The sequence below is a fragment of the Frankia alni ACN14a genome (genome assembly GCF_000058485.1).
Classification (GTDB): Bacteria; Actinomycetota; Actinomycetes; order Frankiales; family Frankiaceae; genus Frankia; species Frankia alni.
Window position 1 is genome coordinate 6028398 of record NC_008278.1, and the last position, 57671, is coordinate 6086068.

Here is a 57671-nt window from a genome sequence, read left to right on the forward strand (position 1 = left end):
GCGTCTACGCCACCTCAGCGGACGGTTCACTCTGGCTTGGTTCGCCGGTGCCCCGCGTCGCCTCAGCGCTGCTGGCCGGAATAGCCGGCCGGCAGACGCTCCGTTGGGCGTCGCTGCGGCTCACCCTCCGCGGGGTTCAGCTTGAGCCGACCCCTGACCATCAGGCGGGCGAGGCGGTGTTCTCGACGCGCACGCCGGTTCTCCTCAAGTGGGAGGACCGTTACATTCATCCAGACCATCCGCATTTCGCCGAACGGCTCAGCCATAATCTGCGGCACAAGGCCGACCTGCTTGGCCTCCCCGCCGACAACGACGTCGACGTTCTTTCCGCCGGCCCGCCCCGTAAATTCCTCGTGCAACGCGCGCCGCGGCACGGCAGCACGGCCGAGGTCCACATCCGAGCGAATCCCGCCCTCCTCGATGCGGTCTACGACTGGGGCCTCGGGCTCGGCACCAATCAGGGCTTCGGATGGATCCGGTAGTGTGGCCGCCGCCAGAGTCTCCGCCAGCCGGGTCAATGAGCACCTGTTCCTGACGGAACATCCGCTGCAACGATCCGGGGCGCGTTCCATCACCCTTCTCGCTGAGCGGGAGGACGTCGACCAGGTCACCTCGGCGGATTTGGATCGTGTCGCCAAGCACGTCGTCTCGGACGTCGTCGACGCGGCTGTCGCAGACAAGACGGGCGCGGCGTACGACTGGTGGAAGATTCTCTTCGCGATGTACCCGAACGCGAAACCCACTCATGCGAAACGCAGGCGCGACCGGGATGAGCTCACCGCGGAGGTGGCCCGTTATTTCGCCCCGGATGTCGCTGCCTCGGAAACGGCCGGCTCGGAGGCGGCTGGCGGCGAAGTCCGGCCGTGTGCGTTCTGCGGCGGGGCGACGACCGTGCTGTGGGCGAAGTCGACGCTGCCGATGTTCGACACGACGAAGGCGCTGAACACGCTGCCGCCGCGGCTCGCCGGCTGGCCAGTGTGCCGGCCGTGCCGGCTGGCCCTGTGGGCGATGCCCTACGGCGCCTCGGTCACGCTCGGCTCCGCGACCGTGCTGACCTGCGAGAACGCCGAGATCGAGCGACGGTTCACCGAGGCGAACCTGGCACGGTCCGCCCGCATCCGGCAGACCGGCTTCAGCTCGCTGGCGGCCAACGCGTCGCCGGAAAGCGTGGTTCTGCTCGCCCTGGAACAGTATGCGGTCGTCAGGCCCGTCGCCGCCACCCTGTGGAGTTTCAAGAACGATAATCAGGAGCCCTGGCTGCGGGTCAGCGAGACCCGCATCGCGGTCGTGACCTTCCTGCGGGCACTGGGCGGCGACGGCGAGGCCAAAAAGGGATGGTGGGTCCTACGGCGCCGCCTCACTCGCCGCGGACCGGACGGAAAAATTAGCCAGCACGGTCGCGACCTACTCGCCCGCGCATTGTTCGCCTCGACGAACAGCCGTTCCGACCGCATCCTGAGCCATCTGTCCGAGCAGGCCGGTGACCTCTCGAAGATTTCCGGATCGACGATTCGCGCCTGGCGGGCCCTGCACGCGCTCTATCTGAAGGAGATGCACGGCGTGGACACAGCCGATCTCAGACCGGTCACCACCCTGCTGACCGACTGGATCATGCAGGAGAAGAACCCGCGAGGCCGTTTCAACGAGTACTGCCGCGCGGCCAACCGGAGTTATGTGTTGCAACGCCTACTGATGGAGGCGACCGCCCGGCTGTGGCTCGACGGCCGCAGACCCGCCGACATCACGAAAACCGCCCAGCCCCTGCTACACGGCCCGCAAGGATACCAGTGGCGCGGGCAGCTTTTCTTCGAGGTGTCGGCTGAGCTGGACCGCCGTGGCGCCGCGATCGGCAAGAAGAGCGACGACGAGGCAGACGCAATCGAACCCGACGGTCCCCTGTTCGGGACGGACCCGGCGGACCCGGACGACGAAGGGGCGTAGGAAAAACAATGACCTACCTGGCAGGAAAGCTCGTGCTCGCGATCGAGGCCGGCGCCCCGAACAACGGCCGCAGCGACGCCACGACCGCGCGGGTGAAGAAGGCAAGAATCCACGGCCGGGACTATCCCTACGTCTCCGCCCAGGCATTCCGCCGCTGGCTGCGGGACACGATGACGGCCGCCGGTTCGGTGCCGTCGCCGACCCAGCGAGTCGGCAAGGCCCAGCAGAAGGCGCAGAAGGCGACCACCGCCGCCAATCCCATCGAGTTCGCCGACGACGACCTGTTCGGCTATCTGAAGGCGACGTCGAAGTCGGACGACGAGTCCACCACGGTGCGCGACACCGCTTTCATGGTCGGCACGTTCCTGTCGGTGGAGCCGGTCCGCCTCACCGAGGACTTCGGCGTGATGTCGCGGAACATTCCCGAACCGGTCCTGCACGCGCACGAATTCTACACCGCCGACCTGGCCGCCCCCTTTCTGCTCGACATTCCACGGGTCGGCACGTTCACCCTGCCGGACCGCACCGGCGCCGGCCGGCCGAACTACCTGACCGAAAAGGAGGCGCTGAGCCTCGCCGCCGCCGCGCAGGCCGGGGCGACGAGCACCCGGTTCCGCGGTCACGGCGCGGTCCGGCTCCCGCTGGCGGAGCGTCGCAGGCGGGTCGCGCTGCTGCTGGAGGCACTCGCCGAGCTCGCCGGCGGGGCAAAGAAGGCGCTGCACTACGGCGACCGGCTGCCGGCGCTGTTCGCCCTGGTCCCGATGGCCGGCGGGGTGAACCCGCTCGGGTTCGTCATCGACGGCAGCGAGGACGGCACGGGCCTGCAGGTCCGCGGCGACGTGCTGCGCCGCGAGCTGGCGGCCTGGGACGGCGAGTGGGAGGCGCCGGTGCGCGTCGGCTGGCGGCCGGGTTTCCGTGACACGCTGCGCAAGCAGTTCGAGGACGATCTCGCCGACGAGATCGACGCCGGGAAGGTCGTCGTCGGCCATCCCCGCACGGTGCTGCTCGACCTGGCCGGACGCATCCGCGGCGGCGAGCACGACACCTGGTTTGACGACCGGACCCGATGAGACCCCGCGGATGCAGGCCCTCCGTGCACGGTCGGCCCAGCAGGTGGACGGCGTGCCGGTGAGCGCCGCGGCCGGCTGGCGGCAGCCGTCAGAGGCCGTCGAAGCGCTGCGAGTGGAACTCGCCGTGCCGATCGCGTCGTTTCGCGACCCGATGTTTCCCGGGGTGTCCCGCTGCCTGCCGGTTCCGCCGCCGTCCACCGTGCGCGGCATGCTCGCCGCGGCGACCGGACGGCCGAGTGAGACCGTCCCGCTCGGCCTCGCGGCGAGCGCCACGGCCAACGGCGTCGACCTGGAGACGTACCACCCGATCGCCGCCGACGGCTCCAACCCGGCCAGCGGCGGCCGGGTCGCCCCCGGCAAGGGCGGGATGACCATTCGTGAACGGCCGTTCCTCGCCGGCGTCCGGGTCACGCTGTGGATCCCCGGCGCGGCCGGCCGTCGAATCGAGGCGGCGCTGCGCCGGCCGGTGTGGGGGCTGCGACTCGGCCGCTCCCAGGACCTCGTGCACCTGGTCGGCGCGCCCCGCTGGACGGTGCTGCATCCGGCGGAGCGGGCCATGGTCGGCCACGCCGTCGCGCCCCCCGACGGGCATGCGGCGCCGCAGGCGGTGTCACTGCGGCTGGCCGTCGCCGTCAGCGCCGACCGGCTGAGCACCGACTACCGCTCGTTCCTCTGGTGCGCCGACGCCGCCGGAACGCACGCCGTGCACGGCGCCTACCTCGACGGTCTCGACGGCCAGGCGGTCTGGCTGCTTGACGGTGACGCCGATGGTGACGCCGACGGTGACGCGGCCGCCGGCTCGGCCGCCGACGCAAGCGAACTCGACACGATCCTGGCCAAGTCGGCGGACCGGTCGGTCGACGACGAACCCGAACGGCTCACCGCGCACGCGCAGGCGGTGCGGGACGCGGCCCGTTCGATCGCCGCACGGATCGGACCGGCCGGTCCGATCGCCGACGAGCCGCGCTTTTGGGCATGGGTCGAGCAGGCCGCACTGCTCCATGACGCGGGCAAGGTCGCGGAGGGCTTCCAGCGGCAGATCCATCCCGGCGGCAGGCCGTGGAGCGAGCGGCACGAGGTGCTGTCCCTCGCCTATGTCGACCTGTTCCATCCGGAACCGCCAGCCGAGGCCGAGACGGCGACCGACGCCGGGGCGGCGACCGACCGGCTGATGACCGCGACCGGCGTCCTGTTCCATCATCGATCGCTGACGACAAGCGGCCTCGGCGGGAAAGAGCCGCTGGTGAGCCGGTACTTCGAGGACGCGGACTGGGCCCGGTACTTCTGGCGCGGCACCCCCGACGACATCAGGGACGGCAAGCCGCGCCTGCAGATCCCGCGGCGACGCCACGCCGAGCTGCTCGCCTGGTTCGCCGACCGGCTCGACCTCGCCCCGGACCCGGCGGAGGGCCGCAGGCTGTGGGAGCGTGCCCGCGCGCTGTTCCTCGCCACCCGCGACCACTGGATCGACCCGGTTACCGACCGGGAGGGGCTGCTGGCCGTGCTCCTCCAGGGCGCGGTGACGCTCGCCGACCATGCCGGTTCGGCGCACGTCCCGCTCCAGACGCACATGCCGCTGCCCCGCCGCTATCTCGACCGGATTCCGGCACCGTACGACCATCAGCGGGCCGCGGCGGCCGTCGAGGGGCACCTGATCCTGCTGGCCCCGACGGGCAGCGGCAAGACCGAGGCCGGCCTGGCCTGGGCGTCCGCCCGGCTCGACGGGATGCCAGACCAGCCGCGGCTGGTCTGGATGCTGCCCTACCGAGCCTCGATCGACGCCGCCGCCGACCGCTTTCGCGACGACCTCGTCCCGCCGCCCAACCACAACCTGCCACCCGTGCACGGCGAGCCACCGCCCGGCCCGGGTGAGCCGGATAGGCCGGACACGCCGGACAGGCCGGATATCGGCATTCTGCATGCGACGGCTGCGCGGACGCTGCTGGAGCGGGCGGTCGCCGAGGACTGCGCACCCCCGGCGGAGGCGGCGCTCAAAGCGCGGGCGCGAGTCGGGGCGATGCGCCTGTTCGCCCAGCGGGTGCGGGTCGCGACGCCGCACCAGCTCCTGCGGGCCGCGATCGCCGGGCCCCGCTACTCGTCCGTCCTGCTCGAACAGGCCAACTGCCTGATGGTCCTCGACGAGCTGCACGCCTACGACCCGGTGACCTTCGGGCGGATCTGCGCGGCGATGCGGCTGTGGTCGCAGCTCGGCAGCCAGGTCGCGGTGCTGTCCGCGACCCTTTCCATGCCCATGATCGAACTCGTTCAGGACAGCCTGGGCGGGACGGTCGAGGTGGTGCACGCCGCGCCGGGCACTGCTCCGGACCGGCATCGGCTTGTCCTCGCCGACGCGCCGATCACCGCCCCGGCCAGCCTCGACGCCGTCCGCCGCTGGCTGGCCGAGGGGCGTTCCGTCCTCGTCGTCGCCAACACCGTCCGCACCGCGCAGCAGCTCTACGCCGACCTCGCGCCCGCCGCCCGCGCCGCCGCGCCCGACGTCGACGGCCGGGATGCGGATGCGGATGCGGCGATCCTGCTGCACTCACGGTTCAGGGCACGGGACCGAGCGGCGATCGAACGGCGCATCCTCGCCCGTCACCCCGAACGGCAGCCAGGCGATCCGGCCCGACGGTCCGGCGGGCTCGTCGTCTCCACGCAGGCGTTGGAGGTCTCGCTGTGCCTCGACTTCGACCGGGGGGCCAGCGAGCTGGCGCCGATCGAGGCTGTCGCGCAGCGGGCCGGCCGGGTGAACCGGCGCGGCCGGCATCCCGACGGCCCGGTCGAGTTCCGCGTCCACCCGGTCGAGAAGCACCTGCCTTACGAGGAGGAGGCGCTGGCCGCGGCCTGGTCGGCGCTGCGCTCCACCGCCGACACCGATCCGACGATCTCCGAGCAGACGGTCACGGCCTGGCTGGACCACGTCTACGCGACCGACTGGGGTCGGCGTTGGGCGGCGACCGCCCGCCAGCACCGCGACGCGTTCTCCACGAGCTTCCTGACCTTCCAACGCCCGTTCGACGACCGTTCGGAGTTCGCCCGGGGCCTCGCCGAGCAGTTCGACACCGTCCACGTCCTGCATCGCGACGACCTCCCCGAATACCGCGAGCTGGCCGACCGTGACCGCGGTGGCCCGCTGCTCGCCGAGGGGCTGCTCATCCCGATCGGCTTTCACCAGTACCTGCGGTTGGCGAAGGCGGGCCGCGCCGAGGTCCATCGCGGTCTCCGGCTGGCCACGGTCGACGCGCCGTATTCCGCGGAGACCGGCCTCGATCTGTCCGTTCTCGACGACGAGAACGCCCGGTTCGATGACCGTTCGGGGCATCGACCGGCCGACCTGGACACGATCCTGTGAGCACCCCGTATGACCCGACTGACGCCGGCTCGCCTGTCGGCGGCGTACACATCAAGTATCTGCTGCACTGCCCGCGGCAGCTCTGGCTGTACATGCGGGGCTATCGGCCGGAGGGTTCCAGCGATCTCGTCTCGTTCGGCGAGATCGTCGACGAGACGACGTTCACCCGTCGCCGCGACGTCGACCTCGGCGAAGCGAAGATCGACTGGGTGACGACGGGTGCGGTCGTCCACGAGACGAAGTCGTCGCGGGCTCCGAGCCCGGCGCACGAGGCCCAGGTCCGGCACTACTGCCTGCTGCTGGAACGGCGCGGGATCAATGTGCGCAGCGGAGTCGTCCACTATCCGCTGATCCGCCGCACCGTCACCGTCGCCTGGGACGACGACGCGCGCCGCAGCGCCCTCGAAACCGAGACGCAGGCCCGCGCAGTGATATCCGCGCCGGCTGTTCCGCCCCGGCTGGAGCGCCGCCGCTGCCGGGGCTGTTCGTATACCGACTACTGCTGGGGATGAGATGCCCGCCGCCGGGAGAACCTACTGGCTGACTGAACCATGCCGCATTCGGCGGGAGGACAACAGCCTGCGGATCGAACGGGCTGACAGCACGCCCGTCCGCCTGCCCATCACCGATATCCGCGACCTGGTGACCTTCGACCACGTCGACATCAACACCGCCGCCGTGTCGCTGCTCGGCCGGCACGGCGTCGTCGTTCACATCCTCGATCACTACGGCAACTACGCCGGGGCCCTCATGCCGGCGGAGGACATGTCGTCCGCGCAGGTGGTGCGGGCGCAGGTCGACCTGACCGCCGACCCCGTGCGACGGGCCGCCATCGCCCGCTCCCTGATCGCGGCGACCGCGGCGAACGTCCGCTGGGCGCTGGAGACCGACCTGCTCGACGGGCCGCTGGACGCGCTCGGCACGCGCCTCGCCGCCGCGGAGAGCAGCGAGGAACTGATGGGCGCCGAAGGCACTTTCCGGCGCTCCGCGTGGGGAGTGTTCGACACGATCCTGCCAGCCTGGCTCCGCCTGGACGGTCGTACTCGGCGACCGCCGACGAACGCGGGCAACGCCTTCATCAGCTACGCGAACAGCGTCGTCTACGGCCGGGTCCTCACCGCCCTGCGGGCCACTCCCCTGCATCCCGCGGTCGGTTTCCTCCACGCGGACACCGACCGCCGCCGCAACACCCTCGCCCTCGACCTCGCCGAACCGTTCAAACCCCTGTTCGCCGAACGCCTGCTCCGCCGCGCCGCCGCTCAGAAGACGCTCCGCCCGTCCGACTTCGAGGCCGACGTGGGCGCGGCGTCGCTAAGCCGCGAGGGCCGGAAGAAGGTCTCGATGATGATGCGCGAAGAGCTCGCCGCCACCGTGTTCCACCGCACGCTGAAGCGAAAGGTGTCCTACGAGGAACTGATCCATCTGGAGGCGCTCAAGCTGGTGCGGCTCTGCCTGGAGGACACTCCGTACACGCCGTTTCGGCCCTGGTGGTAGCGGGATGTTCGTCGTCCTCGTCTACGACACCGCAGCCGAGCGCAATCCGAACGCCCTGCGCACCTGCCGCAAGTACCTGCACTGGGTCCAACGCAGCGTCTTCGAGGGAGAGCTGTCCGCCGCCCAGTACCGCGCCCTGATGACCACGCTGCGCGACCAGCTCGACCTCACCTACGACAGCATCCGCGTCTACCGCACCCGCTCCCCCGCCCTCGTCGAAACCGAATGGCTAGGCGTCCCCCTGGGCAACCAGGACTCCGTCCTCTAGCCAAGACGATCAAGGCTCTGACCAGCACAGTTACATCACCGCCGGACCGCTGCAAGATCACCCCCTCACCCCCACCCCACCGCACCCCTGACCTGCACCTTTACCATGGGGTCGCTGATCATCCCTGGAGGGATCGCAACGAATTTCCGCCTCCGTCTCGGAGGCGAAGTAGGCAGTCGCGGATCCTCCCTGGAGGGATCGCAACGCCGCGGCGCCACCCAGGGCGAGGCAGCCCGCGTGTCGCTGATCATCCCTGGAGGGATTGCAACGTGACCGTGTCGACGAACAGCGCGGTGCTGATCACGTCGCTGATCATCCCTGGAGGGATCGCAACTGACCGGCCGCCGGCAGGACCTCGCCGCCAGCTCCATGTCGCTGATCATCCCTGGAGGGATCGCAACATCGTCACGGGCGGCCGGTGGGGGGGCCGTCTGCCGTCGCTGATCATCCCTGGAGGGATCGCAACGGCAGCTCGCACTCGAACCAGTCGTACGCGTCGAGTAGCTGATCATCCCTGGAGGGATCGCAACGCGAGCAGGTCCTGGCGCGTGTTCTGCGGCAGATCGGCCAGTCGCTGATCCTCCCTGGAGGGATCGCAACAGAGCATCACGCGGGCGCCCTGCGCGAGCATGAGGTCGCTGATCATCCCTGGAGGGATCGCAACGCGTCTGGGCCGACCCCGGCCGGGACCCCCGCGGGTCGCTGATCATCCCTGGAGGGATCGCAACGCGGCCGCCGGACGGCCATCGGAGGCCAAGCTCCGACCACCATCTCGACGACCTTGGTGTTCGGCAGCGCCGACCGCGGCCGATTTCGGTGCATCTGTGCGGTCTGGGCCCGCAGACTGTGCATTGCGTACCGCAGTGCGACCCCACCCCGGCGATCATGGTGTTCGGCGGAGCTGCACGCCACGGACTGCCTCCAAAGCCAAGTGCCTTCACCCAAGGTCCAGCGATCCCGCGGTTCCGCGGAACCGCGGCCCGTTTCGACGGTGACCCGGCCGTCGACGAACACTCATGGATCGAGTCGAACGACAGGGTCAGGGCGATCGTCGGGACCCGCTGAAGCGCGGCTCGGTGATCAAATCGGGTGGGGTGAGGTGGGCGGTGAGGGCGGCGGCTGTTGCGGCGAGGATGGGGGCGGCGCGGCGCGCGGCCGGGGCGGACGGTGCTGTCACGGAGAGCGCCGCGGCCGGGCCGGCCTCGCCCATCGGACCCACCGGGGCGGCGATCTCGCACTCCCCCAGGCGTCGCTCCTCCTGAGTGGTCGCGAGCGAACCGCGGCGGATGTCGGCGAGCTGGCGCAGGAGTAGCCCCGGCGCGGTGACGGTGTACGGGGTGATCCGCACCAGGTTGCCGAGGATCTGCCGGCGCAGGTCGTCCGGGCCGTGGGCCAGCAGGAGTTTGCCCGCCGCCGTCGCGTGAAGCGGCAGGTGCGAGCCCGCGGCCCCCGTCTCACCCAGCTCGTCCACGACGAGCAGCCGGTCGCCGTCGAGGCAGGTGAGGGTGACGGCCCGACCGGTCGCCGTCCGCAGGCCGCGCAGGTAGGGCTGGCCGGCTTCGGCGAGCCGACGCTGGCAGGGGACCTGACCGCCCAGCACCCACAGTCGGGTCCCGAGCCGATACGACCCGTCCGCCTGGCGTTCCAGCCCTCCCCACGCCACGAGTTCCCGCACGAGCCGCAGCGCCGTCGGCAACGGCAGGCCAGTCCGCGCCGCGATCGTCGTCAGCCGCAGGCAGGTCGCCCCGTCGAACACGTCCAGGACAGCCAGCGCCCTTCCTACCGCCGACATGCCACCGCTACCGCCATCACCGCCACCGCCTTCCGGACGCCGCGCCGTCCCCAGGCGTCGCGCGATCGCGTCACGGCCGGGCACTCCGAGCACTCACCACCGCGCCGCTTTCACCTGATGAAACCGGACGCTACCGCCCTGGCGCCGCCACCGGGCAACCTGTGGATTCCCCGATCCGCACCGACGCCCCTGGGAGGCCCGCGCATGCTGCTGGATCTGTCGTCCGACGAGTTGTTGTCCACCACCCGGGCGGTCCGCCACCGCCTGGACCTAGCCCGGCCGGTGCCGTGGGAGCTCATCCAGGAGTGCGTCGAGCTCGCCGTGCAGGCACCGACGGGCCGCAACCGGCAGCGCTGGCACTTCGTCGTCGTCACTGACTCCGAGCGGCGCCGGGCGCTCGCGGACGTCTTCCGGCGGGCGGTCGCCGCGGCCGACCCGCACGCCAGCCCGCTGACGCGGCGCGACGTCGAGCGGATGAACGCCCACCCAGAGTCACTGGCCAGGATTGGCAGCGGTTTCCGGCACCTCTACGACAACATCCACCGGGTGCCCGCGCTCATCGTCCCCTGTGTGGAGGGACGGACCGACGGCGCGTCCGTCCTCGCCCAGGCGATGACCTGGGGCTCGATCCTGCCGGCCGTGTGGAGCTTCATGCTCGCCGCCCGCGCGCGGGGGGGTTGGGCACGGTGTGGACGACCGCGCAGGCGCCCCTCGAACGCGAGATGGCCGCGCTGCTGGGCGTCCCGTACGACCGGGTGATGCTGGCCGCGTTCATCCCCCTCGCCTACACCCTAGGCACCGACTTCCGACCGGCTCCCCGCGTCCCCCTCGACCAGGTGCTGCACCGCAACCACTGGTAACGGCGAAGGCGGCGGCAGGCTCTGGGGAAGCCGGGCGGGACTACGGCTTGCGGGCTATGCCGCCGTAGCCGCTGACCTGGGCGTCGGTGAGCTCGGGTGGGACGTCGGCGTCGGGGCGCCAGCGGTGCAGGGGCTGGACGCCCGGCTCGACCGGCTCCAGGCCGACGAACAGGGACTCCACCTCGGCGCGGCTGCGAGCCGCGGCGGGGATGCCCCGGTCCAGGTAGGTCTGGACGAGCCGCGCCACCCCCGGGTCGTAGTCGGCCGTCGAGTGGGTGATGACGACGTGGCTGCCGGACGGCAGGCCGTCGACGAGGCGGCGCACGATGCCGTGCGGGTCGTGGTCGTCGGGGAAGAAGTGGAAGATCGCGATGAGGGAGAGCGCGACCGGCCTGGTCAGGTCGAACGTCGAGCGCAGCTCCGCGGAGTCGAGGATGCTCGCCGGGTCGTGCAGGTCGGCGTGGAGGTAGGCGGTGCGCCCCTGGGCCGTGCTGGTCAGCAACGCGCGGGCGTGGGTGAGCACGATGGGTACCAGCCCCGGGATACACATGCCCCTGCCCTACGCGTCCACCGACCCTCGGATGTTGTACGTTTGTTGTACAGTGGAGTCATGAGTGTCGGATTCCGCCCCACCGAAGAGGACCTCCGGATCGTTGAGGCCAACCGCCGCCAGGACGAGAAGACCAGTGACGTCATCCGGCGCGCTCTGCGACTGCTGGACCGGGAGGCGTGGGAGGTGCGTGCCCGCGAGGACATGCACCGGCTGCGGAATGAGGACCTGTCCGCCGAGCCCGATGCGTGGGAGTACGACACCAACGGCAACATCGTGATCACAGGTACGAACCTCGCGGTACCAGCCAGGTCCCAGGACCACCCGTGATCCGCGGCGCCGTGTACCCGGTGGACCTCGGCGACGCCAAGCGCGGGCATGAACAGCGGGGACGTCGACTCGGCCTCGCCCTGAGCATGGAGCAGAACGCGTGGTCCACGGTCACGATCGTGCCCACGTCGACCAGCGCACAGGCGTCCGCCTTCAGACCAGAGGTGATCATTACGGGACGGTCGACCAGGATCCTGATCGACCAGATCCGTACCATCGACAGCTCCTATGTCACGGGTGAACTCGTGGACTACCTCTCCCGCGACGACATGGCCCAGGTCGAGCACATCCTCTCGCGCTACCTCGGCCTGCTGCACTGAGCGCATCGCCTGGCTCCCGTACATCGACCTCCCCGCGCGACCGGGTGAAGACGGAGGTCCGACACAGCTGACAGACCTGTCGAGCTGTGCTTACCGCCCCCCGGCCGAGCCGCGCGGAATGTGCAACCCGGGTACGGACCCGGATACGACCCGATCACCAAAAGATGCAGGGCAGAACCCTGAGAACGGTACAAGGGCGGTCGGTACCACCCCTTGGTTGCATATGGAAGGCCGTGATCATCTTCCGCCTCGGTCTGCCGGCCGAGCGTCTCCGTTGGGCAAGCCGACCCGTACCGCAGGCGCGACAGCGCCGAGGAACGGGAGCGGCGCGTCAGCACTTCACGCGCTATCACCCGATTACAAGATTGGCCCGGCACGTCCGGACGCCCACGATCGTCCTTCGTTCGCGGTCACAGCCCTGACCGCGTCCACTGAAGTTCGCTCTGGTCGGCTGACGTCCTCGGGCTTAGCTGTACGGATGGCTGTACCGCACCGCGATGCTTGGCACCGCCCGACCGCACGACCTTGCTCTCGCGGGATAACTCCCGCCCCACACGGGACCGGCTTTAAGAGAGGCTCGAGGAAGACGGCTCCACACCTCGCCGGTCCCGGAGGATGCTCAGTCAAGACAAAACTCGTTTCCCTCGATGTCCTGCATCACGATGCAGGAATCGTGGCCGTCATACAGCAGTCGCACACGCGCCGCGCCGAGCACGGCCAGTCGTGCGCATTCGGCTTCGAGCGTGACGAGGCGCTCTTCACCCACGAGCCCGGAGCCGACCCTCACGTCAAGATGCAGCCGATTCTTGACGACCTTTCCCTCGGGAACGCGCTGAAAGAACAGTCGCGGGCCCACACCTGAGGGATCAATGCAGGCAAACCATGAACCCTGATCCTCAGGAAACCGGGAGCCGTTGAAGTCGTCCCAGGTGGCGAACCCTTTCGGGGGAGGCGACACGACGTACCCCAGCACCTCACACCAAAAGCGAGCGACGCGCTCAGGTTCAGCGCAGTCAAAGGTGACTTGGAACTGCTTGATCGATGACATAGGCGCACCATAGCATGGGAGACCTTTGCTCATCTCCCGCATTTTGGCGGGAGGATGGCCCCTGGGAGCCGCTGCTGCGTGTCGTGCGGTCACAGGGGCCGAGCCGTGCATGTACAACGCGGGTATGGAATCGTTGTTCGCCCGATTGCCAAAAGATGCTGACGAGAAGCCTGAACCTACACCGGCACGATCGGGTCGTTGTCCGCGTAGACGACCCGGGCGTCGGGGGCGACGTCCTGCACGACCTCGTGCAGGTTCGGCGAGGTCGGGATGCCGGTTCCGACGTCGAGGAACTGCCGGATGCCCACCTCGGCGGCGAGGTAGCGGGCGGCCCTGACCAGGAACGCGCGGTTCTGGCGGGCGGCGAGCGGCGCGTTCGGGAACGCGGCGATGGCCTGCTCGGCGGCCTCGCGGTCGGCCGGGAAGTTGTCCTTCCCGCCGAGGTAGTAGTCGTACATCCGGGCCGAATGCGGCTGGTCGACGCGCAGATCCACCGGGCCGCTGCGGTGCCCGGCGTCGACGGAGGATCCCTGAGGCTCCGCAGCCCCCAGTCCAGTGTTACTCACCGCATCAACCCCCACCGGTGCGTCCAACTCGAAGAACCGAGCCAGAAAACCCTATCCCGCAGTGGATTCAGGAGTTGATGACGGCACGACGCACGAGGATGACGACGATCTAGTAATCATCCTCAGTAATTGACTCGCGGATGACGTCGCGGACCTGGGCGCGCAGCCAGCGGTGGGGGGCGTCGGCGTCGTAGCGGGGATGCCAGGCCAGGCACAGGGACAGGGACGGCAGGTCCAGGCCGAGATCGAGGGGCACGAGGCCGAGCGCGGCGAGCCTGTCCCGACCAAGCCGCCGCGGCGCCACGCCCACGAGATCGCTGTGCGCGACGAGCGACAGCGCGACGGTGTGTGACGAGACGGAGGCGACGACCGTGCGGCGCAGCCCGAGCGCCGCCAATGCCTCGTCGATCGGGCCAGACAGCCGGCCGCGGCGCGAGGCGACGACGTGCCGGGCGGCCGCGAGGCGCTGGGGGGTCAGCGGGCCCTCGGTGAGCGGGTGTCCGGCGCGGACCACGGCGATCGCCGAGTCCGCGCCGAGGGTCTCGACGCGGATCTCCGGCGCGGTGGAGTCGATCTGGCCGATCTCCAGGTCGGCGGTGCCGTCGCGCAGGGGGTCGGCCGACGGTGTCGGCTCCGGCAGGAGGCGCAGGCGCACGCGGGGAGCCTGGCGGGCCAGCCGGTCGAGCAGGCCGACGCCGATCGTCGCGACGAGCATGTCGCTGCTCAGGATGGTGAACGTTCGATCCAGGGTGGCGAGGTCCGGCGCCCCTACCGGCGCGAACACGGCGTGGGCACGTTGGACGAGGTCGTGTACCTCGGCGTGGATCTCCAGGGCGCGCGGGGTCGGGACCATCGTGTTGCCGGCGCGCACGAGGATCGGGTTGCCGGTGGCCCTGCGGATGCGTCCCAACGCCCGGCTCACCGCCGGCTCGGTGAGGTGCAGCCGCCGGGCCGCACCGCTGACGCTCCGCTCGGCCAGCAGCGCGTCCAGGGTGACCAGCAGGTTGAGGTCGATGCCGGCGAGCGGTCGAGCCTCGGCGAATGCGCTGGACCCGCCGGAGGCGGCGGCAGGAAGGGCGACGGGACGAGCCGGGTCCGCGTCATCTCCGGAGGCGGCGGGCAGGTCGGCGGCGGAATGCATGACATGCATCCTCACATTGCCGTACTTGCATTTGAAGGCAGATCGTCGCCGTCCTACGCTCAGCCCTAACGACCTATCGCGATGTTACGCAAACCGTCGAGGAGCTGCCGTGGCCGCCGACTCCCCCACAGCCCCGCCCGCCGAGTCATCCGATCCGGCGGGGCCGTCCGACCAAGCAGAGCCGTCCGACCAAGCAGAGCCGTCTGCTCCGGCCAGACCGCCGGCTGCCGCGGTTCGGCCGAAACCCGGGCGCCGGCGCCTGCTGGACCGGGTGTTGCTGCGGGTGCACGTGGCCGCGGTCGAACCGCTCGCCCGGCGCACCCGGCGCATCGTCCTCGCGGGCGAGCCGCTGACCGGGCTCGCCTGGACGCCGGGGCAGAACGTCACCGTCTTCCTCGCCGACCCGACCTCCCTCGCCTCCTGGCGCCACGGGCCCCGCGACCTCAAACGCAGCTACTCCGTCTGGAACTACGACCCGGCCGGGCGGCTGGAGCTCGCCGTCTACGACCACGGCGGCGAGTCGCCGGGAGCGAGCTGGTCGCGGACGGTCCAGGCCGGCGACGGCGTGATCGTCACGAAGCCGGACGGGCGTCTCGTCGCCCGCCCCGGCGCGTCCCTGCACCTGTTCGCCGGGGACGACACCGCCGCGGTCCCGCTCGGCGCGATCCTGCGCAGCCTTCCCGAGACCGCGCGGTGCTTCGCCGTCTTCGAGTGCAACGAGCCGGCCGACGAGATCCCGCTGCCCGGGGCGTCGACGCCGACGTGGGTGCACCGCCACGGCGCGTCGGCCGCGAGCTCGGCGTTGCTGCCGGCCGCCGTCGCCGGGCTTGACCTGCCCGCCGAACCGGGCGTCGCGTACGTCGCCGGTGAGGCCCGCACCGTCCAGGCCGTGCGCGACCACCTGGTCAACGACCGCGGCTGGCCCCGCCGGGACGTCCTCACCCAGCCGTTCTGGACCCCGGGCAAGCGCGGCCTGGACTGACCCCGAGACCTCACGGACCCCTCGCACCCGACGAGGGCGGCAGGACCCAGATCATCGAACACTCCGAAGGGGATCGATTCCGCATGCCCACAGCTCTGCAGGACGCCGCCGTCAGCGCCGTCCTCGACCGATCGTTCGCCGCGGCCGAGAAGGACGCCATCACCCTGGAGGCCTTCCGGTCGGCGGTGGGGCCCGACCGGACCATCGGGGACTACACCCCGGCCGAGCTGGCCGACCTCGCCGCCGACGTCTACATGCCCGTGTCCCGGGAGGTCGGCACGCTGCTCTACCTGCTCGCCCGCGCGAACCGGCCGGCGCTGACCGTCGAGTTCGGCACGTCCTACGGCATCTCCGCGATCCATCTCGCGGCGGCCGTGCGGGACAACGGTGCCGGCCGCGTCATCACCACCGAGCTGTCGGCCACGAAGGCGAAGGCGGCGGCCGGGAACCTCGCCGAGGCCGGCCTGGCCGCGTTCGTCGAGATCCGGGCGGGCGACGCGTTCGAGACCCTGCGCGAGCTGCCCGGACCCATCGACCTGCTGCTCCTCGACGGCTGGAACCAGCTCTACCTGCCGCTGCTGCGCCTGCTCGAGCCCCAGTTGGCCTCGGACGCCCTCATCGTCGCCGACGACATCACCCTTTTCCCCGCGGAGACCCGCGACTACCTCGACTACGTCCGCACCCCCGGCAATGGCTACACAGGCGTCGAGATCCCTCTCGACGACGGCCTCGACCTCACTATCCGTCACTGACCACCCGTCACCAGGCGGCCGGGCCGGTGCGGTCGAAGTAGCCGCCGGTCGGGCCGTCGGCGCCGATCGTGGCCAGGCGAACGATGACCTCCGCGCCCTCCTCGACGGTCTGGGTGCCCTGGTGGCCGTTGAGGTCGGTGGCGGTGTAGCCGGGGTCGACGGTGTTGAACCGGATGGCGGGGAACGCCTTGGCGTACTGCGCGGTGATCATGACCAGCGCGGTCTTGGAGGAGTGGTAGTCCAGCCCCGTCACCTGGGACTCGATCCGGTTGGGGTCGTTGGTCGCCGCCAGCGAGCCGAGACCGCTGCCGACGTTGACGACGACCGGGGCGTCGCTGTCCGCCAACAGCGGCAGGAAGGCGCGCGTGACCCGCACAACGCCGAAGACATTCGTGTCGTAGGTGGCCAGCATGTCGGCCGCGGTGACCTCGCCGAGCCGGCCGAGCTTGCGCGCGCCGACGATCCCGGCGTTGTTGACCAGGACGTCGAGGCCGCCGGCCTCCGCGCGGACGGCCTTGGCGGCGGCCTCGACGGACTCCTCCTCGGTGACGTCGAGCTGAACGAAGTGGGCGCCGAGCCGCTCGGCCGCCTCCGCGCCGCGCTGTGCATCGCGCGCCCCGACGTAGACGGTGTGCCCGGCCTCGGTCAGGCGGCGGGCGGTCTCGAACCCGAGACCCTTGTTCGCTCCGGTGATCAGGGTGGTCGTCATTTCTTGGTCATCTCCGATGATCGGCGGACTGGTCTCGCCTCCACCGTCGCCGTACCCCGGGTCTGCAGCCAGTGCCCACCGTTGCCAGTGGACTGCCAGTACCAGGCTGTCCGGCGCCGCCGCCGGGATACTCAAACCGTGAGTGGATCCGGGGAACTGGGCCGGGCGCTGCGTGGCTGGCGCGACCGCACCGCCCCGGCCACGGTGGGGCTGCCCGTCGGCGGAGTGCGTCGGGCCGCCGGGCTGCGCCGCGAGGAACTGGCGCAGCTCGCCGGCCTGTCGGTGGACTACCTCGTCCGCCTGGAGCAGGGCCGGGCGACCTCCCCGTCCGCGCAGGTGCTGTCCGCGCTCGCCCGCGCCCTGCGCCTGTCGGCGGCGGAACGCGAGCACCTGTACCTGCTCGCGGGCCAGTGGGCGCCGGGTCCCGGGCAGGTGTCGGCGCACATCCCGCCGGGGGTCCGGCGGCTGCTCGACCAGCTCGACGGCGCGCCGCTGAGCGTGTGGGACGCGGCCTGGAACCTGATCCTGTGGAACCCGTTGTGGGCCGCCCTGATCGGGGACCCGTCCGCGCGGCCCGGACGGGAGCGCAACATCGTCTGGCTGCATTTCATCGACCCGCCGTGCCGGATCAGTAACACCCCCGAGCAGGAGGTCCGCTTCAGGGCGGCCATGGTCGGCGATCTGCGAGCGGCGGCCGCACGCTACCCTGCCGACGCCGGCCTGCGCGCCCTGATCAAGGACCTGAGGGACGCCAGCACCGCCTTCGCGGACCTGTGGGACGCCGGAGTCGTCGGCGTCCACGAGGCGGTCACCAAGACCGTCCACCACCCCACCGTCGGCGTGCTCACCCTCGACTGCGACGTGCTCACCGCTCCCGGCGCAGACCTGCGCATCGTCGCCTACACCGCCGCCCCCGGGAGCGACGCCGCCGACCGGCTCCGGCTCCTCACCGTCATCGGCACCGAGGCGATGACCGAAGACGGCACCCCGCGATAGCTCGCCGGACCGGTGAGCAGTCAGGCGCGAGGTCAGGCGTGGGGGACGGTGCCGCAGGAGGCCAGGGTGGCGCCGCGGTAGCCGGTGAGGAACGAGTCCTTGCGCTGCTGGGCGGAGCCGTGGGTCCAGGTCTCCGGGTTGACCTGGCCTGCCTGGGCCTGGATGCGGTCGTCGCCGACGGCCTGGGCGGCACCGAGGGCCTCGTCGAGGTCGGCCTCACCGATGGTGACGTTGCCCGCGTTGTTCGCCAGCGTGCTCCACACCCCGGCGTAGCAGTCGGCCTGCAGTTCGAGCTGGACGCTGAGCGGGTTCTCCCGGGACGGGTCGGCCTGCTGGGCCTGGCGGACGCGCGCCTCGGTGCCGGTGAGCGTCTGGAGATGGTGGCCGACCTCGTGGGCGACGATGTACGCCTGCGCGTAGCGGCCCTGGGCGCCGTAGTTGCGCTGGAGCTGATCCAGGAAGCCGAGGTCGATGTACACCTTGCGGTCCGGCGGGCAGTAGAACGGCCCGACCTGCGACGACGCCGTGCCGCAGCCGGTGCGCACCGCCTGGGAGAAGTAGACCAGCCGCGGCTTGGTGTAGGTCTGGCCGCTGCGGGCGAACTGGGCGCCCCACACCTCGTTGATCTCGTTGAACGCCTTGAGGACGAAGCAGTCGTCGTACTGGTCGATCGCCCCGGCGGTGTTGCAGCGCCGGGCGACGTCGCTGGACGTGCCGCTGCCCGAGGTGCCGCTGCCGGGCTGCGACAGCGGCGACCCGGCCGAGTCCGACCCGCCGCCCCCGAGGACCGCGACGAGCAGGTAGATGACGACGCCGAGGATGCCGGCCCCGCCGCCGCCGACCGCGAGCCCCCGGCCGAGCCCCCCGCCCCCGCGCTGGTCCTCCAGCTCCGAGGCATCCACCGACTCGTCGTCGAACTGCATGTCCCGCCCTCCACCGCGCCCCGGGACCGTCCGATCCGCCCGAGTTCCGCACGCAGTATGTCCGGATCGATCAGGATCCGAACATCGACCCGCCGAACCGGCGGCGGGCGGCGCGCCGGGGGCGTCAGCGGGAGGGCTCGTCGGCCGCGTCGAGCTGGCGGGCGAGCAGGGTCTGGTCGAAGTAGAGGCGGTTCTCGGTGATCAGGCCGTGCTGGACGCGGTAGACCTCGACGACCCGCAGGGTGACGCGCCGCCCGGTCGGAGGGTGCTCGGTGCCGTCGGCGTCGCGCAGGACCCCGGTGTGCGTGGCCGTGAGGGTGTACTCCTCGACGACGAGCTCGCCCTGCTCGGCGAGGATGTGGGTGTCGACGTCCGCGTCGCCGAACGCGGCGAGGAAGGCGGCGCTGTAGCCGGCGGCGGCGTCGCGCCCGGCGATGCGCACCCCGCCGGGGGCCTCGACGACGAGGTCGTCGTCGAGCAGCGCGTGGACCGCGGCCTCGTCACCGGCGTCGAAGGCGTCCAGCGCCCGCTTGACCGTGTCCAGCGCCTCCCCCATCGGGCCCTCCCGCTGCGTCGCCGCGACCTCACTCAGCGGAAATCATCCCATCGGACGCGGCCGTGCGACGACGAATTCACCGGATCCCACCGCCGCCGGGCCGACGGGCGGCACCACCGGGCAGGGCCGAGGGGCGAGGGGCGGGGCGGCGGATGGCGGTCAGACGCCGGTGGTCGAGCCGGGGCGGAGGATCATCAGGACGGTGACGGTGGCCCAGAGCAGGTTGAAGATGCCGGCGGTCATCGCGAGCCGCTTGGTGCGGGCGAGCGCGATGCCGTTGCTGGTCGCCGCGCCGCTGTCCAGGGCCGCCGCGACGCGGGAGGGGGGCAGGCTGTGCGTCGGCATGTCGGCGGTCGGCAGGTCCATGACCGACAGACCCCGGGCGGCGGACCCACCCTCGGGCGAGGCGTCGCCGGCGCCGGCGTCGCGCGCGGCCCCGGCGGCGGTGATCTCGTCCATGAGGTTGCGCTGCGCGGGCAGGATCGCGAACGCGAGCACGAGTGCGGCGAGGCCGGTCAGCGCAATCGCGACCATGAGCCAGGTCTGGCCGAGAACGTCGAGGCTCTGCGCGGTGAAGAATCCGAACACGACCACGAGCAGGCCGAGCGCCGAGTAGATCCCGCAGATCCGGTACAGCACCCGCGCGATCCCGGCGGAGTGCTCGTCACCCGGGCGGGCCAGCGCCGCGCGGGCGGCCGGCGGGAACATGCTCGCCGCCACCGTGACCGGCCCGATCGCGACGATCGCGGCAAGGACGTGCACGCTGAGCAGGAACTTGGTCACGGTTTCGCCCCGCGGGACGCCTCGGGCGCCGACCGCGGCGGCCGAGAACACAGCAACCGGGAGCACAGCAAGCAGTTCACGCAACACACCTCGCCGGGACGGGCATCGCCCGGCCGCGAAGCCGCGGGGATCACCAAGCCGCGGGGATCGCCGAGCCGCGGACATCACGGAGCCGGGAGAAGGGTCGGACGGTTCGACGTCGACGCTACGACCGCCGGGACGCCGGCACGCTGACAGGATTGCCAGGTATCGCCGTCTTCTCGCCAACCCCCGCCGTGACCGCGGTCCCCGGCCTCCGCCCGTCCGCGCCCCTCAGGCCTCAGACCAGCGCAAATAGCTCAAATGCTCTCAAAACTCCCCGGGCGACGACGGAAAGGAACCGTTCGCCACCATCGGGCTCGCCCGGACCCCCGACCTCGCGCGCTTCCCTGCGACCAGACCGGGACGACCAGACCGGGACGACCAGACCGAGAGGTCGCACCGGGACGACCGGACGGGGGGCGGACCCGTCGAGTCGCCGCGGGCTCCGCCAGCGGGCCGGAGGCGGGCGAACGGAAGCGGGCGAACAGGTGCCGCGGGCCGGTTAGGTTGGCCGGTATGCACGTGGTGGCCGTCCTCGCGATGGACGACGTCGTCCCGTCCGACCTCGCGACACCGCTGGACATCTTCGGTCGCACCCGCCTGGCGGACGGCCGCCCGGCCTACGAGGTGCGGCTCTGCGCCGCGGACGCGGAGGTGACGGCGGGCGCGTTCGCCCTGCGCGCCCCCTGGCGCCTCGACGCGCTGACCTCGGCGGACACCGTCATCGTGCCGGGTTGCGACAATCCCGCGACCGAGCCGGACGCCCGGGTGCTGGACGCGCTGCGGACCGCCGCGGCGGGTGGGGCGCGCCTCGCCTCGATCTGTGCCGGCGCCTTCGTCCTCGCCGCGGCGGGCCTGCTCGACGGGCTGCGCGCCACCACCCACTGGATCGCCGCGGCGGAGCTCGCGCGGCGCCATCCCGCCGTCGACGTCGACCCGAACGTCCTGTTCATCGACAACGGCCAGATCCTGACCTCGGCCGGCGCCGCCGCGGGGCTGGACCTGTGCCTGCACATGGTGCGCCGCGACCACGGCACGGCCGTCGCCGCCGAGACCGCCCGGATGTCCGTCATGCCGCTGCAGCGCGACGGCGGGCAGGCGCAGTTCATCGCCCGTGAGCAGCCGCCGCCCGACGGCACCGAGCTGGAACCGCTGCTGGGATGGCTGACGGCGAACATCCACCGCGAGCTCACCCTCGCCGACATCGCGGCGCACGCGATGGTCAGCACCCGCACGCTCAACCGCCGCTTCCGCGAACAGACCGGGTTGACGCCGGTGGCCTGGTTGCAGCGCTCGCGGCTGCGCCGGGCCCAGTACCTGCTGGAGACCACCTGCCATCCGGTGGAGGCCATCGCCGCGCAGGTCGGCTTCGGCTCGCCGGCCGCGTTCCGGGAGCAGTTCCGCCGCCTGGTGGGGACGAGCCCGCGGGCCTACCGGCGGACCTTCGGCGGCGGCGGCGTCCTCGCGGCCGCGCCCACACCGATGGGCCACCGGAGCCGGACACCTCACCGTCCGAGGTGACGCAGCCGAACCACCGGGGCGGGTCCGCGGGCCGTCTGGGGGATGATGCCGTCAGCGAGTGACCCACCTTGTGCCGTGCGTCTTCGGAGGGGAGTCGGTATGCCCGTGCAGGCCGCCGTTCGGCTCGATGTCCGGCTGTTGCTGCGGATCGACGACCGGGTGCTGCTGGCGCGACCACCGGACGACGTCTGGCACGTGCTGCCCGGCGGCCCCGTGGCCGGCGGCGAGAGCACCGACGACGCACTCGAACGGCAGGTGGGGCGGCTCGCCGGGCCTCGGGTCGTCTCCCGGCAGTTCGTCGGCGCGGTCGAGCACGACGGCTCCATCACCGGCCGGTCCCCGGAATCCGCGACGGACCACGTGCTCAGCGTGCTTTTCGCCGGCGTCTGGCCGACCGGCATCCCGACCCCGTCCCGCTGGGGGGAGCACACCCTCGTCCCGGTGAACATCGACGTCCTGCTCGCGACGCGGCTGCGCCCGCTGTCCATGGCCGAGGTCGTGCGCCGCTGGCTGGCCGAGGGCTGGCCGCTGTGGCGTGGGCTGGACCCCGCCGGGGCCAACCGGCGGCTGCCGTCGCTGGCCTCACTGCGGGCGCAGCTGTTCGCCCGCCGCGAGGAGCTGCGGACGCTGGCCTTCCGCGACGCGGCGGTGGCGATGTGCGCGCTGGTCACCGCCGCCGACGGGCACATCGACCCGACCGAGCGGGAGGGGCTGCGCGGCTTCGCCGCCACCGACCCGGTGCTGTCCCAGTTTCCCGAGCAGGACACGGTGCGGCTGTTCGAGGCGCATCTCGACCGGCTGACCACGGACTTCACGGCCGGCCGCCAGGCGGCGTTAGCCGAGATCACCAAGGTGCGCGGCCGGGTGGCGCAGGCCGCCGCCGTCGTGCGGATCGGGCAGGTCATCGGCCTGGTCGACGGGGAGTTCGTCGCCAGCGAGCGGGCGGTCGTGCGGGAGGCGGCGCTCGCCCTCGGCCTGGAGCCGGCCGAGTTCGCCCTCTGACCCGGCGGCCCGGCCGCAGCCACCGGGCGGAGCGCCCCGAGGTCACCGCCCCGACGGCCTTGGCGCCGACGGTCAGGCGTCGTCCTCCGAGCCCGCCTCGACGACGCGGACCGTGCCCACCGCGCGCCAGTTCACCGCCAGGACGTCGCCGTCCGCGAGGGCGATCCGGTCGAGCCCGACGTTGCCGGCCCGGCCGCTCATCACCTCTTCGGCGCGGCGGCGGAGCGCGGCCGCGTCGGTCCCCGCCGGCAGGTCATACGCCCGGCCGTCGAGCACCAGCCGCGCCATCCACCCTCCCGCACCACCCGACCGCACCACCCGACCGCACCACCCGACCGCGCGACACGACCGAAACGTGGACCGGAACCACCGACCGGACCGTCGACCGACAGTAATATGTTCCGTACACGGAGTGCGCCGTCGTGAGTCGGGCGGCGCCGGGCGCGTGCTCGTTCCGCCGTCCTGCGCTCGTTCAGTCGTCCTGCTTGATCCCGAACCACCCCATGACCTTGCCGCCGAACTTCAGGTCGCCGTCAATCTTGATCTTCCTGGTGAGGAACAACTTGGCGCCGCTGACCTGGCCGACAAGGACCCGCACGAACCGGACCCGGTCCGTGGTGATGGTCAGCGCACGGTCCGCCGGCGCCGTGCCGGAGCCGGCGGACGGCTCGGTCGCCAGCGTGCAGGCGCCGTCGACGACGTGCAGTTCGTAGGTGCGGGTGCTGCCCTCCGGCCCTCCGGTGAGCGCGAAGCGGACCAGCGCGTTCTCGCCCTGCGCCTGCTCGGGCCGGAACGTGTCGCGCATCTGCCGGAAGATCTCGTCAAGGACGCGCTCCCCGGCCGGGCCACCCAGCAGATCGGAGATCTCCCGCTCCGACAGGGTGGACAGACCACTGACGATCTTGGCCGGGTCGGCCGTGGGGTCGACGGCGAGGTCGGACATGGCCACTCCATTCGTTGACGGGCGGCCCGCCAGGCGACGGGCGCGGCACGAGCACGCTAGCGAACCCCTCGGCGGCATTCGTCGCCCGGGGCGCCCGATCGGGCCCCCCGCGCCGGGGTGGCTATCGTGATCGGAGTGGCCGGCCCGGCGTTGCTGCGCATCGAGATCGACGGCTGTCCCGTGTCCCTCGACGATCCGACCCCACTGGCCCTGCTTCCCCACGGTCATTTCACGGTCATGCAGGTCCGTGACGGCCGGACCCGCGGTCTCGACCTGCACCTGCGACGTCTCGATGCGGCGAACCGCGAGCTCTACGCCGAGCCGCTCGACGGCGAGCTGGTGCGCGCCCGGATCCGGGCGGCCCTGGCCGCCTCGACCCGCGACGCCACCGTGCGGGTCGTCGTCACCGGCGCCCCGGACCCCGGCCCGACGCGGCTCATCGTCGCGGTGGGGGCACCCGCCGAGCCGCCCGCGCCCCCGCAGCGACTCATGTCGGTGCCGTACACGCGGCCGTTCCCGCACCTCAAACACCTGGGCACGTTCGGTCAGCTCCAGTACGGCCGGCTCGCGCGCCGGCACGGCTTCGACGATGCGCTGCTCACCGGGCCGGGCGGCGTCATCACCGAGGGCGCGACGACCAACATCGGCTTCCTCGCCGGGGACACGGTCGTCTGGCCGGACGCGCCGGCCCTGCACGGCGTGACGATGGCCCTGCTGGAGCGCTCCCCGGACAACGCGCGGGCGCCGGTGCGGCTGGTCGACCTCGACCGCTTCGAGGCGGCGTTCGTCACGAACTCCCGCGGGATCGCCGCCGTGGCCGCCGTCGACGACCACCACTTCGCCGGCTCGACACCGCGCATCGCCGAACTCGCCCGCCGGTACGAGGCCGTTCCCGCCGACCTCGTCTGAGAGGTCGGCGCCCGCGACTCGGCACCCGCGGAGCCGGGGTGTCGCGCGCCGATCGCGCGCGCCGGCCCGCAGCCTCCGGTGGCCACGGAAAGGTCGAAGCCAAATCATCTTTCTATCTGGACGTGCTTGTTTCATCGCTGCATCGACGACCATTTCCGCGAGATACATTCGATGCCACAACCGGGCCGTCACGGAACCACCACGAGCCATTTCCCGGCGGCGGAATGCTAGGTACTGTCATGGCTCCGCCGAGATTTTCCGGCGGGTCCGAACAGTCCGAACCGGATACGGTTCCGTGTCGTCCGTGAAGGAACACCGCGCCGATGCCGCTTTCCTCAGCAAGGCTCCTCATAGCGCTCCTGCTGCACGAGCAACATCGCGTCGAACCCGCCGGGGTGCCCGTGCGGTATCCCTTCCCGCCGCCGACAGAGCGCCACCTCCTGCGCGCCGCGACCGCCGTTGCCGCCGGCCGCTCCAAGGGCGCCCTGCGTGAGCTGCGCCAGAGCGAGCACGACCCCGCCGACCCCGACCACGTGGCGGTGCACGAGGCGCTCTACCTCGCGGCGCTCGCCCTCGACCGGAACTGGTCCCCGGACGACGCGGGCCTCCTACGGCCCTCGCCGGCCACGACCGGCCGGTCCGCAGCCCCACCCCGCGTGCGCGACCCGGCACCCGCCGGCTCCCGCGCCGACGGCCCGCTGACGGCCTGGACGGCGCAGGCGATCATCCGGCAGCGCCACGACCTGCTCGCCCCGACGACCGCGGTCATCTGCGTGCTCGCCGCCGAAGTGATCCCCGCGATCCGGATGGCCCGCGCCCGCCTGCTCGCCGCGTCGTTCCCGTCCGCGTCGTTCCCACCAGCGTCGGTCCCACCAGCATCGTTCCCACCAGCATCGTTCCCACCAGCGTCGGTCCCACCAGCGTCGATCGCCGGCACCGAGGCAGCCGCCGAGACCCGACCCCCCCTCCCGGCCGGCTCCCCGGCCGCGCCCGGCGACGTCCACCCGGGCGGGCCCGCGGTCGTCCCCGTTCCCGGCATGACCCGACCGACCCCCGGCACGCCCACCGCCCGCAGGCTCGGCTCCAGCCACGCGCCCCACGCCAACCACTCCCCCCACGCCAACCACGCGCCCACCACCGGGGCGAGGCAACGGTCCGCGGCCGCCGGGGAGGGGCGCGCACACGCGGTCGCCACAAGACACGGTGCCGCCGGTACCCCCTCCACCGGCGGCACCGGCGGGGACACCGCCCCCTGGCTCAACACCCTGCCCATGGTCCTCGGCTGGACGGGTGCGGCGGGGCTCGTGCGGCACACCGCCTCCACCCATGGTCTGCACCGGACGGGGCCCCGAGCTCGCTCCCGTGCCGGCGGCTTCCTTCCCGCCATGTTGGGCTGGGGCTCCACGATCGGCCGATCGGTCGCGGGACACCCGCCGTCCCCACGCGGGAACGCAGCGCGCGCTGCGCGCGACGACGACGACACCCGAACGCGCCTCGGGGCCCCCGGCGAGTCCACGGCCACCCGTGCCACGAGGATCACCTCACCCGCGGAGGCACCCCGGGGCACAGCGGAGGCTCCCCACGAGCCGCTCGCGCCCGACCACCCGCTGCCACCCGACCGGCCGCCGGACGGCCCGATCTCGCCGGCCGCCGCGGCCGGTCGCAACGCCGCCGTCGCCCAGGACTTGGAGATCCCCAGAAGCACGAACCCCGTGGCCATCGCGGTCGGGCCGGACTCCCCGCTCACCACGAACACCGCGGCACTCCCAGCCACGGGCCGAGCCCCGGCGCGAAGCAACCCGACCGATCCGATCATCCCCACCGGCACCATCACCCCCACCGTCATCGCCACCCCCGCCGCTATCGCCACCCACGCCGACACGGCCACCCACGCCGACACCGCCAGCCACGCCGACACCGCCAGCCAACCCGGCACGGACACCACACCCGGCACGGACACCGCACTCGACCCGACCGGCTCTGCTGCCACCGCCCTCGCCGCGACCAGTTCCCCTACGCCGACGACTCGGCCCTCCCCGACGCCAGCGCCCTCCCCGACCTCCACGACGTCCACGCCCGCCGCTGTGGTCGCGCTGGCACGCCCGGCGACGACCGTGGCGGCGGCACCCGACGCATGCGTCGAAAGCGCGGCGCTGGCGGCGGTGGACGCGCTCACGATGGCCGACGCGTTCGTCGCCCGGCTGGCCGAGCTACCCGTGCAGCAGGCCAGCGCGTACGCCCGGATCCTGCGCGCGGACCTGCTGTTCCGGTTGGGCCGGGCGGCCGAGGCCGGCGTCGCGCTGGACGCGGTGGAGACGGCGGGCGGGGTCGACGACGCGACGCTCGCGCACGCGGCCCTGGTGCGAGGCGACTGGGCCGGATTCCCGGACGGCGGGGCGCAGACCCTCGGCCGCGGACCGGACGGCGCGCCGATCCCCTCGACCCGCCCGGCCTACCTGGGCCGGGCCGAGGAGCTGTGGCGCCGGTCGCTGGCCGCCTACGGCCGCATCAACTCCGACGCCGGGCGGGCCGCCGGGTTGCTCCGGCTCGCCGAGGCGCCGACTGCGACGGGCCGCCCCATCCTGCGTCGCGCCCGCATCGACGAGGCCGCGCGCCGGGCGCGGGCCGCCGGCAACGATGCCCTCACCTGGGCCGCGCGGGTGCACAGCCTGATCGAGCGGGCCCGGACCGGCGAGGCGTCCGCGACGGAGCTACGGATCATGATGACGGCGCTGGCGGAATGGAGCCGTTTCGACGGGAGCACCAGCTATGGCCGTGGGCTGAGCAAGCTCCTCGCGGTGGCGACCGGCGGCACGGTGACCGTGAGCACCGCATGACCAGGCCGCCGCGGCGCGATCCGGGTGGTGGGCGGGCCGGCCGGTCGGCCCGGGGTCAGCTGCGCCGGCCGGGAAACGGCGGCGGCGAGCCCGAACGCTTCCGGCGTCCTCGGAGCACACCGATCCGGCCGCGCGCCGTGTCCTCACCCGGCAGGCCCGGTGCCCCGGCGGCCGGCGATGCCGCAGCCGCGGTGGTCCCGACCCCCTCGGCCGCAACAGGCGAGGTTTCGCCCTCCGAGATGCCACGCGGCTCGGCCGGGCGTGGCATGTCGGCACGCGGCTCGGCCGGGCGTGGGAGGTCGCCACGGGGATCGCTCGCGGGCAGGGTGACGGCGCCCGGCAGGCTCGCACCCGCGCCGACGGGTACGTCCGGGGACCGTGCGGCGACGGGGTCGTCGCCGAGGGGCGGATTCGCGGGATGACCGGGCAGGGTCACCCAGGCGGTGCCGGTGTACTTGTCACCGACGGACACGTCGATCTCGCGGAACTTCGTCGGGTCGAGATCGCGCAGCGACTCGGCGGCGGTCTCGCGGTAGTACTCCGGGGTCAGCGCGAGGACCAGGTCGGCGTCCGGGTAGCGCTCCAGCAGGGCGCGTACCTGGGGGGCGTCGATCAGCCGGGCGGCAACCACGACGGCGTCGCCCGGGGCACCGGTTCCATCGATGATCACATCGCCGTGGTGCAGCGACATCCGCAGCCGCAGCCGACTGTCGGGTTCCCGGCCGTTGTTGTAGGCGCGCTGGGCGATCTGCAGCTCGCGGACGAAGTCGCTGGCGAGGCTCACCTTGGCGACGGAACCGTGCACGGCGCCGAGGTAGCCGTCGCCGCGGTCCTGCAGCAGCCGGATCGACTCCGTGGGCAGCCGCAGCCCCGCGACGGCCGTCGCCACGATCTCCCGCAGCGCCGCCCGCCACTCGACCTGGCCGAGCATGCCGCGCCCGCTGTACCGGCGGGCATCGAGGAGGAACACGCTGACGGGCTCCGGCAGGCGCGACGCCGATCGTCCCTGCCCCCGCGTCACCGGAAGGATGTCCGGTGACGCAGTGGCGCCGAGCAGAGAAGGCGCCCCACCCTGACCGGCCGCGAAAACCGGGCTGGCCGGGAACTCCTGCGCCGCGGCGGCCAGCAGGCGTGCCCGGCCGTCGACGAGCAGACCGTTCTCGAGCAACCCCGAGATCTCCGACCAGTAGTCGTACGGCGAGCCGGACAGCTCCGGCACCCGGGCACGGGACAGACCGGCCCGCTCCAGGAGCAGTCTCGCCTTGTAGTGCGTGCCAAACCCACTGGCCAGCGCCCTGATCTCGCCCTCGCTCAGCCGCTGCGTCACGAGTCCCCCGAACCGGTTCCACGATGTGGCGGGCGCCGACGGGCCTCGGCCGGCCGGCGCGATATCCGCGATCATTGTAGTCCCGGGACCGCCGACCTCGGCCGGATGCGTCTCATCCGTGACAGGTCCGGCGCGAATCCTCGTCGGCGGCGCGCGGACGGTGCAGTGCCGTCCGCGCGCGCCGCGGTTGGTGCGCTGTGTCTGAAGGGGCTTCGCCGGGAGGGCTCAGATCAGGCCGAGCGCGCGGACGGCCTCGCGCTCCTCGGCGAGTTCCCGCACCGAGGCGTCGATCTTCTCCCGGGAGAAGGCGTCGAGCTCCAGGCCCTGCACGATCTCGAACTTCCCGCCGGCGGCGGTGACCGGGAACGAGGAGATGAGTCCCTCGGGCACGCCGTAGGAACCGTCGGACGGGATCGCCGCGGAGGTCCAGTCCCCCTCGGGGGTGCCGTTGACCCAGGTGTAGACGTGGTCGATCGCGGCCGAGGCGGCCGAGGCGGCCGACGACGCGCCGCGGACCTCGATGATCTCGGCGCCGCGCTTGGCCACCCGCGGGATGAACTCCTCGGCGATCCACTTCTGGTCGCCGACGGCCTCGGCGCCGCTGCGGCCCCCGACCTGGGCGTGGAAGATGTCCGGGTACTGGGTGGCCGAGTGGTTGCCCCAGATGGTGATCTTGCGGATCTCGGCGCTGGGAACGCCGAGCTTCTTCGCCAGCTGCGCGATCGCGCGGTTGTGGTCGAGGCGGGTCATGGCGGTGAACCGCTCGGCGGGCACGTCCGGCGCGTGCGTCTGCGCGATGAGCGCGTTCGTGTTCGCCGGGTTGCCGACGACCAGGACCCTGATGTCCTCCGCCGCGCCGCTGTTGATCGCCTCGCCCTGCGGCTTGAAGATGCCGCCGTTGGCGGACAGCAGGTCGCCGCGCTCCATGCCCTTGGTCCGCGGGCGGGCGCCGACGAGCAGGGCGACGTTGGTGCCCTCGAACGCCCGCTTGGCGTCGTCGAACACGTCCACCCCGGCCAGCAGCGGGAACGCGCTGTCCTCGAGCTCGAGGGCGGTGCCCTCGGCCGCCCGGACGGCCTGCGGGATCTCCAGCAGCCGCAGCCTCACCGGCGTGTCCGCGCCCAGCAACTGGCCCGACGCGATGCGGAACAGCAGCGCGTAGCCGATCTGACCGGCGGCGCCGGTGACGGTGACGTTGACGGGCGTTGAACTCACTGGCATCTCCTGGTACAGGTCATCCGGAAGCTCGGGCGGCGGACCGGGACGACCGGCAGCGATCGTGGACCGGCCCACGAAATGCGATGTCTTTCCTTCGCCCCAGCGATGCTAGTCCGACCGCCTGCAACACGGGCAGCTTGGCGAGGCGGAGCCGCTCACACCCCCCGGGCAGGCGTCGGCCCGGACGGCGGGCGCGCCGGCACCAGGCCCCGGACGTGCGCGGACGGCCCGCGAGGGGTGGGTGCGCCGAGGCTCGTGCCGCCGACGACTCCCCGGCGGTGCCGGCCCCTACTGGCCGATCTCCTCGCCGCAGCGGGGCGCCGGCGGCACGAGCTCGAAATGCTGCGCGTCCGCGGCGACCTGGAGAAAGGTATAGCAGCGGTTGATCTGCCCGAAATGCGAGGAAAAATCGATCGGCGCGGGCAGCAGACCGTCGGCGTCGTAGCCCTTCAGCCCGCGCAGCCCCCGGATGAACGACTCCCGGCTCGGGCACGGCCCGGCCGCGGCGAGGCCCCGCAGGAACATGTCGGCCGAGATCCAGCCGGACAGGGCGGCCTGCTGGGCCGGCGGTGACACCTGCGGGGCGTACGTGACCATCCCGGCGAGGAAGCGCTGGTGCGCGGGCGTGCCCGCCTCGAACGGCTGGTAGTCGACGAACGTGTAGAGGCCGGCGAGCACCGGGCCGAAGACCTTCAACAGCCGCTGGTCGTAGCTGACGGGCGACAGGATCACGCGCAGGTTCGCGCGGGCGGCGCGGGCGCCGACGACCACCTGGCCGAAGGCGGCGCCGGTGACCGCGCCGACCAGGACGTCCGCGCCGCTGGCCCGGACCTTCTCCCCGATGCCGGGGATGTCGATCGGGCCGGTCGCGTCGACGCGGCCGACCACCCGGACGCCTGCCGCCCGCAGGCTCACCGCCAGCTTGTCCGCCATCGTCATCGACGTCGCCGAGAACGCCGACTGCGCGATGACCGCGGTGCGCCCGCCGCGCTCGGCCACGAACGCGCCCCAGGTGGTGACGGACGGCCCGTCAGAGATCATGTTGGAGTAGCTGAACATGTTGTCGTTCTGCGTCCAGGCCGCCTCCAGTGAGGTGCCCGTCACCGGCACCCGGGCGCCGTGCAGGTAGGCCGCGGAGCCGCTGGCCACCGAGGTCGACTCGATGATGCCGAAGACCCGGTCGGTCTGGACCAGCGCGCGGGCACCGGCCTCGTTGCCCGCGGGGTTCGAGGCGTCGTCGCGCCAGGTGTAGTGGACCTGGCGACCGCCGACGCCGCCGGCCGCGTCGGCGACCCCGAGGCGCGCGTCGACGCCGGCGCGGAACGGAGCGAACAGCGACGCCGCGTTGCCGGTGTCGGGGTAGAGCAGCCCGAGGCGAACCGCGTCCGGGGTGACGCCCGGCTCCGCGCAGCCCGGGGCCGTCGGCTTCTCGTCGCTGGACACCCGGCAACCGACCGCGACCAGCGCGACCACGACACCCAGCAGGCCGGCGAGGATGCGGCGCTGCGTCCGCGCTCGACGCCGCGACCCACCCCGCGGTCGGCGCCGGCCCGCGGCCGGGACCGTGACGCTGCTCACTCCACCAACCTTGGCCCAGGACGCCATGTTCCGGTGCCATTCCGTTGATTTTGTGAGATTCGCCGGAGCGGGATGGGGCGGGTTTGGGCTCCCGTCGGCGCCACCGGCCCGCTGGCCCACGCCGCGCCGGGCGGGAAGGATGAGGCGGGGAGGATGGGGCGATGGCCGCGGCGAAACCAACCTTGAAGATCGAGTACTGCACCCGCTGCCGGTGGCTGCCGCGGGCGGCCTGGCTCGCCCAGGAGCTGCTGACCACCTTCGAGGGGGACCTGGCCGAGGTCTGCCTGGTGCCGGGGACGGGCGGGGTGTTCGTCGTCCGGCTGGGCGACCGGGTGCTCTGGGACCGGCGGGAGCAGGGCTTTCCCGAGCCCTCCGCCGTCAAGCGGCTCGTGCGGGACGAGGTTGCGCCCGGGCGGCCACTCGGCCATGTGGAGGCCTCGGCACTCGATCCGGACGCCTGACCGCGGGGAGACCAGAACGCGCGAGAGCAGAACGCGCGAGAGCAGAACGCGCGAGAACAGGACCGCGGGAGAGCAGAACGCGGGCGGGCAGGACGCGGGCGGGCAGGACGCGGGAGATCGGGACGCGGGAGATCAGAACGCGGCGGCGGCGGCTCGGGCGATGGCCTCGTCCAGCGGTGCGGGGCCGCCGCTGACCCCGACGGCGCCGACGATCATCCCGTCCCGCCGCAGGGGCAGCGCGCCGGTCAGGCCCGAGCCGGGCTCGACCGGCGGGCGTTCCCACCCGCCGTACTCCTCGTCCCCCGCCCCGGCCCCGGCGGCGGCGCCCTCGCCCCCGGTGTGGTTCACCAGGCGGGCCGGTGCGGCCGACGCCCGCGCCGCGCACGCCCGGTCGACCGAGATGTCCGCGGTCTGCAGGCGGGCGTTGTCCATCCGGACATGGGCCACCAGAATGCCGGCGTAGTCGACGACGGCGATGTTAACCGGTTGACCGAGGTGAATCGCATATCTTTCCCCGGCGGCGATGATCCGGCGGGCATCCTCGAGCGATACGGTCATCCGCGACTCTCCCCATAAAGCGGCGTTCCGGTGCGCCTGACCATAGGCCCAGATCGGCCGTCGGGTGGTGGAAGGCGCGCCGCAGAACAACCGTCGCTCACGGCGGTTCCCCACGCGAGCGGCGGAACACAGAAGGACACAGGTTGCCCGCGGCCGGCGCGGTGGTGCCGCGGCCGGGGCGCGGAACACGGGGAAACAGTGAGGTAGCGCCGGGCGGGTCACCCGGCGGCGCCGTCCGCGCGGCCCCCGGCGGGACGCGGGGGCCCGGGCTCCCCGTCGGCCCCGGCCCGCCGCCGGGGTCGCCCGCCCGGGCCAGACGGGTGGCCCGGGTGGACCACCACCGCCGCGCGCAGGCCCGCCCGTCCGGGTCCGGCGCGCAGCCGTCCCGGCCGGCGCGCCGCCGCCGCGTCGTCTGGACCGCGGTGGGTGGCGTCGCCGGCCGGGACAAGGAGCGTCGCCGCGCCCAGGTGGGCGACGCCGCCTGCACCGAGGTGGGCGACGTCGCCTGCGCCGAGGTGGGTGGAGAAGCCGCGCCCGGGTGGGTAGCGCGGGCGGCGGCGGTCCACGTCGCCGCCGCCCGCGCGGGACACCACGACCGACCGCGCCGTTGCGGAGCGGCCGTGGTGAGTCCGGTGGCGGCGGCCCGGTCAGGCCGCCGCGGCCAGCGGGAGCACGACCCGGGGGAACCGGTGGATCAGCCGGGTCGTGAGCTGACCGCCGTCGAGCATGTCGAGCAGCGCGCCCGCCCGGCGATGGTCCAGCCGGCCCGACCGGTGCAGGCCCCGCAGCCGCAGCAGACCCGGCAGGTGCGCCTCGATGGCCCGCTGGTCCGGTCGGGGGGCACCGTCGAGCCAGGCGTCGAACTGCCCGCCGGTCATGATCTCCCACACGATCGTGTCGGCCACCGCGCCGGTGCCGTCGGTGATCGTCACCAGGTGGGGCACCCGGACCAGGTCGCTGAAGCCCGCCAGGTCCGGTCGCAGCCCGGCGGTCACCACGTTGTTGCCGAGCCGGGGATCGAGCCCGGGCGCCGGGCGGCGCAGCACGTTGCGCAGATGGGAGGCGAAGGCGAGGGCCAGCGCGCTGCGCCCGGGCGGGCTGGCGTGGGCGTGCAGCACGATCGCGTCGACGCCGGGCGAACGCACCTGCTCGGCGGCGGCCCGGACCAACCACGCCGGCTCGACCAGAACGAATCCCACCTGAGCCCGCCGGCGCTCGGCGATGGCGTCGCCACCGTCCTCCACAGAGCCGGGCACTCCGAGGGTCTCGTGGGTCCACTGGCAGGTGATGAGCCCATCGGCACCCGGCAGTGAGAGCAGGGGAAGGTCTCCCGAGCTGAAGATCCGTTCCGTGGCGGGCGGGGGCATGCTGTCTCCGGTCCGGTTGGCCGGAAGCGCCGCGAAGGCGATCGCCGGCCGCAGGGGCGGGTCGATGCGGATAGGGACAGAACGGGCCTCGTTGCGCCGCATGTCCGTCCGATCCAGCAGGTTGGGGGCCGAGACGACGTCGCGTTGGGACGTCTGGGCCAGCCACGCGTGCTGCGGGCTGCGGGCTAGTGGAGCCCGCACGGCCGTGGCGCACGCCTGCCGGGAAGGGACGACCGGAGTCAGCAGGACCATGATCGCGGACGCCTACTGCAGCAGGTTGTCGAAATCGCCGTCCTTGGCGCCCAGTATCAGCGCCTCTATCTCGGCTCGGGTGTAGACGAGGGCGGGGCCGTTCGGATGCCGGGAGTTGCGGACGGCCACCTCGTCGCCCGGCAGCTTCGCCATCTCGACGCAGTTGCCCTGCGAGTTGCTCCGCCGGCTCTTCTGCCAGGTCACGCGCTCCAGCGCCGCCGCAGACATGCCACTGTAGATCTTGGTCACGCGATCTCCCGAAGCCCCGAGTAGCCGTGCCACGACGGCCCTCACCCACGCAGCTCGCCTGTCGCACCGCCGCACTGCGATGGACCCCTCGCCGACCACGCCGGACGGGAGCAGCCCCGCAACCCCCGCCGATGTGCCCGCGTGTGCGCCTGCACGAACTTCGGCTCACGATACAGCACGGTCAGGTGCACGTGCATCAAGCGGGTCGCATGTGCGCGCCACGGCCTCACGTGCGACCGGTCATGCGGCCGCCGCGGTCGCGGCTGCCCGGCGGGGGCGCTCGCGGGCGGCCGCATCCCCCGGTGGCGCTAGCACTCCTGGTCGGGAGTTCACCGAGATGACCCGAAGGAGGTAGCGAATCGTCCGAATAAACCCGCAAAGTGGTGAATCACGCAGCCGACCAGCGGCTCCGGTAACGGCCCGCCAAGGGACCTGGCCGCAGAAGGGAGCGTGACTTGCGGAAATGGCGTGCAAGCGCGGCGGGTCCGCCGGACTCCGGCGCCAAGGGAGGCCGATCGGGGGCACGCTCGCTGGTGTAAAAGTTCATAGCCCCGACACGTCGGGCATCAGGCCCCGTCCGACGACAACCAGACCCGGAGGCCTCCGAACTCACGAGAGACAACGCAATGGGAACCCATCGCCGGACCACCAGGGAGGTGGTCGCACCACACGGCGTCTTGCCGGCCACATCCCGGATCCACCGTCCCGGTGTCAGAACATCTCCGGCCGCCGCGGCGGCGCACGGCGCGGCGACCGCCACCGGTGGGCGGCACGGGGAGCACGACCGGGCCGTCGACCCGGTCGCATGCGCCCGAGTGGGGAGTCGGGCGCCCTGCCCGGTCCCGCGGTCGGGTGGAATCAGACGACGAGCAACCGCGGACATCCCCGCCCCACGGCCGGGGCGGCGACCGACGGTCCGCAACTCCCGGGCGGGAGGCTGGACCAGCGCACCGGACGGACGTGGGGACCATGGGACAAGCAGTCGGACGGGGGCACGAGAGAGTGGGAGCAGGCGAGTGCGAGCGGGAGGAAGTGGGAGCGACCTCATGGGGCAGCGTCGGAACGGATCGGAAGGCCCACCTCACGGGGAGCTACCACCGATCTCTGGCCACACCTTCGGGGGCACCTGCACCGGCACGCCAGCGGACACCGACCACCGGCACTCTCTGTGAGCGTGTATACAAATAACCCTCACTGCGCTAAACAAGCAGCTGTCGCCCGACAAGAGAACCAGCCGCATAACCGGATCCAGAAGATCAGATGTCATACTCTTGCGTTGACCGATGGCGAGGGGGCCGACCGTGACGACAGCTCAGCCGGGAAGTGGGCCGACCGTGCGTCGGATCCTGCTCGGCTCACAGCTCCGTCGACTTCGCGAGGAGAAGGGCATCAGTCGGGAGACCGCTGGATACCACATCCGCGCCTCCGAGTCGAAGATCAGCCGGATGGAGCTGGGCCGAGTCAGCTTCAAAGAACGAGATGTCGCCGACCTGCTGACCTTCTATCAGGTCACGGACGAAGCTGAGCGTGCTCCTTTGCTGGCGCTCGTGCGCGAGGCGAACACCGCCGGCTGGTGGCAGAACTTCAACGACGTTCTCCCCACCTGGTTCCAGCCGTACGTGGGCCTTGAGGAGTCCGCCCAACTGATCCGCACCTACGAGCTGCAGTTCATTCCGGGGCTGCTCCAGACCGAAGACTATGCGCGAGCCATCATCACTCAAGGTAGTGGCGGAGCGCCGGTCGAGGTGATCGAGCGGCGGGTGAGCGTCCGGATCAACCGGCAGAAGTTGCTTTACCGCAAGAGCCCCCCGCGACTGTGGGTGGTCATTGACGAGGCAGCGCTGCGCCGGCCCATCGGCGGCCCCAAGGTGATGCGGGCGCAGATCGAGCACCTGATCAACATCGCGCCGTTGCAGAACCTCACCCTGCAGGTGATGCCCTTCGCCTTCGGCGGCCACGCGGCCGAGGGCGGCGCGTTCACGATCCTGCGCTTCCCGGAGATGGACCTGCCCGACGTCGTCTACCTGGAGCAGCTCACCGGCTCCACCTATCTGGACAAGCGCGAGGACGTCGACCGGTACATGGAGGTCTACAACCGGCTCAGCGTCGACAGCACGACCCCGGCGTCCACCCCGGACGTCCTGCGGCGCATCGTCAACGAGTACTGAGTCGGCGCCGGGCCCGGCCCCGCGCCACCTGGCCCACCTGCCCCACCTGCCCGGTGCCGGCCGCCCGCGCCGCCGCTCAGCGGCCCTGGGGCCCGACGACGGTGCCGGTGCCGCCGTCGAGACCGGTGCCGCTGTCGGCGTCGGCGCACGCGGACGGCGGCCAGGTGAGCTCCAGGCTCAGCCACTGATCGTCCAGATCGACGCCGATGCCCACCGTCGGAGCACCCGGCGCCGGCCCGGCGGCATCGTCACCGGCACCGTTCGGCCAGGGCCAAGGTGGCGGCGGCACCCGATCCGACCAGGGCAGGGCGACGAAGACACTGCCCCCGGCGGGCGACCACAGCACCGTGACGATCGCCCGCCCACCCGCGGCCGCGGCGAGCAGCGCACCGACCCGGTCGGCCAGCGCCGCGCGCACCGGCGCCGGGGCCGAGCGCAGATCGCCGGAGAGCTGGATCTCGACGCTGATCCCCGCGTTCTCGGCGTCGGCGAGCACCGGGTCCAGATCCGCCAGCGCGGATGACGGCCCGCCGCCGGTCAGCATCCGCCGGATCGCCGCGGCCCGCACCGCGCAGCGGCTGCGCACGGCCGCAGCCCGCGGGTCGAGCCGGCCGTCGGCGATCCCGGCCAGCAGCGGCAGCGCGTCCGCCTCCACGGAAGCCAGCCACTGGGCGCGCTCGCGGCGGATCATCAGCGACGCGTCGATGCGCGCGGCGACCTCGGCCTCGGCCGCCAGGGTGTGCGCCGTGGCGTCGGCGGTGGCACGCAGCAGCGGGCCGAGCATGGCGGTGACGATCTGTACGCCGCACACCCCGTAGACGTTCGAGCTCAACCGGGCGAGCACCAGCGGGTTGTCCGGATCCCGCAGGAGAACCAGACCGACCAGCAGCAGGATCGCCGCCACCAGCGCGACGATCCACTCCCGACGAGGCCGGGAGGCGGTGATGAACGCCAGCAGCAGCGGCAGGACCAACAGGGGCCAGTTGGCGATCCGCACGATGTCCGGCCCACGGGTGTTCGCCGCCCCGACGACCGCGGCCGCCAGGGTCATCGTCAGCAGCACGAGTGATTCGGCGCGGCCCAGCGGCCGGTCCCGAACCCGCCGCGCGGTCTCGGCGATCACCAGCGCGAGGACCACCCACAGCAGCGCGGCGACCGGGCGCTGCCGTACCCAGCCGAGCGTCGCGGCCAACGGCGCCAGCATGACGACGAGCCAGAGCCCGGCGACCTGGCCGACGGCGCGCCGCTGCCCGGCGGCGTAGGCGTCGCCGAGGTCGGTGGCGATCGCGGTGACCCCCCGCCGGTCGGCGGCGACCCCGCCGCCACGACCCCGCGCCGGCCTCGCGGCCGCCTGGGGTTCCGCGGAACCCGCAGGACCGTCGGGGCCGGCGGCGCCACCGGTGGCGAGGTCAGGCGTCGTGCTCGGCGTGCGCCACTGGAGCCGCACGGTGGTGCCGCGACCCGGCGCCGAGACGATGTCGACCGTCCCGGCGACGTCGTCGAGCCGACCGACGATCGAGCGACGCAGGCCGAGCCGGGCCGGGTCGACGCGGGCCGGGTCGAAACCGCGGCCGGCGTCGGACACCTGCACGGTGACGACACCCGCGCCCCCGTCGAGGCGGACCCGCGCCCGCCGGGTGCCCGCATGGCGCTCCACGTTCGCCAACGCCTCACCGACCGCGCCCGCGAACGCGGCACCGACGACGGCGGGCGGCTCGATGCCCGTCGCCCCACGGGCGGCACCGCGCAGGTGGCTCGCGCCGGGCAGGCGGTGGCCGCCGGGCAGGCGGTTGTCGCCGGGCAGGCGGTTGTCGAAGGTGACCCGCAGCCGCGGACCGTTGGCGTTGCGGACGACCTCGGCCAGGCGTTCGCCGATGGCCGGCTCGTCGCCCTCGTCCGGGTCGAGCAGGCCCTGCACGGCTGCGAGACTCTGCGCGCAGCGCCGACGGGCCAGCGCCACGTCTCGCCCGCCGCCCCAGGCGATCCCGGTCAGCGTGTTGAGGACCGTGTCATGAATGATCCGCTCGCGCTCCCGGCGATCCCGGGCGACCGCGTGGACTGCGGTCTCGCCGCGGTGGCGGGCCACGACGTTCGCCCAGCGCCGGTCGGCGGTGCGGGCGATCTGACGCAGCCGGCCGATCGCGAGACCCAGCAGCCCTGGCACCAGCACCAGGATCGTCGACTCGACGATGACCTGCGGATTGTGCCCCCAGCCCCCCGCCAGAGTGCCCGCGCCGAGCAGGAAGACACTCGGCGCGGCCAACGTGGGCGGGAAGGCCCAGACCGCGACGACCGCCGCGTTGATCGCGGTCAGGAACACGAAGTTGCCGCTGTCCCCCACGGACTGCGGCGGCAGCCAGTGCCCGGCCGTCAGCGCCAGCGCCAGCGCGACCGCGACGCTCGTGCCGGCGAGCGGGCGCCCCACCCCGCGGCGCAGACCCACCACGCAGAACACGACGCCCCAGGCGACGCTGAGCAGCACGACCGCCATCGCCGCCGGCTGGCCGGCGTACCAGTGCCAGACGAGCAGGTAGGCCAGGGTCAGCAGGACGGCGACGGCGCGCAGCGCGACGAGCACCGCGGCCATGACCCGCTCCAGCGCCCGGTAGGCACTGCCCGTCTCGACCGACGCGCGGCCCAGCTCCAGCGCGGCGGCGCCGAAGGCGGTGTCGGCAATCCCGTCCCCGGCCGCCGGCCCGCCGGGCGCCACCGCACCCCTGCCGGGGCGACCGGTACCCTCGGGTTCGCGTTCCTCCACCGTCCCGACGGTGGAGCCGGTGCCACGCAGCACCACTGTGGCTCCGTCATCGTCTGGCGGTTCCGTCATGGTTTGGCATCACTTCCGACCCGAAGCCCGTTCCGCCCGGGCGAGCTCGTCGCAGGCTACAGGCCGGGTGCCCCCTTCCGCCGGCAAAGGACGCCTCCCGCTGCCGGCTTCGTGAAGGGGACGTCCGAGCAGGTCGGGGGCACGAGATCGGGGAGCCGGTCGCCGGCGGTCGCTCGTGGGCCGGCGGCTGCGTGCCCGCGGTGCCCTAGGCTTGACCGCGTGTGGAAGGACCGCCAGTGAATCCTCCGCCGTCCGCGGACCCCACCCGCGTGGACCGGGAGCCGGCCGACCAGGACGGGACGCCGCGGGTCGGTGAGCTCTCCGCCCGGCTGGCGGAGCTGGGACCCGGCGACGCCCACCGGCTCGGTCGGCGTCTCGCCGACACCCGGCGCACCCGTGAGCCCGCCGCCCGCCAGCGCGCTCTGCGCGCCATCGCCGCAGACACCGATCGGGCGGCCGCGCGGGTCGCCCGCCGGCGGGCGAACGTGCCTGCGCTCAGCTACCCCGAGATCCTGCCGGTGACGCAGCGCAAGGACGAGATTCTCGCCGCGATCCGCGACCATCAGGTCGTGATCATCGCCGGGGAGACCGGCTCCGGCAAGACCACCCAGCTACCGAAGATCTGCCTGGAACTCGGTCGTGGGGTCCGCGGGATGATCGGCCACACCCAGCCGCGGCGGATCGCCGCGCGCACCGTCGCCGACCGCATCGCCGAGGAGTTGGGCACCCCCTCGCCGCAGGCCGGCGGGGTCGTCGGCTACCAGACCCGGTTCACCGACCAGGTGCACGACGACACCCTCGTCAAACTCATGACCGACGGCATCCTGCTGGCCGAGATCTCCTCGGACCGGTCGCTGCGCCGCTACGACACGCTGATCATCGACGAGGCCCACGAGCGCAGCCTCAACATCGACTTCATCCTCGGCTACCTGCGCTCACTGCTCCCCCGCCGGCCCGATCTCAAGGTGGTCATCACCTCCGCGACGATCGAGACGGCCCGGTTCTCCGCGCACTTCGGCGACGCGCCCGTCATCGAGGTCTCCGGACGCACCTACCCGGTCGAGGTGCGCTACCGCCCGCTGGTGCCAGGCGCCCGCGACACCGACCCGAACGGCCCGAACGACCCGAACGCGGCCGAACCGGATGCGCGGCCTGCCGAGGAGCCGGCCGGCGGCCGCGGGACCGGCCGGGGCCGCGCCAGCAGCGGCGGCAGCGGCAGCGGCGGCAGCGGCAGCGGCGGCAGCGGCCCGGGCGGGCGCCGCGGGCAGCCGGCCGAGCCCGAACGGGATCAGACCCAGGCGATCAGCGACGCGGTCGACGAGCTGTGCGCCGAGGGCCCCGGCGACATCCTGGTGTTCCTCAGCGGGGAACGCGAGATTCGGGACACCGCCGAGGCGCTTGCCCGCGAGCAGCGGCCGAACACGGAGATCGTGCCGCTCTACGCCCGGCTGTCCGCCGGCGAGCAACATCGGGTCTTCCAGCCGCACACCGGACGGCGGGTGGTGCTGGCGACCAACGTCGCGGAGACCTCGCTGACGGTCCCCGGCATCCGGTACGTCATCGATCCCGGCACCGCGCGCATCTCCCGTTACAGCCATCGGACGAAGGTGCAGCGCCTGCCGATCGAGCCGGTCTCGCAGGCGTCGGCGAACCAGCGCAAGGGCCGGTGCGGGCGGACCGCGGACGGCATCTGCATCCGGCTCTACAGCGAGGAGGACTTCGCCGGCCGGCCCGAGTTCACCGACCCGGAGATCCTGCGGACGAACCTGGCCTCGGTGATCCTGCGGATGGCCGATCTCGGGCTGGGCGACATGGCCACCTTCGGCTTCCTCGACCCGCCCGACCCGCGCCAGATCAGCGACGGAGAGCTGCTGCTCACCGAGCTGGGAGCGTTCGACGCGGGCGGCACCGGACCAGGCAGGCCCGTCGCGGACGCGCCCGCCCCGGACGGGACCGGAGCGAGCGGGACGGACGCGGGCGCGCCTGTCCAGGGCGGTACCGGAACGAGCGGGGCCGGCGCGAGCGCTGCCAGGGCGGGCGGTACCGGTACGGGCCGGCGGATCACCCCAATCGGGCGGCGCCTCGCGCAGATCCCCGTGGATCCCCGGCTGGCCCGCATGGTTCTCGCCGGCGACGAGCAGGGCTGCCTGCGGGAGGTGCTGGTCATCGCGGCGGCGCTGGCCATCCAGGATCCGCGGGACCGTCCGGTCGAACACCAGCAGGCCGCCGACGAGCGGCACGCCCGGTTCGCGGACCCGACCTCGGACTTCCTCGCCTACCTGAACCTGTGGAACTACCTGCGTGACGCCCGCGGCGAGCTGTCCGCCAACCAGTTCCGGCGGATGTGCCGGACCGAGTTCCTCAACTACCTGCGCATCCGCGAGTGGCAGGACGTCCACGGCCAGCTCGCCGCCGTGGCCCGTGGCCTGGGCCTGAACGCCGACGCCCGCGCCGGCGACCGCGCCTTCCGTGACAACCGTGACGGCAGGGACGGCAGGGACGGCACAGCCGGCAGCCGCGGTGCCGGCGGCAGGAACGGCAAGGGCGGCGGAGCTGGCAGGGACGGAGCAGGTGGCGGAGCTGGCGCAGGTGGCGGAGCTGGCGGAGCTGGCGCAGGTGGCGGAGCTGGCGCAGGTGGCGGAGCTGGCGCAGGTGGCGGAGCTGGCGCAGGTGGCGGAGCTGGCGCAGGTGGCGGAGCTGGCGCGGGAGGCGCGGACGGCGCAGGTGGCGCGGCGGATCCGCGGGCGGTGCACCGGGCACTGCTCACGGGCCTGTTGTCGCACATCGGCCGGTACGACCCGGAACGCCGCGAGTACGCCGGGGCCCGCGGCAGCCGGTTCATGCTGTGGCCGGGCTCGGCCATGGCCCGCGGCCGGGGCCGGGCCGACCGCGCCGCCGCAGCGGACGCCGCCATCGACGCAACCGGCCCGGACGCGCCGCGGCAGCGCCCGTCCGGGCCGCCGGCCTGGGTGATGGCCGCCGAGCTCGTCGAGACGTCGCGGCTGTGGGGCCGCACCGCGGCGCGGATCGACCCGGACTGGATCGAGCCGCTGGCCGGACATCTCGTGCACCGCAGCTACAGCGAGCCGCGCTGGTCCCGCCGGCAGGGGGCGGTGCTCGCCGACGAGCGGGTGACGCTGTACGGGGTGCCGATCGTCGCCGGTCGCCCGGTGCAGTACAGCCGGATCGACCCGGCGCTGTGCCGGGAGCTGTTCATCCGCCACGCCCTGGTCGAGGGCGACTGGCAGACCCGGCACGAGTTCTTCCAGCACAACCAGCGGCTGCTCGCCGACGCCGAGGAGCTGGAGCACCGGGCGCGCCGGCGCGACATCGTCGTCGACGACGAGGTGCTGTTCGGCTTCTACGCCGAGCGGATCCCGGCCGACGTCGTCTCCGTCCGGCACTTCGACGCCTGGTGGCGCAAGGCCCGGCGCGGCTCCCCCGACCTGCTCGACTTTCCCCGTTCGCTGCTCGTCTCGGCGGGCGCGGGCGACGTACGCGAGACCGACTACCCCGACGTCTGGCGGCTGGGCGAGCTGGCCCTGCCGCTGAGCTACCAGTTCGAGCCGGGGGCGGCGGCCGACGGGGTCACCGTGCACATTCCGTTGCCCGTGCTCAACCAGGTGAGCGCCGAGGGCTTCGAGTGGCAGGTCCCGGGCCTGCGCGAGGAGCTGGTGACCGCGCTGATCCGCGGGCTGCCGAAGGTGGTCAGGCGCAGCTTCGTGCCGGCGCCGAACTACGCGCGCGCGGTGCTCACACACCTCACCCCGGGGCAGGCCCCGCTGCTGGTCGCGGTCGAGCACGAGCTGCGCCGGATGGGCGGTCCGGAGATCCCGCGGGATTCCTGGTCGCTGGCCGCCGTCCCGGACCATCTGCGGATCACCTTCCGGGTCGAGGATGCTCGCGGGGCGGTGCTCGCCGAGGGCAAGGACCTCGACGCGATCAAGCAGCGGCTGCGGCCGCGGACCCGGGAGGCCGTCGCCGCCGCCGCGGACGGCGTCGAACGGACCGGGCTGCGGTCCTGGGACGGCGTCGGCAGCCTGCCCAGGGTCGTCGAGCTGCGCCGCGGCGGCCACGTCGTCAAGGCCTTCCCGGCGCTGGTCGACGAGGGCAGCACCGTCGCAGTCCGGGCCACCGACACCGAGACCGAGCAGCGCCAGGCGATGTGGGCCGGCACCCGCCGGCTCGTGCTGCTCGGCGTCGCCTCCCCGATCCGCGGCCTCAACGGGCGGCTGTCCAACGCGGCGAAGCTGGCCCTGAGCCACAACCCGCACCGCGACGCCGCCGACCTGCTCGACGACTGCGTGCGGGCCGCCGCCGACCGCCTCATCACCGCCGCGGGCGGCCCGGCCTGGGACGAGGCGGGCTTCACCGCGCTGCTCGCCGCGGTGCGCGCCGGCCTGCCCGAGGCGTCGTTCGCGGTCGTCCGCGAAGTCCAGCAGGTCCTCGCGCTCAGCCACACGGTCGACCTGGCGCTGCGGGACCTGCGCGCCCCGGCGTTGGCCGCCTCGGTCGCCGACGCCCGCGGGCAGCTCGACGCGTTGATCTACCGCGGTTTCGTCACCGACACCGGCGCGGACCGGCTCGCCGACCTCGCCCGCTACCTCACCGCGCTGGAACGGCGGCTGGAACGGCTGCCCCGCGACCCCGGCCGGGACCGGATCAACACGGCGACGGTCGGACGGGCGCGGGAGGCCTACCGGGAGCTGCTGGCGACGGTGCCGGCGGGTCGCGAGCCGGGCGAGGAGATCCGCCGCATCCGCTGGATGCTCGAGGAGCTGCGGGTGAGCCTGTTCGCCCAGAACCTGCGCACCCCGTACCCCGTCTCCGAGGAACGCGTCTACCGCGCCATCGACACCCTTCTCGGCTGACGCCTTCGACCCCGGGCCTACCGCGGGGGTAACTTCACGCTTGCTCTGCGTGGTGGGATGATGTCCACTCTGCGGATGTCGGCTCTGCGGATGTCGGCTCTGCGGATGTCGGCGGCGATGCGCCGGTTCGCCCCGGCGCTCGGCCTGCCTGCGCGCGCCGAACCGTCCGCCGTCCTCGCGCGCGCCTCGACCGGACCGACCTTCGCTGAATGATCATCCTGGACGGCGCCCCCGGCCTCGACGCGCTGCCGGCATGGCTGCTCCCGGCCGAGGCCGGGCGGGTGCTGCTGACCTCCCGCGACCCCAGCTGGGAGCCATGCGACCGGACCCTGCCGGTCGGCTCCCTGAGCCGACCGGAGGCGATCACCCTCAGCTCGGACTCCGGCCAGATTGAGGCCAGATCATGCCGAGGCTTCGGCACGGTTTTTCGGCCGAAAACCGTGCCTAACCCTCGGCACGATTCTGTACACGGTCGATCGCAGAGAGGCACTAAGTGGGTGGCACGGCCAGTGGCCGCAGAGGGCGGTGAGCCGACCCCGCGGCCCAGATCGGGGCGACCCGGATCGGGGCGACCCGGATCGGGGCGGCCCAGATCGGGACGGTCGGGACCGGGACGGTCGGGACCGGGACGGTCGGGACCGGGACGGTCAGATCGCGCCGCCCGGATCGCGCCGCCCGGACCCTGCGGGACTCGGTCATCCGGTTCCGCGGAACCGGGTCCAGCCGCGAGGTGACACCCGGGAACATGGCGCGGGTCTAACGCCCTTGGTCCTGGCGGTCGGCCGGGAGTACCGGGCCCGGACCGGGTCAGGGCCCGGCAACGGGAGCGGCCGGTGACGCCGCGGCGACGCTGGCGCCCAGGGCGGAGCCGATGTCCAGGGCTGAGTTGGCACCCAAACCGGAGTCGGAGCTCCGGGCGCCGGAGGCGTCCGGGACGACCAGCGTGTCCGGGATGGCCGAAGCGTTCGGGAAGACCGAGGCGTCCGGGATGACCGGGGTGTCGAGGGAGGCGGGGGCGGAGAAGTCCCACAGGGCGCCGATGGCCCACCACGGCCAGGCATGGCCGCCGTCCCACAGGATGTGCTGCAGCTCGGAGCCGGGCGCGAAGCGGCTGGCCTCCGCCTCGCCGTCGGGGAGGTTCATCTTCAGGTAGTCCGACCAGCCGCCGCGCCAGGGCACGGTCCTGTCCGCGGTGCCATGGATGTGCAGCATCCGGACGGGGACGGTCGGGCAGGACACCAGCGCCTGCCCGCCGACCATGCCGACCGCGGCGACGAGGTCGGGGGCCTCGCAGGCGACCCGGGCGGCGAGCATCGCGCCGTTGGAGAAACCCCACACGTACACCCGGCTGCGATCCACCGGGGTGTGGCGGGCGGCGTCGTCGACGATCTGGCGCAGGTAGCCGACGTCGTCGGTGGTGGCCTGGCCGCAGCAGCCGCCGGCGTTCCACGCCTCATGGACACCGACCCCGTAGGCGACGGCGAAGCCATGGGCGTCGGCGAACGGATCCGCCCCCGACATCTCCCGCACGTTCTCGGGGCTGTTGAGCAGGCCGTGCAGGAGGATCACCAGCGGGCGGGCGGTGCCGCGGAATGTGGGCGAGAGCCGGACGTCGGTGTGCAGTTGGTAGGTCCGCCCGGAGGCCAGGCGGTGCACGGCGTCCGCGGCCGCTGCCGCCGGGCCGGTTCCGGCCGGGGAGGGCGCGGCGGACGCGGAAGGCCCGGCGGAGATCTCCGCGCCCAGGGCCGCGGCCAGGCCCCCGGCCGCGGGCGAACCGGCGGCAGCGGGCGCGCTCGTGCCGCCATGCGCGCTCGTGCCGCCATGCGCGCTCGTGCCGCCGGGCGAGCCCGCGCCGGCAGGTGAGCTGCCGCGAGCGGGCGGTCTGCCACCGGACGGCGAAAGGCCACCCGAAGGTGAAAGGCCACCGGACGGCGAAAGGCCACCCGAAGGTGAAAGGCCACCGGACGGCGAAAGGCTGCCCGAAGGTGAAAGGCCGCCAGCGGGCGACAGGCGGCCGGCGTGCGAGACGGCGGCCGATCGGGGGTCGGCGGGGGGCGGGCTGGCCGGTGGGAGCGGGGCGACGCCCGGCAGCCGGGGACCGGCGACGGAGGCGACGGCCGGTAGCCGGGGCGTGTCCGCGGTGGCCGCACCGGCCGCGGCGGCTGCGGTGGGAGCGGCGACTGCGGTGGGGGCAGCGGGTGCGGCGGGTGCGGCGGGTGCGGCGGGTGCGGCGGGTGCGGCGGGTGCGGCGGGTGCGGCGGCTATCGAGGACGGGCCGGTGAGGTGGGCAGTGCCGGCCGAGGACCCTGCGGCGGCCGCCGGGGCCGAGGCGACCGACGCGGCGGTGGCCGACGCGGATGACGACGGCGACAACGCCGCGAGGATGAGGGTGGCCAGGCCGACGGCGACCACGCCGACGATCCCGACTCCGCGCCGCAGCCGTCCCCGCCGGGACAGCCCGACCCGCGCCCAACGCAGCACGGACACCGTCCTCTCAACTCCTCGTCTCCGCCCGGTCAGAGCGGTCATGCTAACCCGCTTCCCGTCAAGAACTCCTATACCGGGCTAGCACAGCACAGCAGAGGGCAGTTCGTCCGAATCCGGACGGCTTGCGCACCCGCCCGGGTGCGCCCGACCGTGCCGCGACCGCCCGGAACCGGGCACCTGCCCGGACCGAACTCGCCCGGCGGACCAGGCCGGACGGACTCGGGCCGCAGCCGTCCCGAAACGCCCGGCCCGGCCGACCGGCCGGGTAGCCCAGACGAGTCCGGGGGGCCGCTTGCGGTGCGTTGTGCACGGTCGGAACCTGCAGACCGTTGTGAGGGAGGGGTCGTGACCCGAGGGTCGAGCGGGAGGCAGGGAGGTAGGCGGGTAGGGAGGTAGGCGGGTAGGGAGGTAGGGAGGTAGGGAGGTAGGGCGCGGCAGGGTGGGGGTACCGCCACTACCCGGCGTTGATCGTCTACGACCTCGAGGAGGCAGGACCTACTCGTCGGGCAGCACCGTGACCGAGGTTCCGGCGACGGCCGAGCACACATGTAGCACTGCTTCGCGGCCGGTGCGGGCGAAATAGGCGGGTTCGAAGGTCTCCGTGAAGGCCTCCAGCCGGGCACGGTCCACCAGAGCCACCGCGCAACCCGCGAACCCGCCTCCGGTCATCCGGGCACCGAAGCAACCCGGGGCGGCGTAGGCCGCGGCCACAGCCGCGTCGAGCTCCGGCCCCGACACCTCGAAATCGTCCCGGATGCCCCGATGGCCGGCCAGTAGCAGCCGGCCGGCCGCCTCGGCGTCGCCGCGGGTCAGCGCCTCGGCGACGGCATCGACTCGCGCGTTCTCGGCGATGACGAAGCGGGCACGGCGCAGCGCCACCGGGTCGAGGCGGCTCGCGGCGTCCGCCGGCAGGGCGTCGAGGTCGCGCAGCGCCGGCACCCCCAGCGCCCGCGCGGCCCGCTCACATTCGGCACGCCGGTCCGCATAGGCACTCGTGACGAGCTCCCGCCGCGAGCCGGTGTCGATGACGACGACGGCGAGCCCGGCCGGCAGCGGCACGGGTGTGACGGTCAGCGTCCGGCAGTCGATGCGCAGGGCGTGCCCGGCGATCCCCCCGACGCAGGCGAGCTGGTCGAGTAGGCCGGTGGCGGCGCCGACCCAGGCGTTCTCCGCTCGCTGGGCGAGCCGGGCGAGCTCCGTCGGCGCGGGCACCGAGCCGGCGAGGTGGGTGCAGGCCACGGCGACCGCGAGTTCCAGGGCGGCCGAGGAGGACAGGCCGGCGCCGAGCGGGATGTCGCTGGCGAGCGCGCCCTGCCACGGCACGAGGTCGGCCCCGGCGGGCTGACCAGACGCGGCGAGCTGACCAGACGCGGCGAGCTGGACGGCCACGCCCTGCACGTACCGGGTCCAGCCGGTCGCGCGGGCGGACGGCGGCGTGTCCGCGGGGGGCGGCGGCAGCTCGATGACGGCGGGCGTCGGGTCCTGCTCGGACACCAGCCGTAGATGCGCACCGGCGGCAGGATCCGCGCCGGCCGCAACGTCATCGGTGCGGCGCAGGGCGATGCAGAGCTCGCGGTCGATCGCCACCGGCAGGCACAGGCCGTCGTTGTAGTCGGTGTGCTCGCCGATGAGGTTGACCCGGGCCGGTGAGCGCACCAGCAGAGTCGGCTCGCGGCCGTGGGCCGCCACGAACGCGCGCACCGCCCGAGCCGCGGCCGGCACCGCCCGTTCGCCCCCGCCGTCCACCGAACCCGGGCGCCCCGCCGAACCCCCGTGGCCTGTCGAACCCCCATGGTCTGTCGAACCCCCATGGCCCGCCGAACCCCGGTGGCCCGTCGAACCCCGGCGGCCCGCCGAGCCCGGGCGGCCCGGGGGCGACGTCACGACGGACGGATCCGCAGCGGCGCGGCGGGGACCGCCTCGAGGCCGCCGGGCAGGGTTGCCTCCCCGTCCCAGGCGTCCGCCATGACCGCGCGCAACCGGCCCGCGGCGTCCTCGGGGGTGAGGTCGCGCGCGGGCTCCGCGAGCATCTCGTAGCCGACGAGGTGCTTGCGGATCGTCGGCGAGCGCAGCAGCGGCGGGTAGAAGTGGGCGTGCAGCTGCCAGACCCCCTCGGCGGGACGCCGCGAACCGGTCGGCCGGCTCGTGGCCCCCGCCGGGTGCGGACCAGGGGCGCCGTGCCAGCCCATCGAGAACGGGAACGGGTGGTCGAACAGGGCGTCGTAGCCGGCGAGCAGGCGGCCCAGCACGTCGGCCAGGCTGTCCCGCTGGGCGCGGTCGAGGTCGGCGAGCCGCTGGACGGGTCGGCGGGGCAGCAGCAGCGTCTCGAAGGGCCACACCGCCCAGAACGGCACGACGACGAGCCAGTCGGAGTCGTCGAGAACGATCCGCTCCGCGGCGCGTGTCTCGGTGCGCAGGTAGTCGAGCAGCAGCGAGCTGCCCGACCGGGCGAAGTGCTCCCGCTGGTGGGTGTCCTCGGCGGCGGCCTCGTCGGGCAGGGCGTCGCAGGCCCAGATCTGCCCGTGGGGATGGGGGTTGGAGGCGCCCATCGCGGTGCCGCGGTTCTCGAAGACCTGCACCCAGCGCCACCGCTCGGACAGCTCGGCCTCCTGCGCCGCCCACGTGTCGACGACCGCGCGGACCTCGTAGGAGGACATGTCGACCAGCCCACGGCCGTGGTGCGGGCCGAAGCAGACGACCCGGCAGGTCCCGTGCGCGGGGGCGCTGCGCAGCAGTCCGCCCGGGTCGGCGCCGGGCGGCGCGGGATCGCTCTCGGCGGGTCGCAGCGCCGGGAAGTCGTTGGTGAACACGTACGTGCCCCGGTAGTCGGGATTGCGAGCGCCGCCCGCACGCTCGTTGCCGGGGCACAGGTGGCAGGCGGGATCGTACGCGACGGCGGGAGGCGTCGCCGCCGTCTCCCGGCCGCCGTGCCAGGGGCGCCGAACCCGCCCCGGCGAGACCAGGACCCAGCGGCCGGTCAGGGGATTGAACCGCCGATGCGTGGTGTCGTCCATCGATTCGACAGCCTGCCACGGCCCCGGCCGGACCGGCCCCGTCCGGACCACCCCGGAAGATCCACCGGCGGCCGAGGCGACAGGCCACCCGGACCGCCCGGTTACCTGACGCAACGCACTGACGACTCTAGGGTCAGGGGGTGGCACCGCCGCGGCGCGGTCGCGACAACCCGCACGTGCGGCGATCCGGACGGGCGACGGCCGGGCAGGGGCCGGGGCCGTCGGCGCGTCGCGGCCCCCCGACGCATGCAACGCGCATCACACGGCGGATCGGACAGGCGGCAGCGGTCAACCGCCGGCAGTCGGCAGTCGGAGGCCGGCGGCCGACCGGCTCGGAAGGGACGGCAGGGCATGGATCGACGGACGTTGCTGCGCTCGGCGGTGGCGGCGCTGGGCACCGCCGCGTTCTCCGGGGCCACCTGGCGTGCGGCCCTGGCCGCCACCGCCCGGCCCGGAGTGGGGCCCTACGGGCCGCTGCGCCCGCCGGACCGTTCGGGGGTGGCCCTTCCCGCCGGCTTCACCAGCCGGATCGTCGCCCGCTCGCACCTGCTCGTCGGCGCGACCGAGTACGTGTGGCACGACGCGCCGGACGGCGGGGCCTGCTTCCCCGGGCCCGGCGGCGGCTGGACCTACGTGTCGAACTCCGAGGTGATGCTGCACGGCGGCGCCTCGGCGCTGCGGTTCCGAGCCGACGGGACGATCGCCTCGGCGGGGCGCATCCTCGGCGGCACCACCGCCAACTGCGCCGGCGGGGCCACCCCGTGGGGGACGTGGCTGTCGTGCGAGGAGTTCTTCTCCGGCCGGGTGTACGAGGCGTGGCCGGACGGGTCGCGCAAGGCCGTGGCGCGCCCGGCCCTGGGCCGCTTCGCCCATGAGGCGGCCGCCTGCGACCCCGACCACCGGGTGATCTACCTGACCGAGGACCGCAAGGACGGCTGCTTCTACCGGTTCCGTCCGGACCGCTGGGGCGACCTGTCCGCCGGCCGGCTGGAGGTGCTGGTCGCCGATGCGCACGCCGAGTCCGGGCCGGTGCGCTGGGAGCGCGTACCCGACCCGGACGGCTTCCCCCGGGCCACCCGCCGGCAGGTTCGCGGGGCCCGCCAGTTCAACGGTGGCGAGGGCTGCTGGTACGCCCACGGCGTCTGCTACCTGACCACCAAGGGCGACGACCGGGTGTGGGCGTACCGGGCGGACGCCGGGCGGCTCGACCTGGTCTACGACCGGGCGAGCCAGCCCGACCCGCCGCCGCTCACCGGCGTGGACAACGTCGTCGGCGCGCGCTCGGGAGACCTGTACGTGGCCGAGGACCACTCCCGTCCCGCCCTGGTACTCATCACCCCGGACGGCGTCGTCGCGCCCTTCCTGCGGCTGCCGGGACACGACAGGTCCGAGATCACCGGCCCGGCGTTCAGCCCGGACGGCAGCCGCCTGTACTTCTCCTCCCAGCGCGGGGTGACCGGGCGCAACCGCGGCGGCATCACGTTCGAGGTGACCGGCCCCTTCCGCCGGTGACAGTTGAACCTGACTTCAGCTACAGAGACGTAGGATCGCGGGCATGCTCCCCACCGACCTGCTGACCGTCGGCGAGCTGTCGCGGCGCAGCGGATTCGCACCCTCGGCGCTGCGCTTCTACGAGCGGCAGGGGCTGCTCGCCGCCACCCGCACCGCCGGCGGCCAGCGCCGGTACGAACGCCACGTGCTGCGCCGGCTGGCGTTCATCCGCGCGGCCACCGCGATGGGCCTGAGCCTCGACGAGGTCGCGCAGGCGCTGGCGTCACTGCCGGACGCCCGCACCCCGACGAAGGCGGACTGGTCGGCCATCTCGCGGCGCTGGCGCACCCGGCTGGACGAGGAGATCGCCGCCCTGGAGGCCCTGCGCGACGGGCTCGACTCGTGCATCGGCTGCGGCTGCCTGTCGCTGCGCCGCTGCCGGATCTCCAACCCCGCCGACCGGATCGGCGCCCTCGGCCCCGGGGCCCGCGCGCTGCCCGCGTCGCTGCGGGGCGCCGGGAGGATGCATCACGGCGGCCACCGCCCGCAGCCCGGCGTCGACGGCGTCAGTGGCGACGGCGTCAGTGGCGACGGCGTCAGTGGCGACGGCGTCAGTGGCGACGGCGTCAGTGGCGACGGCGACGGTCCGTGCCCGAGCGGACCCGCCGCCACCCCGCCGGGGTCGGTCGGATAGACAGACGTCACGGCGGGTGGCGCGGCGGTCCACGACCGCGCCAAGGTGAGCCGAAGCAGGGTCTGAGGAGGGGTTGTGGGGGACTCATACGGTGCGTTCCGGTCGAACGCCGGCTCCACGGAGCAGGTCGTCGGCCACGGTCAACGGCCTGGCGGCGAGCCGTTCTCCCCTCTGCCCAGCCGGGTGGCCCACCGGCCCGTCGAGGCGCCGCCCACCGGGCCCGGGCCGGTCCGCTCCCGTCGCCGCCGTCCGATGATCGTCGGGATCGGCGGCACCACCAGGGCCGACTCCACCACCCACCGGGCTCTGACGACCGTACTCGCGACGATGGCCCAGGCCGGCGCCGAGACGGTGCAGTTCGGATCCGCCGAGCTGGACCTGCCGATGTACGCGCCCGAACGCCGCGAGCGCTCCACCGCGGCCCTGCGCCTGCTCGCCGCCGTGGAGCAGTCCGACGCCGTCGTGATCGCCACTCCCGGTTACCACGGCGGGATGTCCGGCCTGGTCAAGAACGCGCTGGACTACCTGGAGGACCTGCGCGGCGCGCCGCGGCCGTACCTCGACGGGCGGGCAGTCGGTCTCATCGTCTGCGCCGAGGGCAGCCAGGCGGCCGGAACGACGCTGAGCGCCCTGCGCTCGTCCGTGCACGCCCTGCGCGGCTGGCCGACCCCACTGGGCGTGACGCTCAACACCGAGCAGCCCCTGTTCGACTCCGCCGGCCGGCTCGTCGACGCCGCCGCCGCCGCGAGACTCGAAACGCTCGCCGATCAGATCATGGGATTCACCTACGCCTGGTCCCAGGTGATCTGACCCGCCCGGCCGGGCCGCCGCATCGTTCCGTCGCACGGCCCGGTCGCCGGATCCCCGTCGCAGGGCCCCGCCGCGGGTCCCCGCCGCACCGCCACCGCTCTACCCGGTGGCGACCTCCCCGTCCCGGTACCGTTCCGCATCGTGACGGTCCCGCCACGGCTCACCCTGGCGTATCCGCCCAGACGGGACGGGTCTACCGTGGCTGGCCCCGGCGGCGGAACGGGGGTGCCCGGCGCGGCCGGGCGGGCGGATGACGAGGAGACGGACGTGCGACGACGGTACGGGCTGCGTGGGCTCGCCCGGACAGGTCTGGCCCGGGCGGGTCTGGCCGCCGCACTCGCGGCGACGCTCGCCGGGTGCGGCGGTGGTTCGGACGGCGGGTCGGGCGGCTCGGCGGCGTCCGATCCCGCCGCGAAGGGATCCCCCGTCAAGCTGATGATCATCGCGCCGACGGGCACCGCGGGGACGAACTACCCCGAGATGGTGGCGTCCGCCCGCGCCGCCGTCCGTGGCGTCAACGCCCGCGGCGGGATCGCCGGGCACCCCGTCGAGCTCGTCCACTGCAACGAACGCAACGACGCCGCCAGCGCGAAGAAGTGCGCCCAGCAGGCCGTCGACTCCGGCGTCCTCGCCGTCGTCAGCGAGGTCAGCGGCACCGGTGGGATCATGCCGATCCTGCAGAACGCGGGCATCCCGTCGATCGGGTCGGCCGGCATCTCCGCCGACGGCTCCGAGCTCAGCTCCCCCGTCAGCTACGTCGTCAGCCCGTTGACGCTCTACCCGGCGGTCTGCCCGGCGCTGCTGGTGAAGGCGGGCGCGAGCCACCTCGGCCTGGTCGGCTACGACCTCAGCGCCAGCGACCGGCTGATCGTCATGGCCGAGGGCGGCGCGAAGGCCGTCAGCCACCCGATCAACCCGAAGATCCGCATCCCGATCACGACGAGCGACTTCACCCCGGCGATCTCCCAGCTGTCGCGCTCCGGCGCCGACGGCGCGGTGCTGGTCGTGTTCGACCAGGCCGCCTACGCGGTGATCTCCAAGTCCGGCCAGCAGATCCGCACCTGCCACGCGGCGGGCACCCTGTCGCCGAAGTACCTGGCCACGCTCGGCCCGGCGGCGGACAAGCTCGTCGTCGCCACCGCCTTCCCGGAACTGAGCCAGGCCGCCCAGTTCCCCGAGGTCGCGCGGATGGTCTCCGAGCTGGACGCGGAGCAGGCCGCCGGGGACGCCGACGCCGCACCCGCCCTGCGCACCACGACGACCACCACCGGGGCGTGGCTGTCCGTCCAGATCGCCGCGAAGGTCGGCAGTCAGGTGTCCGGGCCGCTGACGTCGAAGAACCTGCTCGCCCAGCTCAACCGGACCAGGCATCTGGACTTGGGCGGCATCGTCCCGCCGCTGGACCTCACCGCGACCACCCCGATCCCCGGCGCGGAGCGCATCTTCAACACGACTCTGCGGGGTGCCCGCTGGGACAGCGCCTCGAAGTCGTTCGTCCCCCTCGGCCCCGAGACCTACAACGGCCTGGACATCCTGCGTCGCGCCGGCTCCTGAGCGCCGTCCGCCCGCCGGGCAGCGACGCGCCACCATCCCCCTGCGCCGGCGGCGCGCGCCGGCTGGCCGGCGGGGCTGGTCAGGGAAGGGGGGCGTAGGCGGGCTCCGGGTCACCGAGGTAGGCCGCCCGCACCCGGGGGTCGGCGGCCACCTGCGCCGGGGTTCCCTCGGCGATGAGCGTGCCGGCGTCGAGGACGACCACCCGGTCGCAGACTCCCATGATCACGTTCATGTCGTGCTCGTTGAGCAGGATGCCCAGCCCCCACTCGTCCGCGAGGCGGCGCAGCAGGGCCGCGACCTCGGCGCTGGCCGACTCGTCGAGGCCGGCGCACGGCTCGTCGAGCAGCAGCACGGCCGGCCCGGCCGCGACGGCGCGGGCGATGGCCAGCAGCCGGCGGCGGCCGTAGGGCAGGTCGGAGACGGTGCGCAGCAGATCCTCGCGCAGCCCGAAGGCGTCGACGGCGGCGATCGCCGCGGCGGGCAGCGGCCGCGACCGCGGGACCACCAGGTCGGTCAGGTACGCGCGGGCGTCGCGGCGGTCGCTGGCCGCCTGGATGTTCTCCAGCACGGTGAGGTCGTCGAACAGCTCCAGGTTCTGGAACGACCGGCTGATGCCCGCGCGGGCCCGCCGGTGCGCGGGCAGCCGGTCGAGGCGGACCTCGCCGAGGGTCATCGAGGTGACCGACGCGGAGGTGTAGCCGGTGATCGCGTCGATGACCGTCGTCTTGCCCGCGCCGTTCGGGCCGATCATCCCGACCACCTGGCCGGGCGCGACCCGCAGGTCGACGGCGCGCACCGCGTGCACCGCGCCGAAGCTGACCGTCAGCCCCCGCACCGACAGCGCCGCCGGCTCCACCGCGCCGGAGAACCCGCGCCCCGGCGAGACGGCGACAGGGGCGCCCGCAGCGAGCGCCGGAGAGTGCGCAGGTGCGCCCGATGCGAGCGTCGGAGAGTGCGCAGGAGCGAGCGCCGGGCGGTCCCCCGGGGCCGCGCGCAGCGCCCGGTCCAGCCGGCCGGCGTCGGCGCGACGGCGACGGTCGGCCGCGCCGGGCAGGTGGCGGTCGCGCAGCAGGCGGGCGGTGCGGGCGTTCTCGGGCGCCATCCCGCCGCCGGAGCGGGAGAGCACGACGACGAGGACGATCCCGCCGATCAGCGGCACGTACCGGTCCAGCTCGGCCAGCCAGTCGCGCACCACGCCCCCGAAGGCGACGCCGAGCACGGCCGCTCCCACCGCGACGACCCAGGGCAGCCGCCGCCGCGCCGCCGCGCCGAGCCGAGCGCCGGTGCGCCGGTCGCCGGCCACCGCGGCGCCGGCGGCGAGACCACCCACGCCGGCGATCGCCGCGACGACGACCCGCAGCAGCGCGCCGAGCCGGCCGAGCCACTCCCCGACCGCGCCGCCGATGCGGGTCGCCAGCGCGCCGGCGGCCATCGTCGCGCCCGCGAACGAGCCGCTGACCCAGCCGACCCCGCCGACGACGGCGTAGGCGATGAGCAGGATCGAGGAGAACGGCGCGAACGTTCCGTCGCCGTAGTCGATGTTGCCGCGCTCGCCGTAGACGTAGAAGGCGTAGAGCACCCCGCCGAACCCGGCGATGGCCGCCGACAACGCGAACGCGTACAGCTTGGCGGCCACGACGCTGATGCCCAGCGCCGCGGCGGCGCGCTCGTTGGTCCGCACCGCGATGAGCCGCCGCCCGGCCCGTCCCCGGCGCAGGTTCGCGACCGCGAGCGCGACCAGGACGAAGGCGAGCACGGACACGGTCGCGAAGCCCCGCGGATCGGTCACCTTGTCCAGCGGGACGCCGAGGAAGCGCTGGCGTCCCACCACCGTTCCCTCCGGCGAGGCGAGGTCACCGAACAGCGACCCGAGTCCCCCCGCCCCCGGGGGTGGCGGAGAGTGGTAGCCACGCTGGAACAGCAGGGCGTCGACGGCCGCGCCGAGGCCGAGCGTCACCACCGCGAGCTGCAACCCCCGGGTGCGCAGCGCGGGCAGCGCGAACAGCAGCCCGACGACGGCGGTGCCGGCCACCCCGACGGCCATCGCCGCCTCCAGCGGCCAGCCGCGGGTCGCCACCAGCCGCCCGGCGATGAGCGCCGCGATCCCGGAGAAGGCGAGCTGGGCCAGCGAGAGCTGCCCGGTGAACCCGACGAGCACCACGACCGACAGGATGATCAACGCCCACAGCGCGTTGGCGTCGAGGGCGTCGACCCAGTCACGGGGCAGCAGCCAGACCGCCGCCAGCATCGCCGCGACGGCGACGGCGAGGGCACGCGGATGGACCCGGCCGCTGCCGAGCACCGGATGGCGCTCGGCGAGGTGGCCCCGCTCGGGCAGGCCCCGGCCGCGTACGGCCAGGTAGAAGACGATGACGGCCAGCGGCACCGCTCGGTCGACCCCGCGCCACCAGGGATGGTGTGCGACGAGCTCGTACTGCGCCTCCACCTCGATGACGCCGAGGGCGAGACCGCCGAGCAGCACCCCGGGGAAGGACGCGAACCGCGCCACCAGCGCCACCGCCAGCGCCGGCACGATGAGCAGCAGCAGGTTCGTCGCGGACAGCGGGTTCTGCAGCGGGGCGAGCAGGACGCCCCCGAGCCCGGCGAGCGCGCCGCCGGCACCCCACGCCCCGGCGGCGATCGCGTCGACGGACCAGCCGAAGGTGGCGGCGGCCCGCGGGTTCTCGGTGGCCGCCGTCGCCGCGAGCCCCACCGTCGTGAACCGGAAGACCGCCCACGCCGCCGCGACGACCGCGACGACCGCGGCGAGCCGGACGAACACGTCCACGCCGACGGACTCGCCGAACAGCTCGACCGTGCCGGTGGGCAGCACCGTCGGGGAGGTGCGCACCGCACCGGCGAACATCAGCGTCAGCGACGACTGGAGAATGATCAGCAGGCCGAGGGTCGCCATCAGCCGCAGCAGCGCCGTCGCCTCCCGCAGCGGGCGCATGACCAGAACCTGGAACCCGACGCCGATGCCGGCCGTCGACGCGACCGCGAGCACCGCGGCCAGACC

47 protein-coding genes, 1 pseudogene and 1 CRISPR repeat array (2 of these 49 cut by a window edge) are annotated in these 57671 nt (G+C 73.4%); of the genes and pseudogenes, 25 read left to right on the forward strand and 23 right to left on the reverse strand.

Features of this window, described 5'->3' with window-relative positions; all coding sequences use genetic code 11:
* The 7 genes in view from cas6 to cas2 are tightly spaced (at most 10 nt apart) and all read left to right on the forward strand, a layout consistent with a single transcriptional unit that may run on beyond the window.
* On the forward strand, positions 1–482 hold the 3' portion of the coding sequence (cas6, locus tag FRAAL_RS24290; protein WP_231861336.1) for a CRISPR-associated endoribonuclease Cas6. It extends 133 nt beyond the left edge of the window; only the last 482 of its 615 coding nucleotides appear in the window; its start codon lies beyond the left edge, outside the window; the stop codon is at positions 480–482.
* A gap of 1 nt (position 483) precedes the next feature.
* Positions 484–1941: a hypothetical protein gene (locus tag FRAAL_RS24295; protein WP_011606662.1), complete on the forward strand. Its 1458-nt coding sequence runs from the start codon at positions 484–486 to the stop codon at positions 1939–1941.
* Between the two features lie 8 nt (positions 1942–1949).
* Positions 1950–3011: a type I-B CRISPR-associated protein Cas7/Cst2/DevR gene (gene cas7i / locus FRAAL_RS24300; protein WP_011606663.1), complete on the forward strand. Its 1062-nt coding sequence runs from the start codon at positions 1950–1952 to the stop codon at positions 3009–3011.
* Positions 3012–3021: 10 nt separating this feature from the next.
* Entirely contained in the window at positions 3022–6363 is a 3342-nt protein-coding gene (locus FRAAL_RS24305; RefSeq protein ID WP_063822661.1) for a CRISPR-associated helicase/endonuclease Cas3, read from the forward strand.
* Positions 6360–6875: a CRISPR-associated protein Cas4 gene (locus FRAAL_RS24310; RefSeq protein WP_011606665.1), complete on the forward strand. Its 516-nt coding sequence runs from the start codon at positions 6360–6362 to the stop codon at positions 6873–6875. Before FRAAL_RS24305 ends, FRAAL_RS24310 begins: the two co-directional genes overlap by 4 nt.
* A gap of 1 nt (position 6876) precedes the next feature.
* On the forward strand, positions 6877–7857 hold the full coding sequence (gene cas1b, locus FRAAL_RS24315; protein WP_011606666.1) for a type I-B CRISPR-associated endonuclease Cas1b: 981 nt from the start codon (positions 6877–6879) through the stop codon (positions 7855–7857).
* A gap of 4 nt (positions 7858–7861) precedes the next feature.
* Positions 7862–8125, forward strand: a complete 264-nt coding sequence (gene cas2 / locus FRAAL_RS24320; RefSeq protein WP_009742515.1) for a CRISPR-associated endonuclease Cas2 — start codon at positions 7862–7864, stop codon at positions 8123–8125.
* 110 nt (positions 8126–8235) lie between these two features.
* Positions 8236–8853: direct repeats of the CRISPR family, unit length 30 nt; unit sequence GTCGCTGATCATCCCTGGAGGGATCGCAAC.
* A gap of 311 nt (positions 8854–9164) precedes the next feature.
* On the opposite strand, the gene FRAAL_RS24325 is transcribed toward cas2, so the two are convergent.
* The gene (locus FRAAL_RS24325; RefSeq protein WP_041939731.1) at positions 9165–9917 is read right to left on the reverse strand and encodes an IclR family transcriptional regulator; all 753 of its coding nucleotides are present in this window, start codon (positions 9915–9917) and stop codon (positions 9165–9167) included.
* Between the two features lie 204 nt (positions 9918–10121).
* On the opposite strand from FRAAL_RS24325, the gene FRAAL_RS24330 reads away from it, so the two are divergent.
* Positions 10122–10676, forward strand: a complete 555-nt coding sequence (locus FRAAL_RS24330) for a nitroreductase family protein (RefSeq protein WP_011606669.1) — start codon at positions 10122–10124, stop codon at positions 10674–10676.
* 141 nt (positions 10677–10817) lie between these two features.
* Here the strand turns inward: FRAAL_RS24330 and FRAAL_RS24335 are convergent, their stop codons facing one another.
* Positions 10818–11327 (reverse strand): SAM-dependent methyltransferase, encoded by a 510-nt coding sequence (locus FRAAL_RS24335; RefSeq protein WP_011606671.1) that lies wholly within the window; start codon positions 11325–11327, stop codon positions 10818–10820.
* Positions 11328–11387: 60 nt separating this feature from the next.
* Here FRAAL_RS24335 and FRAAL_RS24340 point away from each other — a divergent pair, with 60 nt between their 5' ends.
* The gene (locus FRAAL_RS24340) at positions 11388–11657 is read left to right on the forward strand and encodes a hypothetical protein (protein ID WP_011606673.1); all 270 of its coding nucleotides are present in this window, start codon (positions 11388–11390) and stop codon (positions 11655–11657) included.
* Entirely contained in the window at positions 11654–11977 is a 324-nt protein-coding gene (locus tag FRAAL_RS24345) for a type II toxin-antitoxin system PemK/MazF family toxin (protein WP_041939732.1), read from the forward strand. The genes FRAAL_RS24340 and FRAAL_RS24345 overlap by 4 nt, the downstream gene beginning before the upstream one ends.
* A gap of 619 nt (positions 11978–12596) precedes the next feature.
* Here the strand turns inward: FRAAL_RS24345 and FRAAL_RS32090 are convergent.
* The 3 genes and pseudogenes from FRAAL_RS32090 to FRAAL_RS24360 form a co-directional block, all read right to left on the reverse strand.
* Positions 12597–13025: a VOC family protein gene (locus tag FRAAL_RS32090; protein ID WP_083866912.1), complete on the reverse strand. Its 429-nt coding sequence runs from the start codon at positions 13023–13025 to the stop codon at positions 12597–12599.
* Between the two features lie 185 nt (positions 13026–13210).
* Positions 13211–13576: pseudogene (locus FRAAL_RS24355) on the reverse strand (SAM-dependent methyltransferase); the annotation flags it as partial.
* Positions 13577–13700: 124 nt separating this feature from the next.
* A complete protein-coding gene (locus FRAAL_RS24360; RefSeq protein WP_083866913.1) occupies positions 13701–14732 on the reverse strand; it encodes a LysR family transcriptional regulator in 1032 nt (343 codons plus the stop codon).
* A gap of 271 nt (positions 14733–15003) precedes the next feature.
* On the opposite strand from FRAAL_RS24360, the gene FRAAL_RS24365 reads away from it, so the two are divergent.
* Both FRAAL_RS24365 and FRAAL_RS24370 read left to right on the forward strand, forming a co-directional pair.
* Positions 15004–15714 carry a siderophore-interacting protein gene (locus FRAAL_RS24365; RefSeq protein WP_011606678.1) on the forward strand — a complete coding sequence of 237 codons (711 nt, stop codon included), beginning with the start codon at positions 15004–15006 and terminating at the stop codon, positions 15712–15714.
* Between the two features lie 83 nt (positions 15715–15797).
* A complete protein-coding gene (locus tag FRAAL_RS24370) occupies positions 15798–16466 on the forward strand; it encodes an O-methyltransferase (RefSeq protein WP_011606679.1) in 669 nt (222 codons plus the stop codon).
* A 7-nt stretch (positions 16467–16473) separates the two neighbouring features.
* Here FRAAL_RS24370 and FRAAL_RS24375 read toward each other — a convergent pair whose 3' ends face one another.
* Positions 16474–17175 carry an SDR family NAD(P)-dependent oxidoreductase gene (locus FRAAL_RS24375; protein WP_011606680.1) on the reverse strand — a complete coding sequence of 234 codons (702 nt, stop codon included), beginning with the start codon at positions 17173–17175 and terminating at the stop codon, positions 16474–16476.
* 138 nt (positions 17176–17313) lie between these two features.
* Here FRAAL_RS24375 and FRAAL_RS24380 point away from each other — a divergent pair, with 138 nt between their 5' ends.
* Positions 17314–18171: a helix-turn-helix transcriptional regulator gene (locus tag FRAAL_RS24380; RefSeq protein ID WP_011606681.1), complete on the forward strand. Its 858-nt coding sequence runs from the start codon at positions 17314–17316 to the stop codon at positions 18169–18171.
* Between the two features lie 32 nt (positions 18172–18203).
* On the opposite strand, the gene ypfJ is transcribed toward FRAAL_RS24380, so the two are convergent.
* The 3 genes from ypfJ to FRAAL_RS24395 form a co-directional block, all read right to left on the reverse strand.
* A complete protein-coding gene (gene ypfJ, locus FRAAL_RS24385) occupies positions 18204–19094 on the reverse strand; it encodes a KPN_02809 family neutral zinc metallopeptidase (RefSeq protein ID WP_011606682.1) in 891 nt (296 codons plus the stop codon).
* Between the two features lie 124 nt (positions 19095–19218).
* The gene (locus tag FRAAL_RS24390; RefSeq protein WP_011606683.1) at positions 19219–19650 is read right to left on the reverse strand and encodes an ester cyclase; all 432 of its coding nucleotides are present in this window, start codon (positions 19648–19650) and stop codon (positions 19219–19221) included.
* Between the two features lie 159 nt (positions 19651–19809).
* Positions 19810–20433, reverse strand: coding sequence for a hypothetical protein (locus FRAAL_RS24395; protein WP_041940962.1), 624 nt, complete (start codon positions 20431–20433; stop codon positions 19810–19812).
* Positions 20434–21030: 597 nt separating this feature from the next.
* Here FRAAL_RS24395 and FRAAL_RS24400 point away from each other — a divergent pair.
* Positions 21031–22035, forward strand: a complete 1005-nt coding sequence (locus tag FRAAL_RS24400; protein ID WP_041939733.1) for a GlxA family transcriptional regulator — start codon at positions 21031–21033, stop codon at positions 22033–22035.
* Between the two features lie 99 nt (positions 22036–22134).
* Complete coding sequence (locus FRAAL_RS24405; RefSeq protein ID WP_041939734.1) at positions 22135–23037, forward strand: TerB family tellurite resistance protein; 903 nt, start codon at positions 22135–22137, stop codon at positions 23035–23037.
* A gap of 72 nt (positions 23038–23109) precedes the next feature.
* Here FRAAL_RS24405 and FRAAL_RS24410 read toward each other — a convergent pair whose 3' ends face one another.
* Entirely contained in the window at positions 23110–23325 is a 216-nt protein-coding gene (locus tag FRAAL_RS24410; protein ID WP_011606688.1) for a hypothetical protein, read from the reverse strand.
* Between the two features lie 184 nt (positions 23326–23509).
* Complete coding sequence (locus FRAAL_RS24415) at positions 23510–23980, reverse strand: SCP2 sterol-binding domain-containing protein (protein WP_011606689.1); 471 nt, start codon at positions 23978–23980, stop codon at positions 23510–23512.
* Positions 23981–24106: 126 nt separating this feature from the next.
* Here FRAAL_RS24415 and FRAAL_RS24420 point away from each other — a divergent pair, with 126 nt between their 5' ends.
* Both FRAAL_RS24420 and FRAAL_RS24425 read left to right on the forward strand, forming a co-directional pair.
* Positions 24107–24889, forward strand: a complete 783-nt coding sequence (locus tag FRAAL_RS24420; RefSeq protein WP_041939735.1) for an aminotransferase class IV family protein — start codon at positions 24107–24109, stop codon at positions 24887–24889.
* Positions 24890–25212: 323 nt separating this feature from the next.
* The gene (locus FRAAL_RS24425) at positions 25213–27726 is read left to right on the forward strand and encodes a hypothetical protein (protein WP_011606691.1); all 2514 of its coding nucleotides are present in this window, start codon (positions 25213–25215) and stop codon (positions 27724–27726) included.
* A gap of 55 nt (positions 27727–27781) precedes the next feature.
* On the opposite strand, the gene FRAAL_RS24430 is transcribed toward FRAAL_RS24425, so the two are convergent.
* The 3 genes from FRAAL_RS24430 to FRAAL_RS24440 form a co-directional block, all read right to left on the reverse strand.
* On the reverse strand, positions 27782–29053 hold the full coding sequence (locus FRAAL_RS24430) for an effector-associated domain EAD1-containing protein (RefSeq protein ID WP_041940963.1): 1272 nt from the start codon (positions 29051–29053) through the stop codon (positions 27782–27784).
* Between the two features lie 225 nt (positions 29054–29278).
* The gene (locus FRAAL_RS24435; protein ID WP_011606693.1) at positions 29279–30268 is read right to left on the reverse strand and encodes a malate dehydrogenase; all 990 of its coding nucleotides are present in this window, start codon (positions 30266–30268) and stop codon (positions 29279–29281) included.
* A 291-nt stretch (positions 30269–30559) separates the two neighbouring features.
* Positions 30560–31876, reverse strand: a complete 1317-nt coding sequence (locus tag FRAAL_RS24440) for an ABC transporter substrate-binding protein (RefSeq protein ID WP_041939736.1) — start codon at positions 31874–31876, stop codon at positions 30560–30562.
* A 134-nt stretch (positions 31877–32010) separates the two neighbouring features.
* Between FRAAL_RS24440 and FRAAL_RS24445 the strand changes: the two genes are divergently transcribed.
* Complete coding sequence (locus tag FRAAL_RS24445; protein ID WP_041939737.1) at positions 32011–32310, forward strand: Rdx family protein; 300 nt, start codon at positions 32011–32013, stop codon at positions 32308–32310.
* A 132-nt stretch (positions 32311–32442) separates the two neighbouring features.
* Here FRAAL_RS24445 and FRAAL_RS24450 read toward each other — a convergent pair whose 3' ends face one another.
* The 4 genes from FRAAL_RS24450 to FRAAL_RS24465 form a co-directional block, all read right to left on the reverse strand.
* Positions 32443–32868 (reverse strand): heme-binding protein, encoded by a 426-nt coding sequence (locus tag FRAAL_RS24450; protein ID WP_041939738.1) that lies wholly within the window; start codon positions 32866–32868, stop codon positions 32443–32445.
* A gap of 218 nt (positions 32869–33086) precedes the next feature.
* Positions 33087–33461, reverse strand: a complete 375-nt coding sequence (locus FRAAL_RS24455) for a hypothetical protein (protein ID WP_041939739.1) — start codon at positions 33459–33461, stop codon at positions 33087–33089.
* A 54-nt stretch (positions 33462–33515) separates the two neighbouring features.
* On the reverse strand, positions 33516–34487 hold the full coding sequence (locus FRAAL_RS24460; protein WP_011606697.1) for a hypothetical protein: 972 nt from the start codon (positions 34485–34487) through the stop codon (positions 33516–33518).
* Between the two features lie 12 nt (positions 34488–34499).
* Positions 34500–34736, reverse strand: a complete 237-nt coding sequence (locus FRAAL_RS24465; protein ID WP_009742485.1) for a DUF397 domain-containing protein — start codon at positions 34734–34736, stop codon at positions 34500–34502.
* 1301 nt (positions 34737–36037) lie between these two features.
* On the opposite strand from FRAAL_RS24465, the gene FRAAL_RS24470 reads away from it, so the two are divergent.
* Positions 36038–36904, forward strand: coding sequence for a Sco1979 family transcriptional regulator (locus FRAAL_RS24470; RefSeq protein WP_041940965.1), 867 nt, complete (start codon positions 36038–36040; stop codon positions 36902–36904).
* 76 nt (positions 36905–36980) lie between these two features.
* On the opposite strand, the gene FRAAL_RS24475 is transcribed toward FRAAL_RS24470, so the two are convergent.
* Positions 36981–39731 carry an ATP-binding protein gene (locus FRAAL_RS24475; protein WP_011606700.1) on the reverse strand — a complete coding sequence of 917 codons (2751 nt, stop codon included), beginning with the start codon at positions 39729–39731 and terminating at the stop codon, positions 36981–36983.
* Between the two features lie 269 nt (positions 39732–40000).
* Here FRAAL_RS24475 and hrpA point away from each other — a divergent pair, with 269 nt between their 5' ends.
* Both hrpA and FRAAL_RS33605 read left to right on the forward strand, forming a co-directional pair.
* Positions 40001–44602, forward strand: coding sequence for an ATP-dependent RNA helicase HrpA (gene hrpA / locus FRAAL_RS35270; protein ID WP_372667090.1), 4602 nt, complete (start codon positions 40001–40003; stop codon positions 44600–44602).
* 75 nt (positions 44603–44677) lie between these two features.
* A complete protein-coding gene (locus FRAAL_RS33605; protein WP_162137491.1) occupies positions 44678–44815 on the forward strand; it encodes a hypothetical protein in 138 nt (45 codons plus the stop codon).
* Between the two features lie 594 nt (positions 44816–45409).
* Here FRAAL_RS33605 and FRAAL_RS35645 read toward each other — a convergent pair.
* From FRAAL_RS35645 to FRAAL_RS24500, 3 genes are all read right to left on the reverse strand, one after another.
* Positions 45410–47089 carry a CE1 family esterase gene (locus FRAAL_RS35645; RefSeq protein WP_257720601.1) on the reverse strand — a complete coding sequence of 560 codons (1680 nt, stop codon included), beginning with the start codon at positions 47087–47089 and terminating at the stop codon, positions 45410–45412.
* A 495-nt stretch (positions 47090–47584) separates the two neighbouring features.
* On the reverse strand, positions 47585–48835 hold the full coding sequence (galK, locus tag FRAAL_RS24495) for a galactokinase (protein WP_157892211.1): 1251 nt from the start codon (positions 48833–48835) through the stop codon (positions 47585–47587).
* A gap of 134 nt (positions 48836–48969) precedes the next feature.
* The gene (locus FRAAL_RS24500) at positions 48970–50103 is read right to left on the reverse strand and encodes a UDP-glucose--hexose-1-phosphate uridylyltransferase (protein ID WP_050997443.1); all 1134 of its coding nucleotides are present in this window, start codon (positions 50101–50103) and stop codon (positions 48970–48972) included.
* Between the two features lie 351 nt (positions 50104–50454).
* Here FRAAL_RS24500 and FRAAL_RS24505 point away from each other — a divergent pair, with 351 nt between their 5' ends.
* The 4 genes from FRAAL_RS24505 (at position 50455) to FRAAL_RS24520 (ending at position 54652) form a co-directional block, all read left to right on the forward strand.
* On the forward strand, positions 50455–51615 hold the full coding sequence (locus FRAAL_RS24505) for an alkaline phosphatase PhoX (protein ID WP_041939741.1): 1161 nt from the start codon (positions 50455–50457) through the stop codon (positions 51613–51615).
* Between the two features lie 43 nt (positions 51616–51658).
* Positions 51659–52288, forward strand: a complete 630-nt coding sequence (gene soxR, locus FRAAL_RS24510; protein WP_011606708.1) for a redox-sensitive transcriptional activator SoxR — start codon at positions 51659–51661, stop codon at positions 52286–52288.
* Between the two features lie 75 nt (positions 52289–52363).
* Entirely contained in the window at positions 52364–53098 is a 735-nt protein-coding gene (locus FRAAL_RS24515) for an NADPH-dependent FMN reductase (protein ID WP_083866915.1), read from the forward strand.
* A gap of 267 nt (positions 53099–53365) precedes the next feature.
* Positions 53366–54652: an ABC transporter substrate-binding protein gene (locus tag FRAAL_RS24520; protein WP_011606710.1), complete on the forward strand. Its 1287-nt coding sequence runs from the start codon at positions 53366–53368 to the stop codon at positions 54650–54652.
* A gap of 79 nt (positions 54653–54731) precedes the next feature.
* Here the strand turns inward: FRAAL_RS24520 and FRAAL_RS24525 are convergent, their stop codons facing one another.
* Positions 54732–57671, reverse strand: the 3' portion of a protein-coding gene (locus FRAAL_RS24525; protein WP_011606711.1) for an ABC transporter permease subunit. Its footprint extends 183 nt past the window's final position; the window shows 2940 of its 3123 coding nt (coding positions 184–3123); the start codon falls outside the window, past its right edge; it ends in the stop codon at positions 54732–54734.

Bases quoted from the DNA above. Each gene is read 5' to 3' on its own strand.
- cas7i (WP_011606663.1), top strand. From the start codon at position 1,950: ATGACCTACCTGGCAGGAAAGCTCGTGCTCGCGATCGAGGCCGGCGCC.
- FRAAL_RS24305 (WP_063822661.1), top strand. From the start codon at position 3,022: ATGCAGGCCCTCCGTGCACGGTCGGCCCAGCAGGTGGACGGCGTGCCG.
- cas1b (WP_011606666.1), top strand. From the start codon at position 6,877: ATGCCCGCCGCCGGGAGAACCTACTGGCTGACTGAACCATGCCGCATT.
- cas2 (WP_009742515.1), top strand. From the start codon at position 7,862: ATGTTCGTCGTCCTCGTCTACGACACCGCAGCCGAGCGCAATCCGAAC.
- FRAAL_RS24325 (WP_041939731.1), bottom strand. From the start codon at position 9,917: ATGTCGGCGGTAGGAAGGGCGCTGGCTGTCCTGGACGTGTTCGACGGG.
- FRAAL_RS24330 (WP_011606669.1), top strand. From the start codon at position 10,122: ATGCTGCTGGATCTGTCGTCCGACGAGTTGTTGTCCACCACCCGGGCG.
- FRAAL_RS24335 (WP_011606671.1), bottom strand. From the start codon at position 11,327: ATGTGTATCCCGGGGCTGGTACCCATCGTGCTCACCCACGCCCGCGCG.
- FRAAL_RS24340 (WP_011606673.1), top strand. From the start codon at position 11,388: ATGAGTGTCGGATTCCGCCCCACCGAAGAGGACCTCCGGATCGTTGAG.
- FRAAL_RS32090 (WP_083866912.1), bottom strand. From the start codon at position 13,025: ATGTCATCGATCAAGCAGTTCCAAGTCACCTTTGACTGCGCTGAACCT.
- FRAAL_RS24360 (WP_083866913.1), bottom strand. From the start codon at position 14,732: ATGCATTCCGCCGCCGACCTGCCCGCCGCCTCCGGAGATGACGCGGAC.
- FRAAL_RS24370 (WP_011606679.1), top strand. From the start codon at position 15,798: ATGCCCACAGCTCTGCAGGACGCCGCCGTCAGCGCCGTCCTCGACCGA.
- FRAAL_RS24375 (WP_011606680.1), bottom strand. From the start codon at position 17,175: ATGACGACCACCCTGATCACCGGAGCGAACAAGGGTCTCGGGTTCGAG.
- ypfJ (WP_011606682.1), bottom strand. From the start codon at position 19,094: ATGCAGTTCGACGACGAGTCGGTGGATGCCTCGGAGCTGGAGGACCAG.
- FRAAL_RS24390 (WP_011606683.1), bottom strand. From the start codon at position 19,650: ATGGGGGAGGCGCTGGACACGGTCAAGCGGGCGCTGGACGCCTTCGAC.
- FRAAL_RS24400 (WP_041939733.1), top strand. From the start codon at position 21,031: ATGCACGTGGTGGCCGTCCTCGCGATGGACGACGTCGTCCCGTCCGAC.
- FRAAL_RS24405 (WP_041939734.1), top strand. From the start codon at position 22,135: ATGCCCGTGCAGGCCGCCGTTCGGCTCGATGTCCGGCTGTTGCTGCGG.
- FRAAL_RS24410 (WP_011606688.1), bottom strand. From the start codon at position 23,325: ATGGCGCGGCTGGTGCTCGACGGCCGGGCGTATGACCTGCCGGCGGGG.
- FRAAL_RS24415 (WP_011606689.1), bottom strand. From the start codon at position 23,980: ATGTCCGACCTCGCCGTCGACCCCACGGCCGACCCGGCCAAGATCGTC.
- FRAAL_RS24425 (WP_011606691.1), top strand. From the start codon at position 25,213: ATGCCGCTTTCCTCAGCAAGGCTCCTCATAGCGCTCCTGCTGCACGAG.
- FRAAL_RS24440 (WP_041939736.1), bottom strand. From the start codon at position 31,876: ATGGCGTCCTGGGCCAAGGTTGGTGGAGTGAGCAGCGTCACGGTCCCG.
- FRAAL_RS24445 (WP_041939737.1), top strand. From the start codon at position 32,011: ATGGCCGCGGCGAAACCAACCTTGAAGATCGAGTACTGCACCCGCTGC.
- FRAAL_RS24450 (WP_041939738.1), bottom strand. From the start codon at position 32,868: ATGACCGTATCGCTCGAGGATGCCCGCCGGATCATCGCCGCCGGGGAA.
- FRAAL_RS24460 (WP_011606697.1), bottom strand. From the start codon at position 34,487: ATGGTCCTGCTGACTCCGGTCGTCCCTTCCCGGCAGGCGTGCGCCACG.
- FRAAL_RS24475 (WP_011606700.1), bottom strand. From the start codon at position 39,731: ATGACGGAACCGCCAGACGATGACGGAGCCACAGTGGTGCTGCGTGGC.
- FRAAL_RS33605 (WP_162137491.1), top strand. From the start codon at position 44,678: ATGTCGGCTCTGCGGATGTCGGCTCTGCGGATGTCGGCGGCGATGCGC.
- FRAAL_RS24500 (WP_050997443.1), bottom strand. From the start codon at position 50,103: ATGGACGACACCACGCATCGGCGGTTCAATCCCCTGACCGGCCGCTGG.
- FRAAL_RS24505 (WP_041939741.1), top strand. From the start codon at position 50,455: ATGGATCGACGGACGTTGCTGCGCTCGGCGGTGGCGGCGCTGGGCACC.
- soxR (WP_011606708.1), top strand. From the start codon at position 51,659: ATGCTCCCCACCGACCTGCTGACCGTCGGCGAGCTGTCGCGGCGCAGC.